This is a genomic window from Bradyrhizobium manausense, from assembly GCF_001440035.1.
GTDB lineage: Bacteria > Pseudomonadota > Alphaproteobacteria > Rhizobiales > Xanthobacteraceae > Bradyrhizobium > Bradyrhizobium manausense.
The window spans coordinates 1-45,373 of record NZ_LJYG01000044.1 but is presented as its reverse complement, the minus strand read 5'-3'; the positions used below and the strand labels follow the sequence as shown (position 1 = coordinate 45,373).

The window sequence follows — 45,373 nt, the reverse complement described above, 5'->3', positions numbered from 1 at the left end:
CCCGCCGCAGCGGTGACGTCGCGCACGCTGGTGCCGTGATAGCCGGTCCGGAACATGACCTTGAGGCCGGCGTCGAGGATGGCGTCTTTGAGCGATGGCTTAGGCATGCGTGAAATAATACGTACGTACGTATTGATGTCAAGCACTAACCTGTTGCTGCGGCAATCTCCCTGCCGGTCCGTGAGTTACTGCATTTTTGGAGCACGGATCAGGCCGCAGGCTGGCTGCGCGAGACCACCCAATAGCGCAGCCAGGCGCCGATGGTGCAGCCACCGAGATAGCAGGCGAACATGACGAGGCCGAGGTCGAGCCAATAGCCGAAGCGGCCCGGCACCGCGTGCGCGAACGAGGCCGCGACCAGGCCCGCGACGAGCACAGCGAGCCAGCGCGCCGTCACCTTCGAGGTGCCGTTGCCGCGCTGGACCACCGAGATCCAGCCCATGCAGAAGCCCAGCAGCACCGAGCCGATCAGCCAGCCCATATGGAACGAGACGAGATAGGGCATGATCACCTCACCAGAAATTCGATGCGGCGGTTCTGCGCCTTGCCGTCGTCGGTGTCGTTGCCGGCGACAGGCTGCGTGCTGCCATAGCCGACCGCGGTGAAACGGTCCGCGGGCAGCCCGGCCTTGACCAGATAGTCGATCACCGCCTGCGCGCGCTTCTCCGAGAGCGCCTGGTTGAACGAGTCCTCGCCATCGGCATCGGTGTGGCCGGCGACCTCGATATTGGTGGTGGGGCAGCGCAATGCCGTTTCGATCAGATGATCGAGGACGCCCGCGGAGTCAGGATCGATATCGGCACGCTTGGGCTCGAACCGGATCTTGCCCTTGGCCAGCAGCTCCGAGAACAATTGCTGGCAGACGGTGCCGTCGACCGGCCCTGCCGCGGGCTTCACCGTGATTTCGGGCTTGTACTGCCAGGCCTTTGGAAAATCCTTGCCGAGGCCGGCGCGGATGTCGTTGGCCGCGCCTTCGTACAGCGCGTCACCCGACAGCTTCACCTCGCGATCCGAGACCACGAGGGTGCCGGTCGACAGCCGCGACAGCGCACCGAGTGCTGCGATCACCGCGGTGTTGAACGAAGCAGGCGCGCCGATGCTGGCCTTGAGATTGTCGACCACCTTCTCGGTGAAGAATTTCCGCGAGGCGCTATTTGCGATCGCGGCGTGCACGGCGTTGTCGGGCACGTAGCCGGTCAGCGTCACGGTGGCGGCGACCGGATCCTTGTAGGCCTGGAAGATATAAGGCGGCGCCTTGATCTCGTTGGACGCGATCGAAAAGCCCTCAGGCAGGTTCTTCAGCGCGGCGGCGATGGCCTCGCGTCCGCCGAGGTCACGCGCCATGCCCGACAGATTGATCTTGGTGTCGGAGATCGTGATCTTGCCGTCCTTCAGCTTGCCGATCTGGTCGATCAGCAACATCGCCGCCGCCTCGAAACGCGCAGGCGCGCCGCGGGCGAGACCCATCTGATCGGCGACCTCGCCGCCATTGACCTCTTTTCGCGCGGCCTCGGTGAGGCGCGCCTTCATCGACGGCAGCGGCGCGGAGCCCGACAGGGTCACCCGCACGACGTCGCGCTCGGCGGTCCAGACGAAGGGTTTTGCTTCGGGAACAAGGCGGGTCTGGTCGTCGACCAGCCGAACGCCGGGAACCGTCTCGACCGTGGTCACGGCATCGCGGCGCCCCTCCTCGGAGAAAGCGTCCGCGGCCAAGCGGACGTCACGGCCGTCCACCGCGATTCGGGTCTTGTCCAGGACGGTATCCTTGAGCGCGGCCGAGCTGCGGGCCGACAGGTCGGCCTCGACTGGCAAGGTGTTATTCCAGGCCGCAAATCCCCACATGACGGCCAGGGGAATCAGCCCCGGCCACCACTTGCTGGCCCACCTGAAAAGCATATGCATTCGACGACCCGAACTCTGGAACCGGAGACAAAACAAACCCTTGGCAGGCTGTCAAACCGGAAATGGGGCCGTTTCCGGGGTCACCCGTGAAACAATTGGAATAACTTTTTCTTCAAGGGTGGTTCCCTACATTGGGGGCGGAATGCCCAGGGGTCGGCCAGCCGGTCATGAAACAACTGCGTAACAACGTCATTCGCGCCGGGCTGGGAGCACTCTATTTCAGCGGCGCGCATCACCTGCTGCGTCCGCTGCTGTCGGGCGTCGGCGCCATTTTCATGCTGCACCATGTTCGGCCGGCCCGTGAGGGCGCGTTTCAGCCGAACCGGCATCTCGAGGTGACCCCCGACTTCCTGCGCGCGACCCTGTGCCATTTGCGCTCGCGCGAGATCGACATCGTCAGCATGGACGAGCTGCACGAACGGCTGGTTCAGGGCCGGTTCGAGCGCCGCTTCGCCGCCTTCACCTTCGACGACGGCTATCGCGACAACCGGGATCATGCCCTGCCGGTGCTGCGCGAATTTGATGCGCCCGCGACCGTCTATGTCACCAGCGACTTCGCCGAAGGCATGGGACGGCTGTGGTGGACCGCGCTGGAAGCCGTCATCGCCAAGGCCGAACAGGTCGACGTCACAATCGGTCAATCCGGGCTGCGGCTCGATGCAAGCTCGCCGGCCGCCAAGCAGGCGACGTTCGATCGCCTGCACGACTGGCTGCGCGCGCTGCCGGGCGAATACGATCTGAAGCGCGAGATCGAGGCGCTCTGCATCGCGCACGGTGTCGACATGGAAGCGCTGTGCCGAGACCTCTGCCTGTCCTGGGGCGAGGTGAAGCGGCTCGCGGCCGATCCGCTTGTCACGATCGGTGCGCACACCATCAGCCATTGCAATCTCGCCAAGCAAAGCGAGGAGGCCGCCACGCAGGAGATGGCGGTGAGCCGCGCGCGGATCGAGCATGCGCTGGAGCGGGAGGTGCGGCACCTCGCCTACCCCTATGGTGACCGCGAAGCGGCGGGGACGCGCGAATTCGCGTTGGCCGCATCGGCCGGCTTCACGACCGCGGTGACAACACGACCCGGCATGCTGTTCGCCGAGAACGCCGATCACATGACCGCATTGCCGCGCGTTTCGCTCAACGGAAATTACCAGGACGCGCGCATCCTGCCGGTGCTGACCTCTGGCGCCGCGACCGCGATGTGGAACGGTTTTCGCCGGTTTGCGGCGGCCTGACCGTCGTCCCGGCGAAAGCCGGGACCCATACCGCGTGATTTTTCGATTGCGGTTGATACTAATCCCGAACGACCAGCCTTCGCCAAACACCTCCCTGCGGCTATGGGTCCCGGCCCCCGTGCGCAATTGTGCACTAGGCCGGGACGACACTGAGTTGGCTGAACGGCTGACGCACTACACTCCACCGTTCCTTGACTCCCCTCGCCGCGACGCTCAAAACGTCGCCAACTCAAGGGAGGTGTCATGTCCAACGATCTGTTTTCGCTCAAAGGCCGTATCGCACTGGTCACCGGCGGCTCACGCGGCATCGGCAAGATGATCGCGGCGGGATTCCTCGGTGCCGGCGCTGCGAAGGTCTACATCACCGCGCGCAAGGCCGGGCCCTGCGAAGCCACCGCGAAAGAGCTCTCGGCGCAATATAATGGGGATTGCATCGCGCTGCCGATCGACATCTCGACCGTCGAAGGCTGCAACAAGCTCGCCGGCGAAATCATCAAGCTGGAGCCGAAGCTCGACATCCTCGTCAACAATGCCGGCGCGGCCTGGGGCGCGGAATTCGACGAATTCCCCGAGAGCGGCTGGGACAAGGTGATGGACCTCAACGTCAAGTCGCTGTTCTTCCTGACCAAGGCTTTGGCCATGCCGTTGCGCGCGGCGGCCTCGCGCGAGCGCCCGGCGAAGGTGATCAACATCGCCTCGGTCGACGGCATCTTCGTCAATCCCAGCGAGACCTATTCCTATGCCGCGAGCAAGGCCGCCGTGATCCACCTGACGCGGCGCATGGCAACGAAGCTGATCAAGGACAACATCAACGTCACCGCGATCGCGCCGGGCGCGTTCAAGTCCGACATGAACCGCGCCGCGCGCGATCATGCGGACGAAGTGGCCAAGCGCATTCCATCGCGGCGCATCGGCACCGACGAGGACATGGCGGGCGTTGCGATCTATCTCGCTTCGCGTGCGGGGGATTACGTGGTCGGCAACACCATCGCGGTCGATGGCGGCGTGGTGTATGCGAATGCCGGGCTGGAGATCGCTGGGTAGAGGACGCAGACGTGTCAAGGTCCTGGTGTCGTCCCGGCGAAGGCCGGGACCCATACCGCGGAATCTATCGCTAGCGATCGGCAGGTGTACCGAACGACCAATCTTCGCCAAACCATGCCCTGTGGTTATGGGTCCCGGCCTTCGCCGGGACACAGCGGAGTTTTTGGCGCGAGCGTTCGCTCCTGACGTTTACGACTCGATCTTCACGTACTCGAAATCGCCCGGCTTGTTGTCGATGCCGACCTTCGGCGGCGAGATCCAGGAGGCGAACTTGCCGGTTTCGGTGACGGGCTGCATCAAGGAGGTGATGAAGTCGCCGTCGCTGGTCGAGGGCAGCCAATCGTCCTTGCGCTTGGCCCAGGTGGCATCGTCGATCAGGATGCCGTCGGGCGTCGCGTGCACGTCCTTGAACTCGCCGATATGGCGGTGGAAGGCGACGTTCGGCAGCGTCAGCTTGAAATCGTAGCCGGCGGTCGAGATCACCTTGTTCCAGCGCAGCATGCCCTTGACGCAATCCTGGCTGTAATCGTCGCGCAGGCGCATGTTGAGCGCGGTCAGCGCCGGCTCGTCGACCAGCTTGATCTCGCCGTTGATGAGCTTCAGCACCGGATAGGTCGAATTCTTCAGCTGATGATCGTCGTCGATCTGGGTCTCGTGGTAGCGGCCCTTGATGCCGGCGTTGAAGGCGTTGGCCGCGTTGGTCGAGACTTCCGAACCGAACAGGTCGAGCGACAGCGTGTAGTGCAGGTTCAGCTTCTTCTGGATGGTCGGAAGATCAATGACGCCCAGCGCGCGGACCTTCGCGATGTCGGTCGGGTCGGTGATGCCGGCCGCCTTCATCGCATCGCAGGTGCGCTGCACGACGCGGGTGATGCCGGTCTCGCCGACGAACATGTGGTGCGCTTCCTCCGTGAGCATGAAGCGGCAGGTGCGCGACAAGGGATCGAAGCCCGATTGCGCCAGCGAATGCAGCTGCATCTTGCCGTCGCGGTCGGTGAAATAGGTGAACATGAAGAACGACAGCCAGTCCGGCGTCGCCTCGTTGAAGGCACCGAGCATGCGCGGCGCATCGGCATCGCCGGAACGCCGGCGGAGCAAATCGTCAGCTTCTTCACGTCCGTCGCGGCCAAAATATTTCTGCAGCAGATAGACCATCGCCCAGAGATGGCGGCCTTCCTCGACGTTGACCTGGAATAGATTGCGCATGTCGTAGAGCGAGGGCGCGGTCTTGCCGAGATGGCGCTGCTGCTCGACCGAGGCCGGCTCGGTGTCGCCCTGGATCACGATCAGGCGGCGCAGCATGGCGCGATGCTCGCCCGGGACTTCCTGCCAGGCCGGCTCACCATAATGCTCGCCGAACGGGACGACGCGATTTTCTTCCTGGGGAGCAAGGAGAATGCCCCAGCGATATTCGGGCATGCGGACGTAATCGAACTTGGCCCAGCCGCGCGGATCGACCGAATAGGCGGTGCGCAAATAGACCAGCGATTCCTGGAAACCTTCCGGCCCCATGTCGCTCCACCAATCCATGTAGCCGGGATGCCAGCCTTCCAGCGCCTTCAGCACCTGGCGGTCTTCGGCGAGATTGACGTTGTTCGGAATCTTGGTCGAGTAGTCGACGTTCATGATGTTCATGTTCATGGCCGTGCTCTCCTTAAACCCGCGTCATATCGAATTTCGGCTTCTGGCCGCTGCCGTAGCGGCGCAGCGCGCCTTCCTCGCCGACGGCGTTGGGGCGCTGGAAGATCCAGTTCTGCCAGGCGGTGAGGCGGGCGAATATCTTTGATTCCATGGTCTCGGGACCGACGAAGCGCAGGTTGGCTTCCATGCCGGTGAGGCTGTCGGGCGAGAAGCTGGCGCGCTCCTCCAGGAACACGCGGACCTCGTCGTCCCAGTCGATGTCGTCGAGCGCGAAGGTGACGAGACCGAGCTCTTCGGCCTGCTCGGCGTCAAGCGCAGTGCCGAGCGTGGCTTCGGCGCGCTCGACGTCAGCCGGATCAGCCTGGAAGCGCGACTCCAGCCGCGTCAGGCCGTGGCTCATCGGATAGGGACCGAAATTCATCGCCGACAATTCGATCGACGGCGGCGGCTGATTGTCGCCCTGGCGCGTGCCGATCAGCATGTAGGAGCGGTCGGCGGCGAAGACGAGCTCGGCGAGCGTGCCGGCAAAGCAGGACCCCGGCTCGACCAGCGTCACCAGCGTGCGCGAGGTGACGTCGACGCGCTTGAGCACGCGCTTCCAGTAGTGCCTGATCTCGTTGACCAGCCAGTGCGCCTTGTTGGCTTCGAGGAAGGCGTCGGACGCGAGCACATGGGCACGGTCGCCGTGGCTCTTGAACACGAGCATCGCGGTCTCGAGCTCGTTGATGCGCAAATGCAGGATGGCATCGTCGAGCTCGCGCGCGACTTGCAAAGGCCAGAACGAGGCGCCCTGCGCCATCATGCCGTCGATGTCGCCAGGCGGCGCGGCTTCCGGCGCCTTGATCGAGATGGTGGCGATGCGCGCGGCGCGGTCGATGTCGACCGTGACAAAGCCATATCGAATGCTGGTCTCGTCGATCACGCGCTTGAGCGGCGTCAGCACGATGCCCTTGCCGCTGCCGGCGCGCTTCGAGGCCGCCGCAAACTCCTTGGCACGCTCGGCGATTCTGGCCTCGAGCTTGGAGTTCGGCGCGATCTCGTCGACGAGGCGCCATTGCACGGCGCGCTTGCCCTTCACGCCTTCCTCGATGGTGCAGAAGAAATCGGCGTGGTCGCGGCGCACCTTGCGCTTGTCGACGACGCGGGTGAGGCCGCCGGTGCCCGGCAGCACCGCGAGCAGCGGCACCTCGGGCAGCGCCACGGCCGAGGCGCCGTCGTCGGCGAGGATGATGTGGTCGGTCGCGAGCGCCAGCTCATAGCCGCCGCCGGCGGCCGAGCCGTTCACCACGGTGATGAAGCGCTGGCCGGAATTCTCGGAGGAATCTTCCATGCCGTTGCGGGTTTCGTTGGTGAACTTGCAGAAGTTCACCTTGTGGGCATGGGTCGAGCCCGCGAGCATGCGAATGTTGGCGCCGGCGCAGAACACGCGGTTCTTGGCCGAGCGCATCACCACGACCTTCACCTCGGGATGCTCGAAGCGCAGCCGCTGCACGGCGTCGGCGAGCTCGATGTCGACGCCGAGATCGTAGGAATTGAGCTTGAGCAAATAGCCCTCGAAGAGGCCGCCGTTCTCGTCGACATCCATGATGAGCGTCGCCACGTCACCCTCGACCGCCAGCTTCCAATGCTTGTAGCGGGACGGTTCGGTCTGGAAATCGATGAATGTCGCGCCGCCTGCGAGGCGCCGTTCTTCCCCGGCCATGGGCCACCCTTGAGCTCGTCGTGGTTTTAGCGTTAGATGCACAATAGTGCATCTTCCTTCATACGTCCAGCCCGAATCTGGGCCATATATGCATTTTGCTTCATCCTGACGACAATTCGCAAAGGCCCCCCCGGGGATCATGCCGCTTGAAGCCCGCGATCATCGCGCAGGGCGGCCTTTGCGAATTGCTCGATCGCCTCCAGCGTCACCCCCGGCGCTTCACGATGCGGCGAATGCCCGGCACCCGGAATGATTTTCAGGTCGACCGGGCAGTAACACTCCTCCTGGGCGATCTCGACCTGGCGCAGCGTCCCGTATTGGTCATCGGCGCCTTGCACCACCATGACCGGCACGCGGATGTAGGCCAGATAGTCCGAGATGTCCCAGTCGCGGAATTTCGGATCGAGCCAGGCACCGTTCCAGCCGTAGAAGGCGTTGTCGACGTCCTTGTGCCAGCGCGCGAGCTTCGACCTGAGGTCCGTGGTCTCATACGTCGTCTTGATCGCGGCGATGGATTTGATCGAGATGTCCTCGACGATGAAGTGCGGCGCGATCAGTGCGATGCCTTGCAGGCGATGATCCTGATGTGAACCGGCATAGATGGTGGCGATGGAGGCACCATCGGAATGGCCGAGCAGGAGGCCGCGCCTGAAGCCGATCATGTCGAGCAGCTTCGGCAGCACGTCCAGCGCCTCGCGCTGCATGTAGTCGAGCGGACGTGGCAGCGCGACCGGAGACGACTGGCCATAGCCCGCGCGCGAATAGGCGAAGATGCCAGCGCCGGTGGCCTGCTGAAGCTTCTGGGGGAAGTCACCCCAAAGGCCGACGGAGCCGAGCCCTTCGTGCAGCATGACGATGGTGGGCGCGTCGGAGGCCTTCGGCGCCAGCCAGACGTATTCGAGGCTGGCGCTGCCGATGCTGAGGAAGCCGGTGGGTGTGAGGTTGGTCATGCAGTCGTTTCCATCCATTCCGTCATTCCGGACCACTCGCAGAGCGAGTTGATCCGGAATCCCGGGATTGTAGCCTGTGGCTCGGGATTCCGGGTTCGCGCTTCGCGCGCCCCGGAATGACGGAGCCAATCAATTCGCCCCTTCCCGCAGCTTGAATCGCTGGATCTTCCCCGTCGCGGTCTTCGGCAGCGAGTCCACCACGTCGATCCAGCGCGGATATTTCCACGGGCCGATCTTCTGCTTGACGTGCTCCTTCAGCATCTCCTGCAAGTCGCTCGTCTTCGCACCCGGGCGCAGCACGACGAAGGCCTTCGGCTTCAACAGGCCTTCCGGATCGGCCTCGGGCACGACGGCGGCCTCCAGCACGGCCGGATGCGTGATCAGGGCGCTCTCGACCTCGAAAGGCGAGACCCAGATGCCGGAGACCTTGAACATGTCGTCGGCGCGACCGCAGAAAGTGTAGCGGCCCTCGGCGTCGCGAACATATTTGTCGCCGGTACGTGTCCACGGGCCTTCAAATGTGCGCCGGCTCTTGTGGCGCTGGTTCCAGTAGCCCTCGCCGGCCGAGGGCGCATCGACCAGGAGTTCGCCGACTTCGCCGTCGGCGACATCCTGGCCGGCCTCGTTGACCAGCCGCACTGCGTAACCCGGCACCGGCTTGCCTGAAGAGCCGTACTTGATGTCGCCGGGCGCGTTCGACAGGAAGATGTGCAAGAGCTCGGTCGAGCCGACACCGTCGAGAATGTCGACGCCGAAACGAGACTTCCAACTGTTGCCGACGGATTCCGGCAGCGCCTCGCCGGCGGAGGTGCAGATGCGCAAGGACTTGCCGCCCCGCTCGCTCTTCATCGCCTCGTCGTTCAACATCGCAGCAAACAGCGTCGGCACGCCGTAGAAGATCGAAGGGTTGTAGCGGTTCATCAAGTCGAACATGCGCGCCGGCGTCGGACGCTCGCTGTTGAGGATCACGCTTGCGCCGACCGACATCGGGAAGGTCAGCGCATTGCCGAGGCCATAGGCGAAAAACAGTTTTGCCGCGGACAGGCAGACGTCGCTCTCGCGGATGCCGAGCACCTGCTTGGCGTAGGTATCCGCCGTCGCCTGCAAATTTGAGTGGATGTGGCGCACGCCCTTGGGCATGCCGGTCGAGCCGGACGAATAGAGCCAGAACGCGGGCTCGTCCGGATGCGTCGCAACGGTGGTGAACTGATCGCTCTCCCCTGCGATCTCTTCCGCAAGTTGCTTGTGGCCGTTCTGCTTGGCGCCGGAGACGACGACATGCTCGAGATCAGGCATGCGGCCGACCACGTCCTTGATGACGGGATAGAGCGCCTCCGAGACGACCAGCACGCGGGCGCGGCAATCGGCGAGGATGTAGGCATATTGATCCGCGGTCAGCAGCGTATTCAGCGGCACCGGCACGATGCCGGCGCGGATCGCGCCCAGGAACACGATCGGGAAATCGACCGTATCCAGCATGATCATCGCCACGCGCTCCTCGCGGCGGACGCCGAGCCGGCGCAGCATGTTGGCGGCGCGGCGGGTCTGCTGCTGGAGCTCGCCGTAGGTGAGCTGCGAAACGGTATCGTCGAAGGCGAGCTTGTTGCCCCTGCCTTCCTCGACGTTACGGTCGAGTAGCCAGGTCACCGCGTTGTAGGATCCCTCGCTCACGGTCGCCTCCCCCGAATTTTGAATTATAATTCATAGAAAGACACTGCGCCGGCTTGCTGTCAATGCTATCTGGCACTATGTTTCATTAAAACGCGCCGCAGGACACCTGTAAAGAAGGCTCATGACCGACAGTCCCGACGCCGAATCCCGCTTTCTCGAACAGCTCGGCCAGCGCGTGCGCACCATGCGCGCGCTGCGCGGCATGTCGCGAAAAGTGCTCGCCAAGGTATCAGGAATTTCGGAGCGCTACATCGCGCAGCTCGAGAGCGGCAAGGGCAATGTCTCGATCGTGCTGCTCCGCCGCGTCTCTGACGCGATGGGCGCGCATCTCGAAGATCTGCTTCCCAGTGCCGATCCGACGCCGGACTGGCAGATGTTTCGCGACCTCTTGCGCAAGGCGACCCCTGGCCAGATTGCGCAAGCCAAGGATCTGCTCGCGGGAGGCAGTGCGTCAGCGCCGCGCCGCGCGCCGTTTTGCGGTATCGCGCTGATTGGCCTGCGCGGCGCCGGAAAATCGACGCTCGGACGCATGCTGGCGAAGAAGATCGGCTGGAGCTTTGTCGAGCTCAACAAGGAGGTCGAGCAGCAGAACGGCCTCTCGGTTGCCGAGATCATCGCGCTCTATGGCCAGGAAGGTTTTAGACGCATGGAGCAGGCGGCGTTGCAGCAGCTGCTCGCGCGCAACGAGCTGATGGTGCTGGCGACCGGCGGCGGCATCGTCTCCGAGCCTTTGACCTTCGACCAGATCCTGACCTCGTTCTACACCATCTGGCTGAAGGCCGAGCCCGAAGAGCACATGGCGCGCGTACGCCGCCAGGGCGATCTGCGCCCGATGGCGGACGATCGCTCCGCCATGGCCGAGCTGCGCAACATCCTGCTCAGCCGCGAGCCGCTCTATGCGCGCGCGACGGCGGTGGTCGATACCGCAGGCCTTTCCGTCGATGCCGCGGCTGCGCGGCTGATCGATGCGATCCGGCCGGTGCTGCAGAACGAAGCCCGCAGCTTCGGGCTGCGGAGCGTGGCGCTGTAGAAATGACCTCCACCGACGTCACCACCCCGATGTTCGAGCGGATCGGCGGCAGTGCCACGATCAACGCCCTCGTCGACCGCTTCTACGACCGCATGGACACGCTGGCGCAGGCGAAGACCATCCGCGCCATGCATGCGAGCGATCTCGGCCCGATCCGGGACGTGCTGAAGCGCTATCTCACCGAATGGACCGGCGGCCCGAAGCTCTACACCCCCGAGAAAGGCCATCCGCGGCTGAGACAGCGCCATCTCGGCTTTGTCATCGGCGATGCCGAACGCGATGCGTGGCTGCTGTGCATGCGCGGCGCGATGGAGGAGACGGTGACGGACAGCGCCGCGCGGCAGGACCTCGACAAGGCGATATCAGGCCTCGCCGACTGGATGCGCAACAGCTAGCGACCCCGTAGCCCGGATGGAGCGCAGCGCAATCCGGGAAGTCTCGCCTGCCGTGAGATCCCGGATTTCGCTGCGCTCCATCCGGGCTACGAAGACTAGCACGACTTAGATCGACCAGTAGTTCGGATGCTGGTAGGGCCGCGAGCGGTCGCCCCAATCGAACTCCTCGCCATCAAACTCGCAGGGGCCGCTGCTCAATTGCTCCGGCGTCAGATCGACCTGGAAGGCCTGACGGCCCGGATCATATTTCAGTGCGCTCCACTGCAAGGGATAATGGTGATGCGTGCCGAGCAGGCCGCCGGTCTTGATCACGGCATAGGCGACCGTTCCGCTCACCTTGTCGAGCATCAACCGCTCGATGGTGCCGAGCTTGGTGCCGTCACAACCATAGACGGCGACGTGCTGCACGCGATCACTGGGAACCATGGTGTGTTGCATGGCGTGCTCCCTGGTCTTGGATGGAGCGCATTATAGCACGGATGCCGGGGGGGGTGGGATTGGCGTCAACTATAGCAATTGCGTGCGCACCGACTCCGCGCCCTCGCGCAGCAGCGGCAGGAAGCGGTCGATCAACTCCTGCACCGGCACGCGATCGACATGGGCGCCCATGTTGATGGCGGCGACGATGACGTCGTCGTAGCGGCGCACCGGCACCGAGATCGAGCGGAAATGTGGTTCGGCCTCGCGGTCGACCAGCGAATAGCCTTGGGCTCGATCCGCGGCGATGCGTGCGAGCAGCGCCTTGGGATCGGTCTGTGTCTGCGGCGTCAGCGCTTCGCGCTTCATCGCCTTGAGGCGCACCAGCAGATCTGCATCGTCGCGCTGGCCGAGCATGGCGCGGCCGACCGAGGTGCAGAACGCCGGCAGGCGGTAGCCGATTTCCAGCCCACCCGAAAACATCCGCGCCGGGCTGCTGCGCGCGATGAACACGACGTCATCGCCATCGAGCACCGCGAGCGAGGAGATTTCGTTGGCCGCGGTCGCGACGCGGTCGAGCACCGGTTGCAGCACCGCGACCAGCTGGTTGGAGCGCAAGTACGACGCCGCCAGGGTCAACACATGCGGCGTCAGCGAGAACAGCTTTCCGTCGCCGCTGACAAAGCCGCCGCGCTGGAGCGTGAACAGCATGCGCCGCGCGGTGGCGCGCGGCAGCTCGGCGACACGGGCGAGATCACTCAGAGTCATCGGACCCGCATTGGCGCCGAAACATTGCAGCAGGCGCAGGCCGCGATCGAGGGCTTCGACGAAATCCGTCGGACGCTCGTCAGTCTCGCTCCGCTTCAGCTTGGGCATCGGTTGGGGCTCATCTGCAAAATAGTGCTTGCTGCCGATCCAAGGCATGTCATAATTCGCCCATTCGTTCAATAGGCGAACACAACGCACCTCCGGAAAAAGGACGCGACCGCCATGATGAGCCAGGAGCAGAACGACCTGATCACCCGCACCGGTCCGAAGGACCCTTGCGGCAAGCTGATGCGGAGCTACTGGCAGCCGGCGGCCCTGGTCGATGAGCTCGACGGTGCGCGGCCGATCCGCCGCGTGCGACTGCTCGGCGAGAACCTGGTGCTGTTTCGCGACGAGACCGGACGCTACGGCCTGATCGATCGCCACTGCGCCCATCGCGGCGCCGACCTCGCCTTCGGACGACTCGAGCATGGCGGCCTGCGCTGCGCCTTCCATGGCTGGCTGTTCGACGCATCAGGCCAGTGCATCGAGACGCCAGCGGAGCCGAAAGATTCAAAGCTCTGCCAGAACATCCGCCAGCGCTCCTATCCCGTGGTGGAGAAGAGCGGCATCCTCTGGGCCTATCTCGGCGAAGGCACCCCGCCGGCTTTTCCGGAGATCGACTGCTTCGTCGCGCCCGGCACGCACACCTTCGCATTCAAGGGCCACATGGCCTGCAACTGGCTGCAGGCGCTGGAGGTCGGCATCGATCCCGCGCACGCCTCCTATCTGCATCGCTTCTTCGAGGACGAGGACACGTCCACGGCCTACGGCAAGCAGTTCCGCGGCGCTTCCGCGGGAAGCGACCTGCCGATGACAAAGATCCTGCGCGAATACGACCGCCCGATCATCAATGTCGAGCACACCGAATACGGATTGCGGCTGATCGCGTTGCGCGAGATCGACGAGGAGCGCACCCATGTGCGCGTCACCAACCAGCTCTTTCCGCACGGCTTCGTCATTCCCATGAGCACGGAGATGACGATCACGCAGTGGCACGTGCCTGTCGATGACGAGAACTGCTATTGGTACGCGATCTTCACCAGCTATGCGAACCCGATCGACAAGCAGAAGATGCGCGAGCAGCGTCTCGAGCTCTACGAGCTGCCCGACTACGTCTCGCGCAAGAACCGCAGCAACGACTACGGTTTCGATCCGCACGAGCAGCAGACCGCGACCTATACCGGCATGGGCAGCGACATCAACGTCCACGACCAATGGGCCGTGGAGTCGATGGGTGCGATCCAGGACCGCACCAAGGAGCATCTCGGCTCGAGCGACAAGGCGATCGTGCAGTACCGCCGCCTGCTGCGGCAGGAGATCGAGAAGGTTGCGGGCGGCGAGAAGCCAATGCTGTTTCTGGAGGAGGCCAATGCGCGCAGCATCCAGGGCCCGGCGACCATGGACGGCATCGGCCCGACGCGGGGCTGGGAGACCTATTGGATGGAGATCGACGTCAAGCGCCGCCGCGGCGCGCCGTGGGCCGCGCCGGTGCCGAAGGAGATCGCGGACAATGTGCAGCGGCTGACGGCGGCGGAATAAAAATGACGGCCTATCCTCGTCATTGCGAGCGCAGCGAAGCAATCCAGCTTGTCACCGCGGGTGCATTTCTGGATTGCTTCGCTGCGCTCGCAATGACGGAGAATGTGGCGCATGCTTCGCGCCTCACGAGCGGAGGAGTGGCCAAGTGACTTTCATCGCGCGTCACGCGCTGTGGTCGGATGAGCAGAAGGACGCCGCGGCGCGGATGCGTCGCATCGTCGAGGAGAGGAACCTCGAAGTCATCCGCCTCGCCTTCCCGGACCAGCACGGCATCTTGCGCGGCAAGACCATCATCGCCACTGAAGCGATCGTGTCGCTGGAAAGCGGCTGCTCGATCACCACCACCATGCTCGCCAAGGACACGTCCCACCGCACGGTGTTTCCGGTGTTCACGTCAGGCGGCGGCTTCGGCATGAAGGAGATGGAAGGAGCGGCCGACGTGCTGATGGTCGCCGATCCCACCACGTTTCGCGTCTTGCCGTGGGCTCCGACCACCGGCTGGGTTCTCTGCGACCTCTATTTCAACGACGGCCGTCCGGTGCCGTTCGCAACCCGCGGGCTCTACAAGCGGGTGCTCGACGAGCTCGGCAGAGGCGGCCACGATTTCGTCGCGGGCCTCGAGGTCGAATTCCACATCTTCAAGCTCGATGATCCGCATATGCGTGCGGAAGACGCGGGCCAGCCGGGTACGCCGCCGTCCGTCAGCCTGCTCTCCCACGGCTATCAGTACCTCACCGAGCAGCGTTTCGATCAGATGGAGCCGGTACTGGAGATTTTACGACGCGACATCGTCGCGCTCGGACTGCCCTTGCGCTCCGTCGAGGTCGAATTCGGGCCGAGCCAGTGCGAGTTCACCTTCGCACCCAGGAAGGGGCTCGAACCCGCCGACAACATGGTGCTGTTTCGCTCTGCCGTGAAGCAGATCGCGCGCCGCCATGGTTATCACGCCACCTTCATGTGCCGGCCAAAACTGCCGAACCTGTTCGCCAGCGGCTGGCACCTGCATCAATCGATCGTCTCGCGCGCGAGCGGCGACAATCTGTTCATGGCCAAGGAAGCCGGCCAGCCGCTCAGCGAGTTCGGCCGCTACTATCTCGGCGGGCTGCTCGATCACGCCCGCGCCGCGACCGTGTTCACGACGCCGACGATCAACGGCTACAAGCGCTATCGCTCCTATTCGCTGGCGCCGGACCGCGCGATCTGGGGTCGCGACAATCGCGGGGTGATGATCCGCGTGCTCGGCGGCCCTGGCGATGCCGCCACGCGGCTGGAAAACCGCGTCGGCGAGCCCGCCGCCAATCCCTATCTCTACATGGCCGCGCAGATCCTCGCAGGCCTCGACGGGGTCGACCGCAAGCTCGATCCCGGTCCGTCCGCCGACACGCCCTACGAGACCAAGGCGCCGCTGCTGCCGAAGTCCTTGCGCGATGCGGTCTCGGCGCTGAAGGACGACCCCTTCTTCCGCGAGAAGCTCGGCGCCGAGTTCGTCGACTATTACACCCACATCAAGAACGCCGAGATCGACCGCTTCCTGGCCGAGGTGACCGACTGGGAGCACCGCGAATATTTCGAGATGTTTTGAGGCAGAATCGCCTCACGGCTCTGTGAGGCGACTTCATCCCGGTCGTTCCGACGACATCACTCCGCGCGCCAACGAAGCCGTTTTCCAGGCGCCGCGAAAACCCCTGGAAAAGTGCGAGGTCTATCCTCGGCTCCCATGATCAACAATGGAGTTCGATCATGTTGAGTCAATTGATCAGTCTGATCTATCGCCTGTCCTGCCGGACCACCCTGATCGAGATCGGCACGCACCGCCTGGCCCGCTGACGGCGCTGAAACCAGGTCAGAGGGATTGACCAAATGAAGGGGATTTCCATGCGCAAGCTGGTCCTGATTGCGACACTGTCGCTGTTAGCGAGCCAGGCTTATGCCGGCGGTTCGCGGAGCCTGAGCCTGGCAGCGACCAATGCGAGCCCGGTGACCGAACAGCCGGCAACGACCGCTCCGCCGCAGGCCACACAGGCTCCGACGGCGACGAATGTACAGACGGCGACGACGACACCGGCTCCCCCGCCGCCAGCCGCACCCTCGCAAACCGCGACCACGCCAGCCGCCACGGCTTCACGGCCGATTGCCGAAACCAAGCCGAAGCACCGAGAGCCGTCCACTGAAGCGCGCGTGATCCGCGAGTTGCACCGGCATGGGATTTATTGGTAAGAGCCAATGTCGTGCTGGCGAAAGCCAGGACGCATTACCCCAAGACGAGCTTTGACGAAGACTGGTCGTTCGAGACTGATACCGCGGGCGATTGATAGATCACGCGGTATGGGTCCTGGCTTCCGCCAGGACGAGGCCGAAGGAGGCGCTCCAGCGTCGCGCCCCTCACCTCAAATTCCCAAATACTTGTGCTGCAAATCCGGCTCGGCCATCAGCTGGTCCGACGTGCCGCTCCACACCGTCTTGCCGCGTTCGATGATGTAATGGCGGTCGCAGATGCGGGCGAGGTGGTCGACGTTCTTGTCGACGACCAGGATCGACTGGCCCCGGCTCTTCAGCATCGACAGGCAATTCCAGATCTCGTCACGGATCAGGGGCGCGAGTCCTTCGGTCGCTTCGTCCAGGATCAGGAGCTTTGGGTTGGTCATCAGCGCACGGCCGATGGCCAGCATCTGCTGCTCACCGCCGGAGAGCTGGTTACCCATATTGCTGGCGCGCTCGGCAAGGCGCGGGAACAGGACGTAGATCGCGGCGAGCGTCCAGGGGTTGGCGCTGCCAAAGCGATCAGCCGCGGCCGCGACCAGATTTTCGCGGACGGTAAGGTTCGGGAAGATCTGGCGTCCCTCGGGGACCAGCCCGACGCCGAGCTTGGCGATCCGATAGGACGGCTGAGTCCGCACGTCAGTGCCCGCAAAGCGGATCGCGCCTGATCGCGCCGGCGTCAACCCCATGATGGAACGAATGGTGGTGGTCTTGCCCATGCCGTTGCGGCCCATGAGCGAGACCATCTCGCCTGACTTGATCGAGAGCGACAGGCCGAACAGCACCTGGCTGAGGCCGTAACAGGTCTCGATGCCGTCGACGTCAAGAAGTGTGTCAGCCATCGTTTCTTCAGCCATGGCGCGTCACCACATGCGCCTCACCGAGATAGGCGCGCTTGACGTCTTCATTGGCGCGGATCGCGTCGGGATCGCCGGAGGCGATGACGCGGCCATAGACCAGCACCGAAATGCGGTCGGCGAGCGCGAACACCGCCGGCATGTCGTGCTCGACCAGCACGATCGAGACTTCTTTGCGCAGCTCCTGGAGCAGCCTCACCATGCCCTGGGATTCGGTGACGCCAAGTCCGGCCATCGGCTCGTCGAGCAGCAGCAATTTCGGCTTGCTGGCGAGCGCAACCGCAAGCTCGATCTGGCGCCGCTCGCCATGGCTGAGCTTCGACACCAGGACATCGGCGCGGTGGGCGAGGCCAACGCGGTCGAGCGCGGCATGCGCGGCATCGCGCAGGGCTTTCTCCTTGCGGGCATTGGCGAAGAAACGGAACGAGGTGCCGGCATGCGCCTGCGCGGCGAGCGCGACATTGTCGGCAGCGGTGAAGTCGAGCAGCAGCGAGGTGATCTGGAACGAGCGTGCGAGTCCCAGCGCGCAGCGACGATAGGCCGGCAGATAGGTGATGTCGCGACCCGCAAGCGAAACGCTGCCGGCATGCGGTGCGAGATGCCCGGTGAGCTGGCTGATCAGCGTGGTCTTGCCGGCACCGTTCGGGCCGATGATGGCGTGCAGCTCGCCCGCCGCGACATCGAGCGAGACGTGATCGGTCGCAACGATGCCGCCGAAGCGGCGCACCAGCTTTTCGACGCGGAGCAGCGGTTCAGCCACGGCCGATCCTCCCGAGCAGGCCCATGATGCCGCCGCGGCCGAACAGCACGATCAATAGCAGCAGCGGGCCCATGATCAGCGCCCAATATTCGGTGATCTGCGACAGGAACTCTTCCAGCAGCAGATAGACCACCGCGCCCATGACGGGGCCGAACAGCGTGCCCATGCCGCCAAGGATCACCATCACCATGAGATCGCCGGACCGGGTCCAGTACATCACGGCCGGGCTGACGAAATCGGTGTTGTTGGCGAGCAGCGCGCCGGCGAGGCCGCACATCGTCCCCGATATGACGAAGCAGACCAGCTGGTAACGTTTGGCCGGAAAGCCGATCGCCTGCATGCGCTGTTCGTTGGAGCGCAGGCCCTGCACGACGAGACCGAAGCGTGAATTGACGATGCGCCAGATCAGGAAGATCACGCCGAACAGGCAGGCGAGACAGAGGTAATAGAACTGCGTGCGGTTCGACAGGTTGATCAGGCCGGAGAAATCGCTGCGCTTGTAGACGGTGAGGCCATCGTCGCCGCCGTAGCGCGCCAGCCCCGAGGCGACGTAATAGGCCATCTGCGCGAAGGCCAGCGTGATCATGATGAAATAGACGCCGCGGGTGCGAAGCGAGAGCGCACCGATCACCAGCGCGTAGATCGCGGAGGCCGCTAGCGCGACCGGAAACTGGATGAAGCCGCTTCCAACACCTTCCTGGGCAAGCATCCCGACGGCATAGCCGCCGATGCCGAGATAGGCGGCGTGACCGAAGCTCATCATGCCGCCAAAGCCCATGATAAGGTTGAGGCTCGCGGCCGCCAGCGCCAGGATGACGATGCGCGTGAACAGCGTCAGGATGAAGATGTTGCCGGACAGGTAGGAATAGAGTGGCAGCAGCACGAGGCCTGCCAGCATCAGGGCCGTGACGGCCTTGCTCACGCTCAAACCCTTCATCGACGGTGGGCTGGAAACAGCCCCTCCGGCCGCACCACCAGCACGATCGCCATCAGGAGATAGATCAGCATGGAGGACAGCGCAGGCGCGGCGGTCGAGGCTGCGGCGCCGCTCAAAACCTGCCGCAGCAGATTGGGCAAGAAGGCACGGCCGAGCGTGTCGATCATGCCGACGAAGATCGCAGCGAGGAACGCGCCGCGAATCGAGCCGATGCCGCCGATCACGATGATGACGAAGGCGAGGATCAGGATGTTCTCGCCCATGCCGATCTGCACGGTGAGGATCGGCGCCTGCATCAGGCCGGCGAGGCCGGCGAGCGCGGCGCCGAGACCGAACACCAGCGTGTAGAGCAACTTGATGTTGATGCCGAGCGCGCCGATCATCTCGCGGTTGGAGGCGCCGGCGCGTATCAGCATGCCGATGCGGGTGCGCATCACGCCGAGATAGAGCAGCAGCGCCACCAGCAGCGCGACAATGATGATGGCGAGGCGGTAAGCCGGATAGTGAATGCCGGGCAGGATCGGCACCGGCACGGTGAGCCAGGCCGGCAGTGGTAACGCCAGGCCGGCCGGTCCCCAGATCAAGCGCACGGCCTCGTTGAAGAACAGGATCAGGCCGAAGGTCGCGAGCACATGGTCGAGATGGTCGCGCCCGTAGAGATGCCGCAGCGCGCTCACTTCGAGCACAATGCCGAGCACCAGCGTGGCCCCGAGCGCCAGCAGCGCGCCAAGCAGGAAGCTGCCGGTCCAGGCCGCGAAGGTCGCGGCGAAATAGGCGCCCATCATGTAGAGCGAGCCGTGCGCGAGGTTGACGAGATCCATGATCCCGAACACCAGCGTCAGGCCGGCGGCGAGCAGGAACAGCAGCAGGCCGAACTGCAATCCGTTCAGGAACTGTTCGACGACGAGCAGCATCAACACTCTTTCAGGCGCATGCAGACGCGCGCCGATGTTCGAACACAGTCGCCATCAGTGAAAGAGCTCCCCCTCCCTCTACAAGGCCGAAAAAAGGGGTAATGGCAGTATCGTTCCGAGGCAAGAGCGATTCCGCGCCGGACATGCACTTTGTTGCATGCCGGTGCATGCGACCCCAATCGGCCCGGCAATAAGGCTGCCGCGCAGGATAGGGCAGCCTGCCGCACCCAAACGATAACCCTCCCCCCTGGTTTCCGTGGAGAGGGCGTGAGGGGAGGTCGGAACGAGGGAGGACGTCTAAAGCGCGATGAGATTGGGTTGAATCGTCATCGCGCTTTAGCTCTTTGTTTGAGCATGATCTCCGCGCAAACCTGTTCCGCTGATGTCGCGAGGGAATACCGCTTCACATTTTGCGCTAACGCGGCCCTTCGGGTCCGGATTCTAGTGCGACGTGACCTGGCTGGGGAGATCGTCGGGCACGTTCAGTTCGCTATTGGCCGTCGAGGCTTCCAGCGCCGCCATCCGGAACAAATAGGCCAGCGTCGCCAACCCCGAATCTTCAGCCATGTGCGCGAGTTCGAGCGCCATGTCGGACATGTAGCTGAGATTCTCGTCCTTGGTTTGCGCCATGGTTTGGCTCTCTCGCATCATGTTCGACATCTCAGGCGCTCTTTCGTTGCGCGGCGGTGCGGCCGCAAATGTTGGCATGGGCGATGCAGTCGAGACGCGGTCCGTCGTGACGGACGACCGAGGCCATGCCGATGCGATCATGCAGGGCATCGAGCGTCTCCTGGCGCATCTCGATGGTCGCCGCCATGGTCCAGGCATTCTCCACCAGCGCGGGCAGGCCGAGCGGCGTTACGACGAAGCCGGTCTCGTGGAAACGCGGCAGCCACCAGGTCTCCATGATCGCGCTGACACGCGCGATTCCCTGATCGAGACAGAACTCCTGCACCGCCGCCATCAGTTGCAGATTGAGCGCGCCATCGCGGCGATCGCGAACGACGAAATAGCGCGACCATTCCCAGACCAGCGGATCCTCGGGCCAGCCGCGCACGGCCGCCAGATGCGGAAACACCTCGCTCATCATTGAAGGCTTGGTGGTCGGATAGAGCCGATGGCCGCCGACGACGCGGCGCCCCTCCAGCGCGAGCAAATAGACGGTGTCCTCGTTGTCATAGGAATCGATCTCGCGGCCATCAGGCCTGCGCAGCGTCTCCCAGTGTCGTTCCTCGACGAATATGTCGTGGCGCAGCCGGAAATGCTGCTCGAGTACGTCTTCGTAGAGGTGGCGATTGATCGCGGAAATTGCGTGAATCATGAAAACCCCCATCCAGCCTCAATGGAGGTAGCCTCCGCGAAAAGGCGCAGAGTCGATATTGGGAAATTTCCCAGTACGTCGTTTAGGGATTGATGATTTTGTGGCGAATGGCGAGCGCAACCGCGTGCGTACGGTTGACGGCCCCCAGCTTGCGTGCAGCGGTTGCAAGATGCTCCTCGGCGGTGCGCTGCGTGATGTTGAGAATCTCACCGATCTCCCACGCCGACTTGCCCTGCGACGCCCAGGCGATCACCTCGCGCTCACGCGGGGTCAGGCGCGCCGATCGACTCGGCACAGGATCGAGCAGACGGCGAATGTGGTCGAAGCCGTACATCGCCATCAGATGCAGAGCCGGCTTGCTGCGCGAATTCAGATCGAGATGAACGCCGCCGAGCGACACCGCGGCCTCATAGCCGGTGAGCCCGTGGATGGGCACGATGAAGCCGCGCGACATCCGGAAATCGGTAGCGCGGTTCATCACCTCTGCCGCGTTCGGTTCGAGTTCGGCATCATACGGCGCTTCCGACCACTCGAACGGGTTGAGCGATTGCCGGCACAGGCGCACCACGGGATCGACGCGGTCGTAATTGTGTTGCGTGTAAAGACTGAACCAGCCTGCGGGCCAGCGCTTGGCGAGCACCATCTGCGCGAACCGCTGATCGGGATTCGGCAATCCGGTCACGATAATGGTCTCGAAGCCGAAGCGACCGAACGCCGTTTCCAGCGCATTCATGGCATCCGGAACCCTGCCATAGGCTCCCAGCCCTTCGATGAAGTCCAGCGCCTCGCGGCCATAGTCAACGGCGGACATCGATGCGTTCCCTGCCCTCGCGTCTCCGTATAACACGTCTTTGGGGGCGGCCTCAATTCGCCGCGTCCGTAATTCCCCGGTGTGGCCTTGCCATCGAAGATTTAATCTACTTGTGGAGGAAGTGACGTATAGTTACACCTAAGGTGTCTAGAGCGGGAAAGCCACGATGGAAGACGAGAACATCGCCCTCAACAGCGTGCTCGGCCTCGAATTGAACCGCGTGTTTTTCGCCGTGCGCGACACGGCGAACAAGCAGAAGATCATCGAGTTCGCGCGAGCCGTGCTGCAAAGCGAACGCACGGAACGCGCCGGCAGCGTGTCGCCGGAGCAACCGGCCAGCTAGGACGAAGCCGCAGCAAACGACCTCGGCGGCAACGGATTGCGCGACGACGCCCTTCGATTTGAGCGCGTTGATTTGAGCCAGGACAATCTAGCCGGGAAATTGCTTTCCCTTTTTTCCCTATGGAGAAGGTTGATGAACCTGGTCGAGGCCCGTGCCCCGGACGCGGCGCAGCGTCTCTTCGACGATGCGCTGCAGAGCCGGGGCCCATCCATTCGCAATGCCCCCTCCGGCTTTCCGGGTCCCGGCTCTGCGCCGCAACGCTAGACGCGTTGCAGCGCGACCGGGACACGAGCGGCTTCCTCAATCCACACCGTCGGACACTTGCCGCTGGATGACGCCATGGCTCTCGTGAGATGATCGCCGCCACGATCGTCTTTCGGATGCCAAGACCATGATGACGCTGCGCCAGGTTGAAGTGATCCGTGCCGTGATGGTGACGGGCACCATTGGCGGCGCGGCAAAGCTGCTGAACGTGTCCGCGCCGGGGATCAGCCGGCTGGTCAAATACACCGAGCGCTCGCTCGGCATCCGCTTCTTCCAGCGTCAGAACGGCCGCTATTTCCCGACGCCGGAAGCCGAGAACATTTTCGAGCAGATCAACGGTGTCTACAAGAAGGTCGACGACCTCTCCGAGATCATCTCCAAGATCGGCCGCGGCGGCTTGTCGGAACTGCGGATCGGCTCGGTGCCGAGCATCTCGCAGGTGATGGTGCCGCGCGCCATCGAGCGCGTCCGGCGCCGGTATCCGGATCTCGGCATCGACATCAACATCCTCAAGATCGAAGAAGCCATCGACTATCTGCTGCTCGGCCGCGGCGAATGCGTGGCGATGAGCTACCGATTGGAGCATTCCGGGCTCGACTTCCTGCCACTCGCCTCGGGCGAGCTCTATTGCGTCGTGCCGCCCGGCCACGAGCTCGCCCGCCGCAAGCAGGTGTCGGCCGCCGAGATCACCCGCTATCCGCTGATCGGCATCGATCCCAACGATCCCTATGGCCGGATCATGGCCGAGATCTTTGCGCGCCACCGGCTCGACTATAACATCACTATCCGTGCGCGCTTCGGCACCACGGTCTGCGCGCTGGTGAAGGCGGGGCTCGGCATCGCCATCATCGACCAGTTCACGGTTGCTCATGGCGGCTATCCCGGCGTCGAGCTCATCAAGATCGCCGAGCCGACGCAATTCGACACCTATATCGCCGTGAAGCGCGGCGCGCCGCTGTCGCTCCATGTCGAATATTTCATCGAATCACTGCGCGCCGAGATGCGCGCAGTCGAGCCAGCACGCAGCAACGGCAAGGCCGCGCTCGGGCGCGTGCGGAAGAACTAACATTATGTTAGGTTTGCGGGACGAAAGGGTAATTGTGCTAGGCAGGGGATTGACTATCGTCCCTCTTGGAATTGCGCGGTTTTCCCGGCTAATGGCCTGACATCGACGCGCGCCCCAAGAAATGATCAAGAAACGATCAAGGAACAATCGAGGGACGATCAAGGACCATCGAGAGACGATACTGAATCATGTCCAGCCGCGGCTCCGTTGCCTCCAAAAAACTCCTGACCGGCTTGATCGGTGCGCCGATCACTCATTCCGCCTCCCCCGCCATGCATGAGCGCGCCGCCGAGGCTCTGGGCCTGCGGGGCCACTACCAGCTCATCGAGGTCGCCGGCGCGGATGCGACCGGGCTGAGCATGATGCTCGAGGGCGTGCGGCGGCTCGGCTTTGCCGGCGTCAACGTCACCTTCCCCTACAAGGAAGCCGTGGTGCCGCTGCTCGACGAGCTGGCATCGACGGCAGCCACGATGGCCGCGGTCAACACCATCGTGGTCAAGAATAACAGGCTGATCGGCCACAACACCGACACCACAGGCTTTGCACGCGCGGTCAAGCCGCTGCTGTCGCCTTCCGGAAATGCAGTGGCCGTGATCGGCACCGGCGGCGTCGGCAAGGCCATCGCGTTTGCGCTGGCGAGCCTCAAGGTCACTGACCTGCGCATCTTCGACAGCGAGCCGTCGCGGGCCGAGAGGCTTGCCGCACTGCTGGCCAGTCACGGTGGCGCACGGGTCGCTCGAAGCGTCGAGGACGCGCTTGATGGCGCAACTGGCCTCGTCAACGGCACACCGGTCGGCATGCTGCCGAACCGGGACACACCGGTCCCCCCGGCGCTGCTGCGCGAAAACCTGTGGGTCGCCGACGCTGTCTATTCGCCGCTGATCACGCCGCTGCTTGCCGCAGCGCGAGACAAGGGGGCGCGGATCATGACCGGGCGGGAGCTTGCGATCTACCAGGCTGCCGACGCGTTCGAATTGTTCACGGGCCTTGCCCCATCGACCGAAGTCATGGGAGAGGCTTTTGACGCCGTGATGGCCGCGCGCAGCGCCGCCTATCAGGCAGCTTGAGGCGAAGCGGCCGGACACAAGGCCCGCTTGCAAAGATGATACGGGAGGAGAGGACGATGAAATCAACGCTATTGGTGGGCGCGCTGCTCACTGCCATCACGACCACGGGCGCCTTGGCGCAGACGATCAAGCTCGCCGACGTCGCCGAGTTGTCGGGTGGCGGCGCAACCGTCGGCACCAACTGGAAAAACGGCATCGACCTCGCGGTGGAGGAGATTAATGCCAAAGGCGGCATTCTCGGCCGCAAGCTCGAAGTCACCCATGCCGACTCGCAGTCCAACCCCGGCGTGGCGCGCGCGCAGGTGCAGAAGGCGCTCGACGCAGAGCCCTATGTGCTGCTCGGCCCCGGCTATTCCGGCTCGGTGAAGGTCACCGCCCCGCTCGCCGCCGAAGCCGGCATCACCCAGATCATGGGCGGCGAAGCCGCCGAGTTGACGCAAGCGGGCAACAAGTTCCTGTTCCGCACCTCGTTCGGCCAGCAATCCTCGATGCCGAAGGTCGCAAAGTACATCCACGACGACATGAAGGCGAAGTCGGTCGCAGTGGTCTGGGTCAACAATGATTTCGGCCGCGGCGGACGTGACGTCGTGATCAAGGAGCTGGAGCGTCTCGGCTCAAAGGTGGTCGCCGATCTCTCCACTGAAGCGGGCCAGGCCGATTTCGCCGCCGACGTCGGCAAGATCAAGGCCGCCAATCCCGACGCCGTCTTCGTCTACCTCAACGAAGAAGAGAGCGCGCGTATCCTGAAGGAGCTGAAGCGCCAGAGCGTGGCCGCGCCGTTGATGGGCGAGACAACGCTGATCGGCCAGAAGGTGATCGAGCTCGCCGGGGACGCCGCCAACGGCGCGCGCGGCCATGTCGGCCTCACCACGGATGCGCCGGTCGACCTGATCAAGGGTTTCCGCGATCGCTTCTCGAAGAAGTACAACTATGTGCCTGATCACAACGGACTGAAGGGCTACCTCGCCGTCTACATGGTGAAAGCCACCACCGAGAAGATGGGCAAGGTCGATCCCAAGGCCTTCGCCGATACGCTGCACGGCTTGACCATCAAGGCCTCCGAGGAGCCGGGCATTCTGATGGACGTCAGCTTCGACCAGAATGGCGACATCGATCGGCAGAGCTTCCTGGTTGAGGTGGTTGAAGGCAAGCAGGTGGTGAAGCAGGTGCTGCCGAAGCTGAAGTGATCTTCGCCTCTCTTCTCCCTCGCCCCGCTCTTGCGGGGAGAGGGAGATGATAGAGCGGGGCGAGCGAGCGGCACGAGAGAGGAAGATGTCCAACCTGTTCGATCTCCTGGTCGCGGGCCTCGCCACTGGCGCGATCTATGCGCTGGTTGCGGTTGGCTTCACGCTGCTGTGGCAGACCTCGCAGACCATCAATTTCGCGCAAGGCGAGTTCGTGATGCTGCCGGCATTCCTGATGCTGGCGGCAATGCATGTGGGCGCGCCGTTCTGGCTCGCGAGCATCCTCGGCATCCTGCTCTCGATGATCCTGCTGGGCCTCGCCTTCAAGATGCTGCTGGTCGACCCGATGATGCGCCATGGCGTGCTGCCGCTGGCAATCGCGACCATGGCGCTCGCCATTGGCATGAAGGAAGCCGTGAAGCAGTTCTTCAGCGCCGAGGCCTCGCCGTTTCCGTCAATCGTGCCGACCGGCGATATCTCCGTCCTCGGCCATGCCGTGTCGCTGCAAAGCCTCGGCGTGCTCGTCGTCGCCATTCTGGCGGTGCTCTGCCTGACCACGCTGCTCAACCGCACGTCGCTTGGTCATCAGATGCAGGCCGCAGCGCAGAATCCGACCGTCGCGCGCATCATCGGCGTGCCGGTCGAGCGCATGATCCTGCTGACCTTCCTGATCAACGCCTTCCTGGTCGCGCTGGCCTCGCTGCTGATCACGCCGATCTATCTGGCGAAATTTTCCAGCGGTGAAGTGCTCGGCCAAGCCGCCTTCATCGCGGCGATCGTCGGCGGCTTCAACCAGGTGCGCGGCGCGATCATCGGCGGCCTCCTGATCGGCGTGCTCGACAATCTCGCGGCCGCCTATGTCTCGACGCAGTACCGCGCCGCCGTGCCAATGATCTTCCTGATCGCCGTCATCCTGTTCAGGCCGCAAGGACTGCTCGGCCGCGCCGAGGAGCGCACGGTATGAGCGGTTTTGCAAAGCCCCTGAAGATCGCGCTCGGCCTCGTCGTCATTGCCGGCCTGATCGTCATCCCCATGAACTTCAACCGCTACGGCCTGTTCATCCTCAGCCAATGGGCGGTGATGACGATCGCCGCCATGGGCCTCAACCTCACGCTGGGCTATGCCGGCCAGGTCTCGCTGGCGCAGGGCGCCTTCGTCGGTATCGGCGCCTATGCCGCCGCGATCATGACCACGCATGGCTGGCCGCTGCCGGCCGCGATTGCAGTCGCGATCGTCTTGAGCTTCGCGGTCGGCTGGGTGCTCGGCTATCCGGCGCTGCGGGTGCAGCACCATTACCTTGCCTTCGTCACCCTCGCCTTCTCGACCCTGGCCTTCCTGGTGTTTCGCAACGAGAGCTGGCTCACCGGCGGCATCTACGGCATCTCCAACATTCCGCGACCACACCTCTTCGGCATCGCGACCAACAAGCCACTGCCGTTCTATTATGTCTGCCTCGGCTCGCTTGCGATCGTCTCGCTGGCGGTGTGGTGGCTGATCCGTTCGCCCTGGGGCCGCGCCTTCATGGCACTGCGCGAGAATCCATTGCGGGCCCAGTCACTCGGCATCGACACCCGCCNCCGCTATACGCTGATGGCGTTCGCGATCGGCTCGGCGCTCGGCGGCGTCGCCGGCGCGCTCTATGCGCCGCTGACGCAATATATCGATCCTGTTCCGTTCAACCTGTCGCTCTCGCTCGACCTCTTGATGATGGTGATCGTCGGCGGCGCCGGCTTCTATTTCGGTCCGTTCCTGGGGGCGATGATCGCGGTGCTGCTGCCGGAGTGGCTGCGCTTCACCGAGGGCTATTATCTGATGCTCTACGCGCTGGCTGTGATGGGGCTGCTGATCTGGTCGCCGACCGGCATCCTGGGAATCCTCGACCGCTACATGGCCGCGCGGCGCACCAAGGCGGCGTCCACGCTGCGCGCCGTCGCCAAATCCCGCCTGGAGACGGCGCAATGAGTGCGGTGCTCGAAGTCACCAATATCAAGAAAAGCTTTGGCGGCATCCACGCGGTCGACGGCGTCAGCTTCGATGTCCGCGAAGGCGAGATCCTCGGCCTGATCGGCCCGAACGGCTGCGGCAAGTCGACCTTGTTCAACTGCATCCTCGGCCAGCTCACGCCATCGGGGGGTGAGGTCAAGCTCGACGGCAAGGTGGTCACGGGCCTCCGCCCCTCCGAGCTCAACAAGCTCGGCGTGAGCCGCACCTTCCAGCTCTTGCAGGTCTTTCCAAAACTCTCGGTGCGCGAGAACCTGATCCTGGCGGGTCAGGAGCATCAGGGTAACATGGCCTCGCGCCTCGTCGGCCGCTCCGATGCCGGGCTGACGGATGCCGCCAACCAGATGATCGGCTTCTTCAAGCTCGATCATCTCGCGGCTGAGCCTGCCGGCGGCCTCTCCTACGGCCAGCAGAAACTGCTCGATGCCGCCATGGCGTTCATGGGCGGCCCGCGCCTGGTGCTGCTCGATGAGCCCGCCGGCGGTGTCAACCCGTCGATGCTGGCCGATCTGAAAGAGCGGCTGGTCGCCATCAACCGCGACAAGAACGCCACGTTCGTCGTGATCGAGCACAACATGGAATTCGTGATGTCGTTGTGCTCGCGCGTGATAGTGATGGCGGAAGGCAAGGTGCTGGCGATGGGACGTCCGGACGAGGTCCGGAAGAACCCGGCCGTGATCGAAGCCTATTTGGGACACTGACCATGAGCGACCCGATCCTCTCGGTTCACAACCTCGTCGGCGGCTACGGCAAGATGACAATCTTGAATGGCACCACATTCTCGGTGCCGTCCGCGACCATCACCACGATCATCGGCCCCAACGGCGCCGGCAAGTCCACCGTGTTCAAGGCGATCTTCGGTCTCCTGAAGCTCCGCGAAGGCAAGATCAGCTTCGCAGGCCGCGACGTCACAAACTTGAATCAGCGCGCGCTGCTCAATGCCGGCATCTGCTACGTGCCGCAGGGCCGCAATATCTTTCCCGAGCTCTCGGTCCGCCACAATATCGAGCTCGGCGGCGTCGCCGCCGGCAAGGGCATCGATCTGCCGACGCGGATCGAGGCCGCCCTCGACCTGTTTCCGGCGCTGCGCCGCAAATCGGCCCAGCAGGCCTCGACCTTGTCCGGCGGCGAGCAGAAACAGCTCGAAATCGCTCGCTCGCTGCTGCTCGAGCCGAAGCTGGTACTGATCGACGAGCCCTCGATCGGGCTGTCGCCGCTGATGGTGCAGCAGACCTTCGATATCCTGAAGAATTTGCGCGACCGCGGCGTCACCATCCTGATGATCGAGCAGAACGCGCGCTCGGCGCTGGAAATTTCTGATATCGGCGTCGTGCTCGAGCTCGGCCAGACCCGCATGGTCGACAAGGCGCAGCGCATCCTGAACGACCCACGCATCGGCCAGCTCTTTCTCGGGGGCGCCATGGAGGAAACTACAGCATGAACAAACGCTCGATCGCCACCGTTTCCCTCTCGGGCGCCCTCGACGAAAAGCTGCGTGCCATCGCATCGGCAGGCTACGAGGCGGTCGAGATTTTTGAGAACGACCTGTTGTCGTTCGGTTCGAAGCCGCGCGACATCGCAAAGCTCTGCAAGGACCTCAATCTCGAGATCTGCGCCTACCAGCCGTTCCGTGATTTCGAGGGTATGCCGGAGCCGCAGCGCGCGCGCAACTTTGCCCGCGCCGAGCGCAAGTTCGAACTGATGCAGGAGCTCGGCACCGATCTCTTGCTAATTTGCTCCAACGTGTCCCCTCACTCGCTCGGCGGCATCGACCGCGCGGCCGACGATTTTCGCGAGCTCGGCGACCGCGCTGCCAAGCGGGGCCTGCGCGTCGGCTATGAGGCGCTGGCCTGGGGCCGGCACGTCAACGACTATCGCGATGCGTGGGAGATCGTGCGGCGTGCCGATCATCCCGCGATCGGCGTCATTCTCGACTCTTTTCACGCGCTGGCACCGGGCTTCCCGGTTCGCGCCATGGCCTCGATCCCCGGCGACAAGATCTTTCTGGTCCAGCTCGCCGACGCGCCGAAGCTCGAGCTCGACATCCTGTCATGGAGCCGGCACTTCCGCTCCTTCCCTGGCCAGGGGGATTTGCCGGTCGGCGAATTCATGCAGGCGATCGCCGCAACCGGTTACTCCGGGCCTTGGTCGCTGGAGATCTTCAACGACCAGTTCCGCGCCGGCTCCGCGGCACAGACCGCGGTCGACGGCCTGCGCTCGCTGATCCTGCTGCAGGACCAGCTCGCACCGGACTGGCCAAAGCTCGTCGGCGAGCCCCTGGCGCCGAAGCCCAAGAGCAGCGGCACCGGCTTCATCGAATTCGCCGTCAACGAAACCAAGGCCGGCGAGCTCGCGCGATTGTTTTCGCAGCTCGGCTTCCGCAAGACCGGCAAGCATCGCAGCAAAGCGGTGGAGCGCTGGTCGCAAGGCAAGGTCGAGCTCGTGATCAATTCCGAGACCGACGGCTTTGCGCATTCGCACTATGTCACGCACGGCCCCGGCGTGTGCGCCATCGCGCTCGACGTCGACAATGCCGGCCTTGCCATGCAGCGGGCCGAAACGCTGAAGGCGCGCACCTTCTACCAACCGGTCGGGCCGGGCGAGCTGGAGATCCCCGCGATCCACGGCGTCGGCGGCAGCCTGCTCTATTTCCTCGACCAGGCCGGCAAGAACTGGGACACGGATTTCGAGCCCGTCGCGAGCAACGCAAGCGCCGATGCGCTGATCGCGGTCGACCACATCGCGCAGTCGATGCCCTATGATGAGATGCTGTCCTGGCTACTGTTCTACACCGGCATTCTCGACCTCAAGCGGCTGCCGCAGATGGAGATCGCCGACCCCAGAGGCCTCGTGCAGAGCCAGGCCCTCATCAATGGCGACCAGAGCCTGCGCTTCGTCGTCAACGGCTCCTCCGCCAACCGCACGCTGCCGGCCCGCTTCATCTCGGAGTTTTTCGGCTCAGGCGTGCAGCACGTCGCCTTTGCGTGCGAGGATATCTTCGCCACCGTCGCGGCGATGCGCGCACGCGGCGCCGGCTTCCTGGATATCCCTGACAATTACTACGACGACATCGAAGCCAAATACGACCTCGTCCCCGATGTCATGGCCAAGCTCCGCGCCAATCACATCCTCTACGACCGCGAGGGCGACGGCGAATTCTTCCAGGTCTACACCCACATTTTCGACGAGCGCTTCTTCTTCGAGATCGTCGAGCGGCGGAGCTATCAAGGATTTGGTGCGCCCAATGCCGGCATCAGGCTCGCGGCGCAAGCGCGCGAGGTGCGGCCTGCGAGCATGCCGAGGGTGTAGGCTCTATCCACGCGTCATTGCGAGCGCAGCGAAGCAATCCAGAATCCCTCCTCGGAAAGACTCTGGATTGCTTCGCTGCGCTCGCAATGACGGCGGAGAGAGTCGTCTCCCCGCATCCGCCTTCGCCAAGCGCTTCGGCGAGCCAAGTGCGGGGAGAGGGAGAGAGCCCTCACTTCATCGGGCACTTGTCGTGGAAGCGGTCCTGATCGTTGGTGACGATGGTGGCGACGGTCTTCAGCGTGAGCTCGCCACCGGCGCCCTTCACCACGTCCTGCAGATAGAAGTTCTGGATCGGGATGTGGTTGTTGCCATATTTGAATGAACCGCGCAGCGACTTGAAGTTGGCCTTCTCCATCTCGGCCTTCATCGCGTCCTTCTTGGTCGTGTCACCGCCGACGGCGACCACCGCGCTGTTGATGAGCTGCGCCGCATCATAGGCCTGCGCGCCGTAATAGCTCGGCCGGGCATTCGGATATTTCGCGCGGTAGTCGGCAACGAACTTCTTGTTCTGCTCGTTCGGCAGATCGTTCACCCATTCCTGCGCGCCGGGCACACCGAACGCGTTCTCCTTCTGCAACGGCAGCGTCGTCTCGTCGACGGTGAAGGCGGTGTAGAGCGGCATGGTGCTCTTCATGCCGGCCTGGACGTATTGATTGAGGAACTGCGCGCCGGCCGCACCGGGATAGAACACGAAGATCGATTCGGCGCCGGAGGCACGGGCTTTCGCCAGCTCCGCAGAGAAGTCGAGCTGGCTCGGCCAGACAGTGTATTCCTCGCCCTTGATCTCGCCCTTGAACGTGCTCTTCAGGCCGGCGAGCATATCCTTGCCGGCGGCGTAGTTCGGGCCGATCAGAAACACGCTCTTGACCCCGTTCGCATTCATGTAAAGGCCCATGGCGGCCGGCGTCTGGTCGTTCTGCCAGGAGGTCGAGAACACGTAAGGGCTACACAGCTCGCCCGCGAGCTGCGAGGGACCCGCATTGGCCGAGATCAGAAAGGTCTGCGAATCCACCGCGGTCTTGAGCGAGGCGAGCAGCACGTTCGACCAGATGTAGCCGACCAGGAAATCGACCTTGTCGGACTGAACCAGCTTCTCGGTCTTCTGCTTGCCGACATCGGGCTTCTGGCCATCGTCCTCATAGATCACCTCGACCGGCTTGCCGCCCATCTTGCGTCCGAGATGATCGAGCGCGAGTTCGAACGAGTTGCGCATGTCGTTGCCGATCACGGCGGTCGGGCCGCTGAAGGTCGAGACGAAACCGATCTTGATGGTGTCGCCGGCGAATGCCGGATTTGCCAGCACCAGCGCCGCTGCGCCCGCCAGCCAGAATGCCGTCCTCATAACCACTCCCCTCCTTATTATTGATCCCCGGAAGACGGGGTGATCGCCGCCCCGGAGCCTGTCTCTATTGAACGCAAAATCTGTCGCGCCGCCAATGGCTCAGCCGCCGCCCCTGCACCATATTTCGCCCTAAATGGAGATGGCAAGAAATATAATTCTACTTACTTTGCCCGAGCCTGCGGCGCTTTTTCGCGGGGAATATCGATACGCCAAGCCTATTCCATCATTGATGACGGCTATTGGACCACGGCACCCAATCCGCACTTAAATAAGAGCGTGAAGAGGCAAGATTCGAGGGTGCATCATGGCCGCAAATCCCCATCGCGTCGTCATCGTCGGCGCCGGCTTCGGCGGGCTGGAGACGACCTACCGGCTTGCCGGCGCGCCGGTGGAGATCACGCTGATCGATCGCCGCAACCATCATCTGTTTCAGCCGCTGCTTTACCAGGTCGCAACCGCCTCGCTTGCGACCAGCGAGATCGCCTGGCCGATCCGTCATCTCATGCGCGATCGGCGCGAGGTGACGACGCTGTTCGCGACGGTGAGCGGCGTCGATAGCGCGCGCCGGTGCGTGCTGATCGACGATGGCAGCGAGGTGCCTTACGACACGCTGGTGCTCGCCACCGGCGCGCGTCACGCCTATTTCGGCCATGACGAGTGGGAGACATGGGCGCCGGGACTGAAGACGCTGGAAGACGCGACCACGCTGCGCCGTCACATCCTGGTGGCGTTCGAGCGCGCCGAGCGGGAGACTGATCCCGCGAAGCGCGCGGCGCGGCTGACCTTTGTCATCGTCGGCGCCGGCCCGACCGGCGTCGAGCTCGCCGGCACCATCGCCGAGATGGCGCATCACACCCTGCCGGCGGATTTCCGCAACATCGATACCCACAAGGCGCGCGTTGTGCTGATCGAAGCGGGCCCGCGCGTGCTGGCGGGCTTTCCCGACGATCTCTCGGCTTACGCGCAGGCCTCGCTGGAAAAGATCGGAGTCGAGGTTGTGCTCGGACAGGCCGTCACCGAGATCAACCGCGATGGTGTGGTCTTCGGCGGCAAGCTGCTGGAGGCCAAGACGCGAATCTGGGCCGCCGGCGTGCGCGCATCGCCCGCCGCCGAATGGCTGGGCGCGCCAAGCGATCGCGCCGGACGCGTGCAGGTCGCCGACGACCTCACCATTCCCGGCCATCCCGAAATCTTCGCGATCGGCGACACCGTCAACATCAACGCCTGGAACGGCAAGCCCGTGCCGGGCATCGCACCGGCGGCGAAGCAGCAGGGCAAGCATGTCGCCGCGACCATCAAGGCGCGGCTGCAGGGCGCGCCGACCGGCCCGTTCCGCTACAAGCACGCCGGCAGCCTTGCGCAGATCGGCAAGCGGCTCGCGGTGATCGACTTCGGCAAGGTCAAATTGCGCGGCACCATCGCGTGGTGGATCTGGGGCGTCGCCCACATCTATTTCCTGATCGGCCTCCGCCACCGCCTCAGCGTCGCGCTGAGCTGGCTGTGGATCTACGCGCGAGACCAGCGCGCGGCGCGGCTGATCACGCAGGGCAGCAGCAAGGTGGTGTAGGCAAGCTTCTCGTGTCCCGGACCCGGCGCGGCATGAAATGACGCGACGCAGAGCCGGGACCCGGAACCGTGGGCACGGCTCTGCAGCGCAGCGCTGCGCGCCGCGCTGGGTTCGGGCGAGCGCCTCCCGACGCGCGACGGGCTACGGCGCCTTGCAAACGAAATTCGCGGCGTCCTCGCTGTCGCCCTGCCCGGAATACGCGGCGTAGCTCGGATACGGGCACAGCGGCCGCGTCCGGCCCGGGCTCCAGGACGCGGGGACTTCCTTGTTGGCGGGATTGGCGGACGCAATGACGCGCTCGGGTGCCTTGCCCTTCTCGACCCAATCGATCAGCGCGGACAATGCATCGAACTTGTCGAGGGTAACGCCGCCGCCGCAATGCGTTTCACCGGGAATCGTGAACAGGCGCGCGACGCCGTCGGCGCGCCCCTGCAGGTTCTTGTTCAGCCGGTCGTACCAGCGGATGCTGTCGTTCACCGAGAACACCGGATCGGCCTGACCGTGATAGATCAGCATCTTGCCGCCGGACTTCTGGAGCGCGGCGAGCTTGGGATCATCGATGTCAGGCGGCGTCATGAAGTCCATGGCTGACTCCGTGAAGGTCGCGTCCTTGGTGAAAATCTTCGGCGCGTCCTTGTCGAAATCATAGGCCTTCAGTGCCTCGACCAGCTTCTCGTTGCTGCCCTCGACCACGACCGGCGGTGTCGAGAAGATGTAGTTCAGCGACGCTGCGCCCATGGTGGCGATGATCGGGTAATTGTTCCAGGGCGCGATGGGGCTCTCGACCTTCCAGGTGCGCCAATTGCCGGTGCCGATGCCGCCGTCGAGGGGCCAGTCGGAATAGAGCGCCTCACCTTTCGAATTCTTCGGCCCGGCGAGGCTCATCTTCAGGGCGTCGACCTTGGCTTCGGACAAACAGGCGCTATTCTGCCCCGGCGCGCAGACCAGGCTCTTGAGATCGAACGCCTTCTGACAGGCGGCGAGGTTGGCGGTCAGACCATCCTTGACGCCATCGAGCGCGTCGCAGGCCTCGGTGATGCGGGACGAAACGAGCTGGGCATCCTCCTTGGTGATGGACTTGCGCAGATCGGGATCAACTTTCAGGAAGGCCTGCACGTCCCAGGCGTGCTGGATCGCAGCGCGCGGCAGGTCGAAGCCAGGATTGCCGACGAGGAAACCGTCGTAATTTTCCGGCATGCGCGACGCCGCGACCATGGCGTGACGCCCGCCGTTCGAGCATCCCGCCATATAGGAGCGTTCCGGCTTGCGCCCGTAATGCAGGGCGATGATCTGCTTTGCAACCGGCGACAGCGTCATGTCGGCGGCATAGCCATAGTCGCGCCGCGCCTGCGGATCGAGGCCGAACGCCGCGCCCGCAGTCAGGCCCAGCGACTTGTTCGCGGGGTCGGAGCCGGAATGGCCACTATCCGACGACAGCACGGCAAAGCCGCGCGCCAATGGCACTGTCCCACCGGAGGCTAAGCCCTCGGGCAAGCTGCCGAGAGCGGGCACGACGACGCCGTCGTTACCGCCATTGACCTGATGCAGGAAGCGGCCGTTCCACTCGGCCGGCAATCGCAATTCGAACCCGATGGCATAGGACTTCCCGTCGGCTCCGGTCCGCCGGTTGGCAAGCCCCGTCAAGATGCAATGCTTGGGGAGACCGTTAGCCGCGTCCTGCGTTTTGGACCCGGTTATCTCGACGCTTGAGATACCGAGCGAAGCGGTGGTGACCGACGAGCAGGGCTCGCCGTCGGCGCGTGCCAGCGCGGTCGATCCCAGAAGCACGACCAGCACGGCGGCTGATATCAAGCAAGTCCTCATGGCGGACCTCCCTATTTAGTTATATACTATAATCATTACCTCCATTTCTTATTTTGGCAAGTGCCGCCGCACCGCATTGGAGGCACAAGACCGTTTACCTGGCCAGTTCGCATCCGCCTTCCGCCAACGGGCGGAACGCCTGGTCGGCGGCAATCGTCGAGACCAGCTTGTAATAGTCGTACGGATATTTCGACTCTTCCGGCTTCTTCACCTCGAACAGATACATCGGATGCACGACGCGGCCGTCCTGGCGAATCGTGGTGTCGCCGAACAACTTGTCCTTGCCCCTGAACTTCTTCATCTCGGGCACGACATCCTTGGCACTATCGCTGCCGGTGGCGGCGACCGCGTTGAGGTAGGCGAGTGTGGAGGCATAGACCCCGGCCTGGTTGCCGCTCGGCATCTTGCCGTTCATGCCGGGCCGGGCGGCAAAGCGTTTGGCGAACGCGCGGGTGTCGTCGTTCATGTCCCAGTAGAACGCTTCCATGAGCTGGAGGCCCTGCGCCACCTTGATGCCCATGCCGTGAACGTCGTTGATGAAGAGCAGGAAGGCGACGAGCTTCTGGCCGCTCTGCTGGATGGCGAATTCGGCGGCCTGCTTCACCGCGTTGATCGTGTCGCCGCCTGCATTGGCGAGCCCGATCACCTGCGCTTTCGAGCTTTGCGCCTGCAGCAGGAAGGAGGCGAAATCGGAGGTGCCGAGCGGATGCTTGGAGGAGCCCAGCACCTTGCCGCCGTGTCCCTCGATGTACTTCTGCGCCTCCGCCTCGATGCCCTTGCCGAGCGCGTAATCGACCGTGAGGAAATACCAGTCCTTGCCGCCGCGCGACATCATCGCCGCAGCGGTGGTGTTGCCGGTCGCCCAGGCATCGTTGACCCATTGGATGGTATTGGGCGAGCACGCCTTGCCGGTCAGATCGGAGCTCGCCGTCGATGACGCCAGGAAGGTCATGCGGCTGTCGCGCAGCAGCGTGTTGATGGAGAGGCCGACGGCCGAATTCGGCACGTCAACGATCGCGTCGACGCCCTCGACATCGAGCCATTTGCGCGCGATGGCATTGCCGACATCAGCTTTGTTCTGGTGATCGGCATAGACGATCTCGACCTTGATGCCTTTGCCGCCGCCGTTGAAATCCTCGGCCGCCATACGCGCGGCCTCGACGGAACCCATGCCGTTGGTGTCCTGGAAGATGCCAGAGATGTCGTTGAGCACGCCGACGCGTACGACATTCTCCGAGATCTCGGCGCTGGCCGCGCCACTGACCAGGCTCGCCACCAGAGCGAGTGTCCACTTCAGTCGCTTCATCATTCCCTCCCCTGATGTGCCGCGTTGGTCGTTGCCGCCGCGCTTGAAACGTCAGACCTGCCGCTCCGGCAGCTTCAGCACGAGTCCGTCGAGGTCTGGTGTGATCCTGATCTGGCAGGACAGCCGGCTGTTCGGGAGCCGCGCGGCCGCGGTGCCGTCGAGCAGCGCGTCCTCGTCCTCGGCCATCGCGGGCAGGCGGGCGATCCAGTTCTCGTCGACATAGACGTGACAGGTCGCGCACATCGCGTTGCCGCCGCATTCGGCCAGGATGCCGTCGAAGCCGTGGCGGGTGGCCACCTGCATAGCGCTCTCGCCGTCCGAGGTCTCGACGCGGTCGGACTTGCCGTCGGGATGGACAAAGCTGATCGTGGGCATCGAGGCTCCTTGTCAGGCCGGGGTGATGGCAACGGGCAGGCTGTCGAGCCCGCGCAGCGTGTTGTTGAAGCGGCGCTTCGGCTCGCTGGTAATCTCGATTTTCGCGATGCGCCGCGCCAGCGCCGTGAGCATCACCTCGCCCTCGAGGCGCGCCACGAGCTGGCCGACGCACATGTGGATGCCCGAGCCGAAGCCGACATGGCCGGAGGTGCGGCGGGTGATGTCATAGCTGTCGGGGTCGTCCCAGCGGCGGGGATCGCGATTTGCAGCGGCGAGGAACATCAGCACCTTCTCGCCTTCGCCGATTCTCGCACCTGAGAGTTCGACCTCACGGGTGGTGGTGCGGAAGAAGGTCTGCACCGGGCACTCGAAACGCACCGCCTCCTCGAAGGCGCCGCGCGCCAGCGAAAGATCCTCGCGCAGGCGCTGCCATTGCTCGGGGAAGCGCGCGAGACAATAGACGGCGGCGCCGATGCCGTTGACGGTCGTGTCGAGTCCGGCCGACAGCAGCGAGCGGACCAGCAGCGGCGCTTCGGTGGGCGTGATAGCACCCTCGTCGACCTGTGCGTGAATGCAGGCCCCAAAGCCGCCGGGTGCCAGGTTCTCGCGCTGGCACTGCTCGGCAACATAGGCCTGATGCGGCGCCGATCGTTCGATCGCCTCCTGGCGCAACCGGTTCGGGGGGCCGAAGGCGTTGAACACGACGCTCGCATAGGGGATGAGGTGCTCGCGGCCTTCGGGCTTCAGGCCGAGCGCATCTGGGAAGATCGAGAGCGGATAGGCTTCCGCAAGATCGGCGATCGCGTCGAAGCTGCGCTTCTCCAGCAGGACATCGACGCGCTCCTCCGCCGCCGCGGCAAAGCGGTCGCGCACCTGCTTCATTGCGGTCGGCGACAGCACTTTCGACAGCACGGCGCGGGTGCGGGTGTGCGCGGGCGGATCGGCCTCCAGGATCAAGCTCGGCGGCCGCCACGGCGTCTCCTTCTTGAAATCCGATAGGCCGACGCCGCGGCTGGAGCAGAAGGTCGCGGGATCGTTCAGAACGGCATGGACTTCGGCATAGCGCGCGACGCCATAGGCATTCCATTTGTCGAGATAGACCACCGGCCCCGCCTCCCTCAGCACCTCGTGCGTCGGATAGGGATCGGCGAAAAAGTCCATCGCGAAGGGATCGACGTCGAGATGCGGGACGCCCGATACGACGGAGCCGGATGTGCTCATTGAACGCCTCCCTCATTTTGATCTTGTGAAAGGGCGGCGCTTGCCATTAGGTCTGCGGGCCCCCCGCGAGTCACAAGGCCGATATGCCACCGTCTTCGACCAAAGCCCGCCACAAGCCCTCGCCCAGAGATGCGGGACCGACGCTCGATCTCGACCGTTACGTCCCGGCCTTCATCACCTTCATCGCCAACAAGCTCTCGAACAGCGCGACCGCGCTCTACCAGCGGGAGTTCGGCGTCAACGTCACGGAATGGCGGATCATGTCGCTGCTGGCGATCGAACCCGGAATTCCGGCCTCGCGCATCTGCCACGTCATTGGTTTCGACAAGGGCCCGGTGAGCCGAACGCTGGCGAGCCTGGAGAAGCGGGGATTGGTCTCGATCCGCACTGATCCGGACGATGGCCGAACCCACTCGATCGCGCTGACAGCGAAGGGGCGCGTGACCCATGACAAGGTGATCGTGGCCGCATTCGAGCGTGAGCGGCGGCTGTTGTCCTGCCTCAGCAAGGACGAACGCGAGGTGCTGATCGACCTGCTGCGCCGCCTGCACGAGAATCTCGGCGCCGTGACCGGCAGCACGGAGACCTGACAGCTCGCGCACCGGGCGCGATCCGGCGTCATCTCCTGGCATGCGCCTACGCTTGCCGACGACATCATTGCTGCCGCGCATTGTTCCCTCCGAGATCAAACGCGACGGTTCGCCCGCCGTCATTCCTGGTTCGGAATGGTTCGCACAAATTAGTTGCTAAGGCAACAAAATATTCGTGCAGCCTGTTGCGACAGGACGGCTGGCATATTTGGGCCTGGCGTCCGGGCACGCCAGCGACTCTAGCCGGTGAGCTCGCAGCCGATCCAATCCGCCGACGCATCGTCGTTCAGCCGCGCCACGGCGTCTGCGCGCCGCGTCAGCACGGCACGCTGATTGATGTAACCCTTGTCGGTGATCTCACCGCCATCGACCGAGGCCGGCTCGGCAAGCAGCAGCGCGCGCGTCGCGTGTCCGGACGAATTGGCGCTCTGCTGCCTCAGTTTGGCCAGGCCCTGCGCGATCGCAGACCGGACCTTGTCATGCGCCAGCACGTCGCTCACATCAGCAGTTTCGGGCAGGCCAGCATGCGCCCGGCACGCGGCGATATTCGGAAATAAGAGGAAGCGGACCTCGCTGCCGCCATCGCCTGACACCACGATGTCCTGTGCCAGCGGCGCCAGCGCGGCGATGCCGGCAAGGCGCAACGTGCCGACGCTGACCCAGGTGCCGGAGTTGAGCTTGAAATCCTCCGCGACGCGGCCGTCGAAGAACAGGCCGCGCTCGGGACGCTCAGGGTCCGCAAACTTCACGGCATCGCCGATGAGATAGAAGCCCTCTTCGTCAAATGCCTGCTTCGTCAGCTCCGGCGCTTTCCAATACCCAGGCGTGACGTTGGGACCGCGCACCCGTACCTCCAGCTTGTCGCCTGATTTGACGAGCTTGAGCTCCGTGCCAGGAATCGGCACGCCGATATTGCCGGAGCGCTCCGCGAGGAAATGACAATCGGTCGCCAACGGCGAGGTCTCCGTCGAGCCCCAGGCGGAGACCATCGGCAGCGCACGGCCGACGGTCTCGACGGAGAGCTGCGCGAGCGCCTCCCAGAGATTCTGCGGCAACGCAGCACCGGCATAGAAGGCGAACTTCACCTCGCCGAAGAAACGCCGGCGCAGCTCCTCGTCGCCACGTAGCGCCGCGATCAGCATGTCGAAGCCGCGCGGCACGTTGAAATAGACCGTCGGCATCACGCTTTTCAGATTGGCGAGCGACATTGAAAAAAGGCCGGGCACGGGCTTGCCGCCGTCGATATAGAGCGAGCCACCATTGCGCAGCACGAGATTGAAATTGTGGTTGGCGCCGAACGTGTGACTCCAGGGCAGCCAGTCGAGAATAACGAGGTCGCCTCCGCCTCGCTCAAGGAAGGTCCAGGTCTGCGCCTTGGCCTGCTGGCTCGAGGTCAGCATGCGCTGGGTGTTGATGACGGCCTTCGGCGCGCCCGTCGAGCCCGAGGTGAACAGGAATTTTGCGATCGTATCGGGCGTCACCGCGGCAAAGGCCTTCGCGACATCGGCAGATTCGGGGGTTGTCGTGACGACGCGGAAGGCAAGCGCATCAGCGTCGCCAGCATTGCCACTGATGATCTGCGCGGTGTGCAGTGGCTTGATCGCAGCGAGCGCAGCCGCGAACGGCTTGGTCCCGGAAACATAGATCGCGCCGGGCTCGAGCAGCGCGATCATGCTTTTCAGCTTGTCGAAATCCTTCGACATCAATGAATAGGCCGGCGAGATCGCCGCCGAGGGCACGCCGACATGCTGCGCGGCAAGCGCGAGCAGCGCATGGTCAACGCTATTGTCGGAGAGAATGACAATTGGGCGCTCCGCGCTGAACCCCTGCGCCAGAATCCACGACGCTGCCGCACGCACCCGCCGCAGGGCACCCGCGTAAGTCATGGTGGCCCAGGGCGTATCGGCGCCATCACGCTCGGCGAGGAAGATCCTGTCTGGCGCTTGCCGCGCCCACTGCTCCAGCCAGTCGCCGATGCAGCGCGCGCTGTCGCGCAAGGCATCCTGCGAGCGCAGCACGATGCTGCCGTCGCCGCGATGCTCGGCGACGGTCTTGGGCGTTGCGAACAGGCTCGAAGCGTCGCCGCGAAGGGCTGATGTCATGATTTTCCTCCTCGCCCGTATCCGGGATCGGTTGCGGCCTGGTTCCGGACGCTTTGACCATAATGTTCCGCACGGCAATTGTTGTCGTCAACAACACTGCTCATGATTTGGGCAGATGCCCGTTCCGGGGCGTCGGGACCGCGCCCCCATCGATCGGCAAAACATCCCACAACCCACTGATCTCGCGATAGTATCCGACACATCCAGCCTGCCCGGATTGTGTACACAATGGCACATCGCTTGCTTCATTCCGGGTGAAGACATGTTGCCGGAGTTTTGACGCCATGGGGGTAGAACTGGGGGCTGAGCAGCCTGAAACGATCGGCGCGATTGTGGCCGCACATCGCGCGGGCACGCTCACGCCGGCGCAAACCATGGCCCGGACCTATCAGCGCATCCGCGAGCACAACGATCCCGCCGTCTTCATCAGCCTGCGCGACGAGAAGGACGTGGTTGCCGAGGCCGACAAGCTGGCGGCGCGCGCGGATGCCGCCGGCTTGCCGCTCTATGGCATTCCCGTCGCTGTGAAGGACAATATCGACGCGCTGGGATTTCCGACCACGGCGGCGTGTCCGGCCTTCTCCTACATGCCGACGCATGACTCCACCGCGGTGGAGCGGCTGCGCGCCGCCGGCGCGATCATCATCGGCAAGACCAATCTCGACCAGTTCGCAACCGGCCTCGTCGGCGTGCGCTCGCCCTACGGCATTCCCAAGAATTCCATCCGCGAGGATCTCATTCCCGGCGGCTCGAGCTCGGGCTCGGCGACGGCCGTCGGCGCCGGGCTGGTGCCGCTGTCGCTCGGCACCGACACCGCCGGCAGCGGCCGCGTGCCGGCGATGCTCAACAACATCGTCGGGCTGAAGCCGAGCCTCGGCATGATCTCGACCGCGGGCCTGGTGCCGGCTTGCCGCACGCTCGACTGTATCTCGGTGTTTGCGCTGACGGTCGACGATGCCGCGCTCGCGCTCTCGGTGATGGCCGGCCCCGACCAGGCCGATCCGTTCTCGCGCGACCGGCCGTTAGAGCCGATCACCCCCTTCCCGACAAAGCTGCGCCTCGGTGTCCCGCGCAACGGGCAGCTGATCTTCTTTGGCGACAAGAAATCGGAAGCCGCTTACGCGGATGCGCTGAAGCGTTGGACCGCGCTCGGTGCGACCCTGGTCGAGTTCGACCTCGAGCCGTTCTACGAGACGGCGCGACTGCTCTATGAGGGGCCGTGGGTCGCCGAACGCTATCTCGTGATCAAGAATCTGCTGGCCTCTGCGCCCGATTCAATTCATCCCGTGACCCGCGAGATCACCGCGGCCGGGGCGCGGCTGACGGCGGCCGAGACGTTCTCCGCGCTTTATCGCCTCCAGGGGCTGCGCAAGATCGCCGAGCGCACGTTCGCCAACATCGACGCGCTGGTGCTGCCGACGGCGCCGACCGCCTACACGACCGCGCAGGTGTTGGCCAATCCGATCGAGCTCAACAGCCGGCTCGGCACCTACACCAATTTCGTCAACCTGCTCGATCTCTGCGGTCTCGCCGTGCCGGCATCGATGCGCGCGGACGGCGTTCCGTTCGGCATCACGCTGCTGGCGCCGGCAGGGCGCGATGGGATGCTCGCAAGCATCGGCCGCATCTTCCATGCGGATACAAAGCTGACCGTTGGCGCGAAGGGCGTGGCGCAGGCGCCGCTTGCGACCCTTCCCACAAACAGCAGCGACGAGATTCCGATTGCCGTCGTCGGCGCACATCTCTCCGGCATGGCGCTGAACGGGGAGTTGAAGGCGCTAAATGCGAAGCTGATCGAGGTGACCAGCACCGCACCGGACTACGAGCTCTATGCGCTTGCGACCACGCCGCCGAAGCCCGGCATGTTGCGCGTCGCGGCCGGCAAGGGCGCATCGATCGAGCTCGAAATCTGGACGTTGTCGCCGTCGGCGTTCGGCAAGTTCGTGAATGCGATTCCGGCGCCGATGGCGATCGGGACGGTGCGGCTGGCCGACGGCAGAAGCGTGAAGGGATTTCTCGTCGAACCGGAAGTGCTGGGCGAGGCGCGCGATATCACGGCGTATGGGGGCTGGCGGAAGTTCATGGCGGAAGCCGCCACGGCGTAGGTCTCGTAGAGCCTGTGAGTCATTTCCGCATTCGATATTAAAGAGTGGGTAGCGCCCGCGCTGATGTCGGGGGCCGTCGATGTCGAACCGCCGGGGGATGGCTGTGCTGTCTATGCTTTTGCCAGTTGGTGTCCTTGCAGGATGTTGTTGGTGAGGGCGTACCAGAGCACGACGGCACGGACCTTCTCGATGCCGCGCACGGTCAATTGCCTGAGGTCCCAGTTCCGCCACCGGGCATGGATGCATTCGCAGATCGTGCGGGCTTTGTACTGTGCCTTGCCGGCTTCGCTGGCCATGCGGGCCCGCCAGGCCGCGACGCCAGGACCGTCGCTGCTCCGAGGTAAAAAGGGATCGACACCGCTCCTGGAGTTGGGCGGAGGACAGTAGACCTCGACGCCTTCACCGTGCGCCCATTCGATGTCCTCGCCGCTGCAGAACCCGCCATCGGCGAGGTAGCGACGCGGCAAGCGCTTCAGCCGAGTGCGCGTTCGCTCCAGCATCGGCCGCATCAAGCCGCGATCTGATCCGTTGTTGTCGATGTCGACCGTGACCACGATCAGTTCGCCGGCCGCGCTGGCCACCTGCACATTGTAGGCGGGGCGGAAGCCGGCATCTGCCATCTTCATCACCCTTGCCTGCGGGTCGGTGGTGGAGGCCCGGGGCTCCTTCGGCTTTTTGCCATTGCCGCCTTTTTCGTCGAGTTGCTTGCGCTTCCGCTTGATCTCGTCCAAAGCCCTCTGCGCAGCCTGCACCCGCTCACTGCGTTCGCGTGCCGCGCGCTCTCTGGCCGCCCTGATACGCCGGCTGCTGGCTTCCGGATCCGCATCGACCTCGCGCTTGAGCTCTTCCACCACAGCCTTCGCTTGGGCCATCTGCCGGCCGAGCGTTGCCTCCCGCCGGAACGAGCCGGCCCCCGCATTCGCCCGTATCCGCACCCCGTCCTGGGTCAGCTTCTCCAGATCAATCAGCCCTGCCTCATTCAGAGCCACCAGATGTTCGACCAGCAAACGGTCCAGCAGGTCCGCGCAGCCGACCCGGAAATCCGACAGTGTGTGATAGTTCAAAGACACGCCGCCGCAGAGCCAGCGGTAGACGTCGTGACTGTCGCAGAGCCGATCCAACGCCCGCGCGCTGCCAACGCCATCGCTCGTGGCGTACAGCCAAAGCGCCAGCAGCAGCCGGGGTGATGGCGCCGGATGGCCCGGCCTGTTTTCCCGTGCCTTAACCCGATCTTCCAGCTCGCTCAGGTCGAGCCCCTCGACATAAGCCCAGATCACCCGGGCCAGATGATCCTGCCCGATCAGGCTGTCGATATCGACCGCCCGCAATTCGACCTGATTGCGCACGGGCTCGCGCAGCCGAGGTGCACCCCGCGGCACCGCTTCGGTTCGTGGCGCCGACTGATCCGGCAATTCGCCAAAAAGTCCCTCGTCAGCCATCATCCTCTCCAGCAGATCAGTCTGCCTAGAGAATCACATTCGCCCGACACGCGGTACAAAAGATTCACAGTCTCGTAGGGTG

Annotated in this window: 43 protein-coding genes and 1 pseudogene; 21 read left to right on the top strand and 23 right to left on the bottom strand. The window is 64.1% G+C overall.

The features are described 5' to 3' along the window. The 3 genes from AOQ71_RS47575 to AOQ71_RS09835 form a co-directional block, all read right to left on the bottom strand. Positions 1–107: TetR family transcriptional regulator (locus AOQ71_RS47575; RefSeq protein ID WP_245316830.1), on the bottom strand; the 107-nt coding region annotated here is incomplete at its 3' end. Between the two features lie 101 nt (positions 108–208). Continuing rightward, a complete protein-coding gene (locus AOQ71_RS09840; RefSeq protein ID WP_057745164.1) occupies positions 209–505 on the bottom strand; it encodes a hypothetical protein in 297 nt (98 codons plus the stop codon). A gap of 2 nt (positions 506–507) precedes the next feature. Beyond that, the gene (locus AOQ71_RS09835; protein WP_057745161.1) at positions 508–1,902 is read right to left on the bottom strand and encodes an OmpA family protein; all 1,395 of its coding nucleotides are present in this window, start codon (positions 1,900–1,902) and stop codon (positions 508–510) included. Positions 1,903–2,069: 167 nt separating this feature from the next. Here AOQ71_RS09835 and AOQ71_RS09830 point away from each other — a divergent pair, with 167 nt between their 5' ends. Beyond that, positions 2,070–3,128, top strand: coding sequence for a polysaccharide deacetylase family protein (locus AOQ71_RS09830; protein WP_057745158.1), 1,059 nt, complete (start codon positions 2,070–2,072; stop codon positions 3,126–3,128). A 243-nt stretch (positions 3,129–3,371) separates the two neighbouring features. Further along, entirely contained in the window at positions 3,372–4,172 is an 801-nt protein-coding gene (locus tag AOQ71_RS09825; RefSeq protein ID WP_057745155.1) for an SDR family oxidoreductase, read from the top strand. Positions 4,173–4,361: 189 nt separating this feature from the next. Here AOQ71_RS09825 and boxB read toward each other — a convergent pair whose 3' ends face one another. From boxB to AOQ71_RS09805, 4 genes are all read right to left on the bottom strand, one after another. After that, positions 4,362–5,813, bottom strand: a complete 1,452-nt coding sequence (gene boxB / locus AOQ71_RS09820) for a benzoyl-CoA 2,3-epoxidase subunit BoxB (protein WP_057745154.1) — start codon at positions 5,811–5,813, stop codon at positions 4,362–4,364. A 13-nt stretch (positions 5,814–5,826) separates the two neighbouring features. Beyond that, positions 5,827–7,515: a 2,3-epoxybenzoyl-CoA dihydrolase gene (boxC, locus tag AOQ71_RS09815; protein WP_057745150.1), complete on the bottom strand. Its 1,689-nt coding sequence runs from the start codon at positions 7,513–7,515 to the stop codon at positions 5,827–5,829. Between the two features lie 137 nt (positions 7,516–7,652). Further along, positions 7,653–8,465 carry an alpha/beta fold hydrolase gene (locus tag AOQ71_RS09810; protein WP_205668213.1) on the bottom strand — a complete coding sequence of 271 codons (813 nt, stop codon included), beginning with the start codon at positions 8,463–8,465 and terminating at the stop codon, positions 7,653–7,655. Positions 8,466–8,594: 129 nt separating this feature from the next. Further along, positions 8,595–10,136, bottom strand: coding sequence for a benzoate-CoA ligase family protein (locus tag AOQ71_RS09805; RefSeq protein ID WP_057745140.1), 1,542 nt, complete (start codon positions 10,134–10,136; stop codon positions 8,595–8,597). Between the two features lie 121 nt (positions 10,137–10,257). Between AOQ71_RS09805 and AOQ71_RS09800 the strand changes: the two genes are divergently transcribed. Together AOQ71_RS09800 and AOQ71_RS09795 are read left to right on the top strand one after the other, a co-directional pair. Then, positions 10,258–11,166 (top strand): helix-turn-helix transcriptional regulator, encoded by a 909-nt coding sequence (locus tag AOQ71_RS09800; protein WP_057745136.1) that lies wholly within the window; start codon positions 10,258–10,260, stop codon positions 11,164–11,166. Positions 11,167–11,168: 2 nt separating this feature from the next. Beyond that, the gene (locus AOQ71_RS09795) at positions 11,169–11,561 is read left to right on the top strand and encodes a group II truncated hemoglobin (protein ID WP_057745134.1); all 393 of its coding nucleotides are present in this window, start codon (positions 11,169–11,171) and stop codon (positions 11,559–11,561) included. Between the two features lie 105 nt (positions 11,562–11,666). On the opposite strand, the gene AOQ71_RS09790 is transcribed toward AOQ71_RS09795, so the two are convergent. Then, positions 11,667–11,999 (bottom strand): PRC-barrel domain-containing protein, encoded by a 333-nt coding sequence (locus AOQ71_RS09790; protein WP_057745130.1) that lies wholly within the window; start codon positions 11,997–11,999, stop codon positions 11,667–11,669. A 69-nt stretch (positions 12,000–12,068) separates the two neighbouring features. Next, positions 12,069–12,854, bottom strand: coding sequence for an IclR family transcriptional regulator domain-containing protein (locus AOQ71_RS09785; protein WP_057745427.1), 786 nt, complete (start codon positions 12,852–12,854; stop codon positions 12,069–12,071). Positions 12,855–12,968: 114 nt separating this feature from the next. On the opposite strand from AOQ71_RS09785, the gene AOQ71_RS09780 reads away from it, so the two are divergent. The 3 genes from AOQ71_RS09780 to AOQ71_RS09770 all read left to right on the top strand — a co-directional run bounded on the left by AOQ71_RS09780 (position 12,969) and on the right by AOQ71_RS09770 (position 16,544). Continuing rightward, positions 12,969–14,327, top strand: a complete 1,359-nt coding sequence (locus AOQ71_RS09780) for an aromatic ring-hydroxylating dioxygenase subunit alpha (RefSeq protein WP_057745124.1) — start codon at positions 12,969–12,971, stop codon at positions 14,325–14,327. Between the two features lie 145 nt (positions 14,328–14,472). Then, positions 14,473–15,909: a glutamine synthetase family protein gene (locus AOQ71_RS09775; protein ID WP_057745121.1), complete on the top strand. Its 1,437-nt coding sequence runs from the start codon at positions 14,473–14,475 to the stop codon at positions 15,907–15,909. A gap of 278 nt (positions 15,910–16,187) precedes the next feature. Beyond that, positions 16,188–16,544: a hypothetical protein gene (locus tag AOQ71_RS09770; RefSeq protein WP_347336692.1), complete on the top strand. Its 357-nt coding sequence runs from the start codon at positions 16,188–16,190 to the stop codon at positions 16,542–16,544. 170 nt (positions 16,545–16,714) lie between these two features. On the opposite strand, the gene AOQ71_RS09765 is transcribed toward AOQ71_RS09770, so the two are convergent. The 7 genes from AOQ71_RS09765 to AOQ71_RS09735 form a co-directional block, all read right to left on the bottom strand. Continuing rightward, entirely contained in the window at positions 16,715–17,428 is a 714-nt protein-coding gene (locus tag AOQ71_RS09765) for an ABC transporter ATP-binding protein (protein ID WP_083514104.1), read from the bottom strand. Between the two features lie 7 nt (positions 17,429–17,435). Next, positions 17,436–18,203 carry an ABC transporter ATP-binding protein gene (locus AOQ71_RS09760; RefSeq protein WP_057745112.1) on the bottom strand — a complete coding sequence of 256 codons (768 nt, stop codon included), beginning with the start codon at positions 18,201–18,203 and terminating at the stop codon, positions 17,436–17,438. Then, complete coding sequence (locus AOQ71_RS09755; protein WP_057745109.1) at positions 18,196–19,140, bottom strand: branched-chain amino acid ABC transporter permease; 945 nt, start codon at positions 19,138–19,140, stop codon at positions 18,196–18,198. Before AOQ71_RS09755 ends, AOQ71_RS09760 begins: the two co-directional genes overlap by 8 nt. Then, the gene (locus tag AOQ71_RS09750) at positions 19,137–20,054 is read right to left on the bottom strand and encodes a branched-chain amino acid ABC transporter permease (protein ID WP_057745106.1); all 918 of its coding nucleotides are present in this window, start codon (positions 20,052–20,054) and stop codon (positions 19,137–19,139) included. Before AOQ71_RS09750 ends, AOQ71_RS09755 begins: the two co-directional genes overlap by 4 nt. Before the next feature lie 441 nt (positions 20,055–20,495). Further along, entirely contained in the window at positions 20,496–20,714 is a 219-nt protein-coding gene (locus AOQ71_RS09745; RefSeq protein WP_057745103.1) for a hypothetical protein, read from the bottom strand. Between the two features lies 1 nt (position 20,715). Further along, a complete protein-coding gene (locus AOQ71_RS09740) occupies positions 20,716–21,375 on the bottom strand; it encodes an acyl-homoserine-lactone synthase (protein WP_057745100.1) in 660 nt (219 codons plus the stop codon). Between the two features lie 82 nt (positions 21,376–21,457). Further along, the gene (locus AOQ71_RS09735) at positions 21,458–22,186 is read right to left on the bottom strand and encodes a helix-turn-helix transcriptional regulator (protein WP_057745097.1); all 729 of its coding nucleotides are present in this window, start codon (positions 22,184–22,186) and stop codon (positions 21,458–21,460) included. Positions 22,187–22,352: 166 nt separating this feature from the next. On the opposite strand from AOQ71_RS09735, the gene AOQ71_RS46260 reads away from it, so the two are divergent. The 11 genes and pseudogenes from AOQ71_RS46260 (at position 22,353) to AOQ71_RS09695 (ending at position 31,420) form a co-directional block, all read left to right on the top strand. Continuing rightward, positions 22,353–22,529: a hypothetical protein gene (locus AOQ71_RS46260; RefSeq protein WP_083514093.1), complete on the top strand. Its 177-nt coding sequence runs from the start codon at positions 22,353–22,355 to the stop codon at positions 22,527–22,529. Between the two features lie 132 nt (positions 22,530–22,661). Further along, a complete protein-coding gene (locus tag AOQ71_RS49675; protein WP_271598650.1) occupies positions 22,662–22,793 on the top strand; it encodes a hypothetical protein in 132 nt (43 codons plus the stop codon). 127 nt (positions 22,794–22,920) lie between these two features. Continuing rightward, a complete protein-coding gene (locus AOQ71_RS09730; protein ID WP_057745094.1) occupies positions 22,921–23,859 on the top strand; it encodes a LysR family transcriptional regulator in 939 nt (312 codons plus the stop codon). A 188-nt stretch (positions 23,860–24,047) separates the two neighbouring features. Continuing rightward, positions 24,048–24,926, top strand: coding sequence for a shikimate dehydrogenase (locus AOQ71_RS09725; protein WP_057745091.1), 879 nt, complete (start codon positions 24,048–24,050; stop codon positions 24,924–24,926). Positions 24,927–24,982: 56 nt separating this feature from the next. Then, the gene (locus AOQ71_RS09720; protein ID WP_057745088.1) at positions 24,983–26,113 is read left to right on the top strand and encodes an ABC transporter substrate-binding protein; all 1,131 of its coding nucleotides are present in this window, start codon (positions 24,983–24,985) and stop codon (positions 26,111–26,113) included. A gap of 85 nt (positions 26,114–26,198) precedes the next feature. Next, positions 26,199–27,074 carry a branched-chain amino acid ABC transporter permease gene (locus tag AOQ71_RS09715; RefSeq protein WP_057745084.1) on the top strand — a complete coding sequence of 292 codons (876 nt, stop codon included), beginning with the start codon at positions 26,199–26,201 and terminating at the stop codon, positions 27,072–27,074. Continuing rightward, positions 27,071–27,686 (top strand): annotated as a pseudogene (locus tag AOQ71_RS47570) (branched-chain amino acid ABC transporter permease); the annotation flags it as partial. The gene AOQ71_RS09715 and the pseudogene AOQ71_RS47570, both read left to right, overlap by 4 nt. 1 nt (position 27,687) lies before the next feature. Next, the coding region (locus AOQ71_RS47565; RefSeq protein WP_430648615.1) for an ABC transporter permease subunit at positions 27,688–28,072 on the top strand (385 nt) is incomplete at its 5' end. Beyond that, positions 28,069–28,812, top strand: coding sequence for an ABC transporter ATP-binding protein (locus AOQ71_RS09705; protein WP_057745078.1), 744 nt, complete (start codon positions 28,069–28,071; stop codon positions 28,810–28,812). The genes AOQ71_RS47565 and AOQ71_RS09705, both read left to right, overlap by 4 nt. A 2-nt stretch (positions 28,813–28,814) precedes the next feature. Then, a complete protein-coding gene (locus tag AOQ71_RS09700; protein WP_057745075.1) occupies positions 28,815–29,552 on the top strand; it encodes an ABC transporter ATP-binding protein in 738 nt (245 codons plus the stop codon). Further along, entirely contained in the window at positions 29,549–31,420 is a 1,872-nt protein-coding gene (locus AOQ71_RS09695) for a bifunctional sugar phosphate isomerase/epimerase/4-hydroxyphenylpyruvate dioxygenase family protein (protein WP_057745071.1), read from the top strand. Before AOQ71_RS09700 ends, AOQ71_RS09695 begins: the two co-directional genes overlap by 4 nt. Before the next feature lie 169 nt (positions 31,421–31,589). Here AOQ71_RS09695 and AOQ71_RS09690 read toward each other — a convergent pair whose 3' ends face one another. Then, positions 31,590–32,762 carry an ABC transporter substrate-binding protein gene (locus AOQ71_RS09690; RefSeq protein WP_057745068.1) on the bottom strand — a complete coding sequence of 391 codons (1,173 nt, stop codon included), beginning with the start codon at positions 32,760–32,762 and terminating at the stop codon, positions 31,590–31,592. A 304-nt stretch (positions 32,763–33,066) separates the two neighbouring features. On the opposite strand from AOQ71_RS09690, the gene AOQ71_RS09685 reads away from it, so the two are divergent. Next, on the top strand, positions 33,067–34,329 hold the full coding sequence (locus AOQ71_RS09685; protein ID WP_057745065.1) for an NAD(P)/FAD-dependent oxidoreductase: 1,263 nt from the start codon (positions 33,067–33,069) through the stop codon (positions 34,327–34,329). A gap of 141 nt (positions 34,330–34,470) precedes the next feature. Here the strand turns inward: AOQ71_RS09685 and AOQ71_RS09680 are convergent, their stop codons facing one another. From AOQ71_RS09680 to AOQ71_RS09665, 4 genes are all read right to left on the bottom strand, one after another. Then, complete coding sequence (locus AOQ71_RS09680) at positions 34,471–36,153, bottom strand: tannase/feruloyl esterase family alpha/beta hydrolase (RefSeq protein WP_057745061.1); 1,683 nt, start codon at positions 36,151–36,153, stop codon at positions 34,471–34,473. Positions 36,154–36,247: 94 nt separating this feature from the next. Beyond that, a complete protein-coding gene (locus tag AOQ71_RS09675) occupies positions 36,248–37,459 on the bottom strand; it encodes an ABC transporter substrate-binding protein (RefSeq protein WP_057745424.1) in 1,212 nt (403 codons plus the stop codon). Between the two features lie 51 nt (positions 37,460–37,510). Next, entirely contained in the window at positions 37,511–37,834 is a 324-nt protein-coding gene (locus AOQ71_RS09670; protein ID WP_057745058.1) for a 2Fe-2S iron-sulfur cluster-binding protein, read from the bottom strand. A gap of 12 nt (positions 37,835–37,846) precedes the next feature. Beyond that, positions 37,847–39,055, bottom strand: a complete 1,209-nt coding sequence (locus tag AOQ71_RS09665) for a cytochrome P450 (RefSeq protein ID WP_057745055.1) — start codon at positions 39,053–39,055, stop codon at positions 37,847–37,849. Between the two features lie 83 nt (positions 39,056–39,138). Between AOQ71_RS09665 and AOQ71_RS09660 the strand changes: the two genes are divergently transcribed. Next, positions 39,139–39,645, top strand: a complete 507-nt coding sequence (locus tag AOQ71_RS09660; RefSeq protein WP_057745052.1) for a MarR family winged helix-turn-helix transcriptional regulator — start codon at positions 39,139–39,141, stop codon at positions 39,643–39,645. 239 nt (positions 39,646–39,884) lie between these two features. On the opposite strand, the gene AOQ71_RS09655 is transcribed toward AOQ71_RS09660, so the two are convergent. Continuing rightward, the gene (locus tag AOQ71_RS09655) at positions 39,885–41,747 is read right to left on the bottom strand and encodes a feruloyl-CoA synthase (protein WP_057745049.1); all 1,863 of its coding nucleotides are present in this window, start codon (positions 41,745–41,747) and stop codon (positions 39,885–39,887) included. Between the two features lie 284 nt (positions 41,748–42,031). Between AOQ71_RS09655 and atzF the strand changes: the two genes are divergently transcribed. Continuing rightward, entirely contained in the window at positions 42,032–43,852 is a 1,821-nt protein-coding gene (gene atzF / locus AOQ71_RS09650) for an allophanate hydrolase (RefSeq protein ID WP_057745046.1), read from the top strand. A 110-nt stretch (positions 43,853–43,962) separates the two neighbouring features. On the opposite strand, the gene AOQ71_RS09645 is transcribed toward atzF, so the two are convergent. Continuing rightward, positions 43,963–45,294, bottom strand: coding sequence for an IS1182 family transposase (locus tag AOQ71_RS09645; protein WP_057742559.1), 1,332 nt, complete (start codon positions 45,292–45,294; stop codon positions 43,963–43,965). Between the last annotated feature and the right edge of the window lie 79 nt (positions 45,295–45,373).

Bases quoted from the DNA above. Each gene is read 5' to 3' on its own strand.
- AOQ71_RS09800 (WP_057745136.1), top strand. From the start codon at position 10,258: ATGACCGACAGTCCCGACGCCGAATCCCGCTTTCTCGAACAGCTCGGC.
- AOQ71_RS09795 (WP_057745134.1), top strand. From the start codon at position 11,169: ATGACCTCCACCGACGTCACCACCCCGATGTTCGAGCGGATCGGCGGC.
- AOQ71_RS09790 (WP_057745130.1), bottom strand. From the start codon at position 11,999: ATGCAACACACCATGGTTCCCAGTGATCGCGTGCAGCACGTCGCCGTC.
- AOQ71_RS46260 (WP_083514093.1), top strand. From the start codon at position 22,353: ATGGAAGACGAGAACATCGCCCTCAACAGCGTGCTCGGCCTCGAATTG.
- boxB (WP_057745154.1), bottom strand. From the start codon at position 5,813: ATGAACATGAACATCATGAACGTCGACTACTCGACCAAGATTCCGAAC.
- AOQ71_RS09740 (WP_057745100.1), bottom strand. From the start codon at position 21,375: ATGATTCACGCAATTTCCGCGATCAATCGCCACCTCTACGAAGACGTA.
- AOQ71_RS09660 (WP_057745052.1), top strand. From the start codon at position 39,139: ATGCCACCGTCTTCGACCAAAGCCCGCCACAAGCCCTCGCCCAGAGAT.
- AOQ71_RS09730 (WP_057745094.1), top strand. From the start codon at position 22,921: ATGATGACGCTGCGCCAGGTTGAAGTGATCCGTGCCGTGATGGTGACG.
- AOQ71_RS09750 (WP_057745106.1), bottom strand. From the start codon at position 20,054: ATGCTGCTCGTCGTCGAACAGTTCCTGAACGGATTGCAGTTCGGCCTG.
- AOQ71_RS09755 (WP_057745109.1), bottom strand. From the start codon at position 19,140: ATGAAGGGTTTGAGCGTGAGCAAGGCCGTCACGGCCCTGATGCTGGCA.
- AOQ71_RS09685 (WP_057745065.1), top strand. From the start codon at position 33,067: ATGGCCGCAAATCCCCATCGCGTCGTCATCGTCGGCGCCGGCTTCGGC.
- AOQ71_RS09835 (WP_057745161.1), bottom strand. From the start codon at position 1,902: ATGCATATGCTTTTCAGGTGGGCCAGCAAGTGGTGGCCGGGGCTGATT.
- AOQ71_RS09655 (WP_057745049.1), bottom strand. From the start codon at position 41,747: ATGACATCAGCCCTTCGCGGCGACGCTTCGAGCCTGTTCGCAACGCCC.
- AOQ71_RS09675 (WP_057745424.1), bottom strand. From the start codon at position 37,459: ATGAAGCGACTGAAGTGGACACTCGCTCTGGTGGCGAGCCTGGTCAGT.
- AOQ71_RS09670 (WP_057745058.1), bottom strand. From the start codon at position 37,834: ATGCCCACGATCAGCTTTGTCCATCCCGACGGCAAGTCCGACCGCGTC.
- AOQ71_RS09840 (WP_057745164.1), bottom strand. From the start codon at position 505: ATGCCCTATCTCGTCTCGTTCCATATGGGCTGGCTGATCGGCTCGGTG.
- AOQ71_RS49675 (WP_271598650.1), top strand. From the start codon at position 22,662: ATGAACCTGGTCGAGGCCCGTGCCCCGGACGCGGCGCAGCGTCTCTTC.
- atzF (WP_057745046.1), top strand. From the start codon at position 42,032: ATGGGGGTAGAACTGGGGGCTGAGCAGCCTGAAACGATCGGCGCGATT.
- AOQ71_RS09720 (WP_057745088.1), top strand. From the start codon at position 24,983: ATGAAATCAACGCTATTGGTGGGCGCGCTGCTCACTGCCATCACGACC.
- AOQ71_RS09770 (WP_347336692.1), top strand. From the start codon at position 16,188: ATGAAGGGGATTTCCATGCGCAAGCTGGTCCTGATTGCGACACTGTCG.
- boxC (WP_057745150.1), bottom strand. From the start codon at position 7,515: ATGGCCGGGGAAGAACGGCGCCTCGCAGGCGGCGCGACATTCATCGAT.
- AOQ71_RS09680 (WP_057745061.1), bottom strand. From the start codon at position 36,153: ATGAGGACTTGCTTGATATCAGCCGCCGTGCTGGTCGTGCTTCTGGGA.
- AOQ71_RS09695 (WP_057745071.1), top strand. From the start codon at position 29,549: ATGAACAAACGCTCGATCGCCACCGTTTCCCTCTCGGGCGCCCTCGAC.
- AOQ71_RS09715 (WP_057745084.1), top strand. From the start codon at position 26,199: ATGTCCAACCTGTTCGATCTCCTGGTCGCGGGCCTCGCCACTGGCGCG.
- AOQ71_RS09830 (WP_057745158.1), top strand. From the start codon at position 2,070: ATGAAACAACTGCGTAACAACGTCATTCGCGCCGGGCTGGGAGCACTC.
- AOQ71_RS09700 (WP_057745075.1), top strand. From the start codon at position 28,815: ATGAGCGACCCGATCCTCTCGGTTCACAACCTCGTCGGCGGCTACGGC.
- AOQ71_RS09725 (WP_057745091.1), top strand. From the start codon at position 24,048: ATGTCCAGCCGCGGCTCCGTTGCCTCCAAAAAACTCCTGACCGGCTTG.
- AOQ71_RS09765 (WP_083514104.1), bottom strand. From the start codon at position 17,428: ATGGCTGACACACTTCTTGACGTCGACGGCATCGAGACCTGTTACGGC.
- AOQ71_RS09810 (WP_205668213.1), bottom strand. From the start codon at position 8,465: ATGACCAACCTCACACCCACCGGCTTCCTCAGCATCGGCAGCGCCAGC.
- AOQ71_RS09735 (WP_057745097.1), bottom strand. From the start codon at position 22,186: ATGTCCGCCGTTGACTATGGCCGCGAGGCGCTGGACTTCATCGAAGGG.
- AOQ71_RS09825 (WP_057745155.1), top strand. From the start codon at position 3,372: ATGTCCAACGATCTGTTTTCGCTCAAAGGCCGTATCGCACTGGTCACC.
- AOQ71_RS09705 (WP_057745078.1), top strand. From the start codon at position 28,069: ATGAGTGCGGTGCTCGAAGTCACCAATATCAAGAAAAGCTTTGGCGGC.
- AOQ71_RS09785 (WP_057745427.1), bottom strand. From the start codon at position 12,854: ATGCCCAAGCTGAAGCGGAGCGAGACTGACGAGCGTCCGACGGATTTC.
- AOQ71_RS09745 (WP_057745103.1), bottom strand. From the start codon at position 20,714: ATGTCGAACATGATGCGAGAGAGCCAAACCATGGCGCAAACCAAGGAC.
- AOQ71_RS09645 (WP_057742559.1), bottom strand. From the start codon at position 45,294: ATGATGGCTGACGAGGGACTTTTTGGCGAATTGCCGGATCAGTCGGCG.
- AOQ71_RS09690 (WP_057745068.1), bottom strand. From the start codon at position 32,762: ATGAGGACGGCATTCTGGCTGGCGGGCGCAGCGGCGCTGGTGCTGGCA.
- AOQ71_RS09780 (WP_057745124.1), top strand. From the start codon at position 12,969: ATGATGAGCCAGGAGCAGAACGACCTGATCACCCGCACCGGTCCGAAG.
- AOQ71_RS09665 (WP_057745055.1), bottom strand. From the start codon at position 39,055: ATGAGCACATCCGGCTCCGTCGTATCGGGCGTCCCGCATCTCGACGTC.